Raw genomic sequence first — 52,247 nt, 5'->3', positions numbered from 1 at the left:
GGATAAAGGTTATATAGTTGCAGGATATACGTACTCTTTCGGTACAGGCACACCGGATTCTGCAAATGTATATCTTATAAAGACTGACTCATTAGGTTATGTGGGAATAGAAGAAAACTTATCGCCATATTTGGATGTCGCTTCACTTGAAATCTCCCAGAATCCATTTATTAAGTCAACAGTTATAAAGTATTTCCTATCCGTTAGAGCTCAAGTTATATTAAGTGTTTATGACATTTCAGGGAGTTGTGTTAAGACTCTCATCAACGAACTCAAACCCGCAGGCTCTTATTCCACAACTTTAAATGCAAACGAACTAAAAACAGGGATTTATTTTGTGAAGTTGAGCGCAGGTACATTCAAAGAAACGAAGAAATTAATATTGATAAAATAACAGAGAATGTTTTAAGGTTTATAGGAGGGATTATGAAAAAGAAAGAATTATTGAGAAATTTTGTAATAATTAATTCGCTTTTAGCTTCGTGCGCAACATATGTCGGTGGGATAGAAAATATTCAGAATATGTCTAAACCTTTCAACGCAGTTGAAGTAATTGAAAAAGTTTCGCACTACCCGGTATATAAAAATTGGAAAACTGTAATTAAAGATAAATCATATGAAGCATCTTTTGAAGAAAATGGTATTTTATTAAAAGTTAATGAAAAGAAAAATGGTACAAAGGATGTTTTTATCCCTGTAAAAGGGAAGCCTGAAATCAATGGCGGCAGAGTAGTTTATAAATCCGAATACGGGGAAGTTGCCTTTGAAGGAAAAAACTCAGGATTGAAGCTTTATGCCAGAGGTAAATACGGAGAAGAATTCAGAAGAATAAAAAATCTGAATTCTTACGAGAACACTATTAAAATGAATAATTTTAGATATGAAAATAAAGGGAAAGACTCGTTAACCACAGGTGAATTCATAATTGATACAAACGTTACCTATGTAACGGCATTAGAAAACCAACGAGCCCCGATTATTGCATCTGACGGAACAAACTGCCTTATAGTATGGCAAGACCGGCGCGTAGATTCAAACGAGGAAGACATTTATGGAACCCGGGTAAGTCAGACCGGTGAAATACTTGACCCCGCAGGAATTGCTATTGCTACCACTCAATATTATGAAGGTTCGCCTGCTGTTACATTTAATGGTGGAAATTATCTTGTTGTCTGGACAGACTGTCAAAATATTTATGGAACCCGCATAAGCAAATCCGGAATATTACTGGATACAAATAATATAATAGTTGCAACCTCGACCGACGGTATCCACTCCTCTGCAGTTGCGTCGGACGGAACAAATTATATTGTAGTTTGGTCAGATAGAGGAGCGGACACTTATGATATTTATGGTAAAAGGATGAATGAGGCAGGAATATTACTGGATACAACGGCTATTGCTATATGTACCGCAAAAAATCTACAAGGGAACCCTAAGGTTGCATTTAATAAGGATGCTTATCTGGTAGCGTGGGAAGATTACCGTGATAGTTCAACTATTTCCGGTATTTATGGAGCACGGGTCTCGCAAAATGGGACGGTGATGGATACTCAGGGAATTGATATTTCTACTATGGGATGGGGGTATACGCCTAACGTTGTCTCTGACGGGACAAATTGGTTCGTAGTATGGGGATACACAGGTAATATTTATGGCAGATTTATAAATGAAAACGGGGTGGCGCTGGATACGGCAGGATTTAGTGTTTCTCCCGATACAAATCATACTAAATTTTATCCGGCAATTACATTCGACGGAACAAATTATCTTGTAGTATGGGAACAACAACATAATACTTATTATGATATTTATGGAACCCGGGTAAGCCAGACAGGAGCAATACTCGACACGACAGAAATTAATATTTCCAATACTCTAAAGGGAGCTGAATACCCTGCCGTTGCATTTAATGGAGTAAATCATATCGTAGTATGGTCAAGTGGAAACGCGCTGCAGGAAGACATTTATGGCAAACAGATAAATAAATTAGGAGAAATCCTTGATACAACAGGAATTAAATTCTCTAAATCTGCAAATAATCAAAATTTCCCTGCAGCTGCATTCGACGGAACAAATTATCTTGTGGTATGGGAAGATGACCGTAATGATAATGGAGAGGAGAAGAATTTTGATATATATGGGACCAGAATTTCTTCATCGGGTGCAATACTTGACCCTCTTGGAATTCCTATTTCTACGGCACCCGGCAACCAATTTTTTCCTTCAATCGCCTTTGACGGAAATAATTATTTCGTAGTCTGGAACGATAGCCGAACAGGATATAGCGGCACCTATGGAGCAAGAGTAGGACAATCAGGAAATGTCATTGATACGGCAGGAATATTTATATCGGACATCGGATGTGGGCGTTGGTGGTCTACGGCAGTTGCATTCGGAGATACAAATTACCTTGTAGTATTTGCAGGAAGCGATATTTATGGTGCAAGAGTCAGTAAATCAGGGATACTCCTTGATACAACAGAAATTCCTATATGCACTAATTCCGGAGACAAAGGAGGACCGAGTGTTGCATTTGACGGAAATAATTATTTCGTAGTTTGGGGTGAGGAGAGAAGTGATTACGATAACATTTACGGAACCCGCATAAGCAAATCAGGCATAGTTCTTGACCCGACAGGGATTGCTATTTCAACTGCATCCTTTAATCAAATGTACCCTTCAATTACTTTTGACGGAACAAACTATTTTGTTGTATGGGAAGATAATCGCTCAGAAAAGTATGACATTTATGGAACCCGCATAAATACTTCCGGACAGGTACTTAGCCCATCCGGCACTCTTATATATAGTGGAGGAACAAGCGAACAATATTTTCCAAAAGTCGCATTTGATGGGACAAATTATCTTGTGGTATGGCAGGATTATGCTAATTATATTGACTTTTGTAATATTTATGGAGCGCAGGTAAGTCAAACCGGAACCCCAATTAATGTTTTCAGCATATCCGATGACAAAAAAGAAAAAAGTTTACCTGCGTTGGCAAAAGGAACCGGCAGTCAAATACTTGTTACTTATTCGATGTTTACACACGATATAAATGAAAGACCCGTAAATACATATCGCGTTTATGGTAAATTATATCCGTTCAGTGGAATAGAGGAAAATTCCAATTCCTCAATTAGCAATCCTCAATTGAAAATACTTCGGAACCCATTTATTCAGTCAACAATCATTAGTTATTACTTGCCGAAACTCTCAACAAGTAACTCTCAACTCTTAACGCTTAAGCTCTATGACCTATCGGGACGATGTGTGAAAACACTTGTCAACGAATCCAAACCCGCCGGAACTTATACCACAACCCTAAATGCAAAAGAACTAAAAGCAGGAATATATTTTGTGAAGCTAACCGCCAGCAATTTCAGCACAACTAAGAAACTTATACTGATGAAATAGGAAAATGACAATTATATTAACATTATTTCTTCTCCAACAAACCTACGCCCTCGGCACTTGGCCAAAATACGGCGCAACACTTGAAAATACGCATCTGCAATATATGAAGGGTGCGATGTTTAGTGAGCCGGATGTAAAATGGTCATATAAAACAGGGGATATAGTAGAATCTTATGGCGCTACGGTAGCAGATGCTGATAAAGATGATACAATGGAAGTAGTGATTGGAAGCTGGGATAATAAAATTTATTGTTTTAATGGAACAACAGGGATAATAAAATGGAGTTATTTATCCTGGGGAGATGTAAGAACTTCTTCTGCAATTTTTGATATAGACAAAGACGATACGCTTGAAGTTGTGATTGGAAGTGATAAAGTTTATTGTCTGAATGGGGGAACAGGGGTAGTAAAATGGAGCTATATAATAGGAAGTATGGTAACATCTTCCCCTACAATTGCAGATATTGATAAAGATGATACAATGGAAGTAGCGATTGGAAGCTGGGATCATAAAGTTTATTGTTTAAATGGGATAACGGGAGGAATAAAATGGAGTTATTTGACAAGAGGTGATATAAGCTCTTCTGCGCCAGCGATAGCAGATATCGATAAGGATAGTAATATGGAAGTAGTAATCGGAAGTGAGGACAGCACGGTTTACTGTCTAAATGGAATGACAGGGGTAGTAAAATGGAGTTATACAACGGAAAGTATTGTAACATCTTCCCCTACAATTGCAGATGTTGATAAAGATGATACTCTTGAAGCAATAATTGAAGGCGGTAAAACATATTGTCTTAATGGAGTAACAGGGGTAGTAAAATGGAGCTACCCAATAGGAGCTTTATTCAGCACCTCTCCAGCTCCAGCAATAGCAGATGTGAACAATGATGATACGATGGAAGTGGTAATCGGAGGTTGGGATGATAAAGTTTATTGTTTGAATGGGATTACTGGCGAAGTAAGATGGAGTTATACGACTGGATATGGGGTTCATAGAGGTATATCTATTGCTGATATTGATATGGATGATAAGTTTGAAGTTTTTGTCCCTAATTTGGGTAATCTCTCTGGCGCTTTTTTGTATTGTCTTAATGGAGAAAGTGGTTTACTTCTGTGGAAAAAACAATTCCTTCAGGATGTTCACGATATAACCATTGCGGATATAGATAATGATGGATGCGTGGAATTAGTAGTAAGCACTCTACCTGGCGCTATCTGGGCACTTGACGATATCAGTAATTCCAATAACTGCGGATGTATGGGGACAGAAGAGAAAAGTAAAGAGTTAAAAGTTGAAAGCTTCGAGTTCAAAGTTATAAAAGAAAAGATTTATCTCTCTGTCCCGAATACAATAGAAGCAGATATAAAATTATATGATTTATGCGGAAGGATGAAAGAGGTTATTTATTTGGGTGCATTAGGGAAAGGAAATTATACGTTTACACCGAACATTCATAAGAACGGGATATATTTTGTGAGACTAACAACCGGGAATTACAAACTAACGAAGAAATTGATTTTAATGAAATAATATTATAAACTAAACAAAAAAGGAGAAATTATGATAAAACTACAAGTAATAATATTTGCTGCCTTTGTTACAGTAACTGCAAATGCTCAATACCCGGGCTGGACCAATTATACCAACGGACAATATGTCACGGCTGTTGCTGATAGCGGCAATGAATTATGGGTTGGCACTACAGGTGGACTCATAAAAATGAACAAAACTACTGCGGTAATGACATTTTATAACCACGCAAATTCCGGGTTGCCTTATAACGATGTCAGTGCTCTTGTAATACAGGGAAGTAATATCTGGATTGGCACTTTTGGTGGTGGTATTGCGAAATTTGACGGGACTACATGGACTGTGTTCAACACTTCAAATTCCGGCTTGCCCCATGATGGTACCCGGACTCTTGCAATAGAAGACAGTAATATCTGGATTGGAACTTCGGGTGGACTTGCAAAGTTTGATGGTACTAATTGGACTGTTTTCAACTCCTCAAATTCCGATTTGCCTTATGACATTGTCTATGCCCTTGTAATAGAAGGGAGTAGTATCTGGGTTGGTACTTATGGTGGTCTTGCGAAGTATGATGGTACTACATGGACTGTTTTTAACTCCTCAAATTCAGGTTTGCAAGATAATCATATCTGTGCTCTTGCAATAGAAGACAGTAATATATGGATTGGAACTTATGAAGGTCTCACAAAGTTTGATGGCACTAACTGGACTATGTTCAACTCCGCAAATTCCGGTTTACCATATAACTGGGTTCAGGCTCTTGGTATAGAAGGGAGTAATATCTGGATTGGAACTTATGGTGGTTTTGCAAAGTTTGACGGAACTACCTGGACGGGGTTCAATTCCTCAAATTCCGGTTTGCCTTGTGACTATGTCCGGGCTCTTGCGATAGAAGAAAGTAATATCTGGGTTGGTACTTATAATAGTGGACTTGCGAAATTTGACGGGACAAATTGGACAGTATTCAGCACCTCAAATTCCGGTTTGCCTTATAACTATGTCAATGCTCTTGGGATAGAAGGGAGTAATATCTGGATTGGTACTGAGTATGGTGGGCTTGCAAAATTTTATGGGACTAACTGGACTGTGTATGACACTTCAAATTCCGGTTTACCTTTTAACAATGTCCGTGCGATTGCAATAAAAGGAAGTAATATATGGATTGGCGCCTGGGGGTATGGACTTGCAAAGTTTGACGGGACTAACTGGACTGTGTATGACACCTCAAATTCCGGGTTGCCTTCTAACTATGTCAATACTCTTGTAATAGAAGGAAGTAATATCTGGATTGGTACTGATGGTCTTGTGAAGTTTGACGGCACAAACTGGACTATATATGACACCTTGAATTCCGGGTTACCTTCTAACTATGTCCGTGCGATTGCAATAGAAGGAAACAATATCTGGATTGGTACTGGTTATGGTGGCATTGCGAAGTTTGACGGCACTAACTGGACTGTGTTCAACGCTTCAAATTCCGGGTTGCCTCACAACTGTGTCTATACTCTTGCAATAGAAGAGAGTAATGTATGGATTGGCACATGGTGCGGTATTGCGAAATTTGATGGCACTGCATGGACTGTGTTCAACACCTTAAATTCCGATTTGCCTTATAACGGGGTCAATGCTCTTACAATAGAAGGGAATAATATATGGATTGGCACTCTGAATAATAATGGTGGTCTTGCAAAGTTTGACGGCACTAACTGGACGGTGTTCAACAACTCTAATTCCGGGTTGCCTGATAACTATATCAATGCTCTTGCGATAGAAGGGGGAAATATATGGATTGGGACTAATGGTGGTGGCCTTGCAGTATATGATATGATAGGGATAGAAGAAAACTCAAATATTAAAACCCCTTCGACTACGCTCAGGGCAAGTCAAAATCCATTCCGCAAAACCACTATTATCCATTATTCTTTACCGGAATACACAAATATACAATTAACGATTTGTAACCTTTCAGGTCGCCGTGTCGAAACACTTGTCAACGAGCAGAAACCCGCCGGTAGTTATAATGTTACCTTCTCCGCCAAAGGTCTTGCATCGGGAGTTTATTTTGTGAAGTTGAGCGCAGGCACATTCAAAGAAACGAAGAAATTAATTTTAATGAAATAAAAGAATAGGACAAAAGAGAAAATAAAATTAACAGTGATTGAAAGAGAATTGCAGGAGATTAACACAAAAAAGAAAAGACAATTTAGAGTTTAAAGTAGGAAAAGAAAAACAGATAAAAAGATAGCCTCACGCAAAGGCGCTAAGACGCAAAGAAGAGAGAAAATTGAAAGTTAAAATAAAAGGGGGAGAAATGAGGAAATATTTATTTTTTGTGTCTTTGATAATTTTTATTACAGGGGATATTGAAGCGAAAACAATTCACATCCCGGCTGACTATACTACAATTCAGGAAGGAATTGATTCTGCCGTGTCGGGAGATGTGGTACTTGTCTCAAAAGGGACTTACGCCGGCGGTATAAATATGAAGGGAGGCGTCCATCTCAAAAGTGAAGAAGGTCCGGGAAGCACAATCATTAGCGGAGGGACATATTATATCAGAAGTGTTATCAGATGTGTTAATTTAACCGATACAACTCTAATTGATGGTTTTACCATACGTGATTGCAATTCACATGGGACTCTTGGGGGTGGAATATATTCCTATAATTCAAATATGATTATAAGAAATAACATTATTCGGAATAATGTTTTAGAGGCGCTTTATTATAATGATTCTTCAGCGGGGGGAGGTATATATGTTGGAGGAGGGTCGGCTTTGATTGAAAATAACATAATAAGGGATAATATAGCTGATGCGGATGACTGTCCTAAAAACAAGAAAAAGTCTGATTATGCATATGGAGGTGGCGGAATATATGCAGAAGCTACAATGGTAACTATCAAGAATAATATTATAGCTTACAACTCTGCAATAGAAGCTAGTCCTTTTGGAGGCGGAATTGAATGTGTCAATTGCATAAAAGCCGTTATTTTTAATAACCTTATAGATAGCAATTATACAAGCGATGGTAAGTGGACGGAAGGTTTTGGAGCAGGGATTTTATGCGCCGGTCCGGTAGAGATAATCAATAATACAATAGTTAATAATTATCTCCGGGGTTATAACAGTAGATATGGTGGCGGTATTTATTGTTTTCCGGGACAGGACTCCATAATTATAAAAAATAACATAATTGCCTTTGACAGCGCATCAATAACAGGAGGAGGGATATATTGTGACAGTTTGGATTCCAGTAAAGTATTTATTGGATATAACGGTTTTTATCTCAATGCGCCTGATAATTTTTATAATGCTCCACAGGGAGTTGGAAATTTCTCCTGGGGCACAAACAGAAACGGCATTCCCTGCGACAGCTTTTATAACATAAACATTGACCCGGGATTTACAACGGGAACATCAGGAAATTATTACCAGCAAAATGTTTCAGGTTGTGGGGATTATATTGTTAATAATGAGTTTGGATTTCTGGGCGGGAATACCACTGACGGCAAGCCTGATACGGGGTGGGTTGATTTAGGATATCATTATGGAACGCCGATAGGAATAGAAGAAAAATGGAGCGAAGCGACATCCCGCCTCGGCGGTGATCAAAAATCAAATATAAAAATAGGGCAAAACCCGTTTATTGGGATAACTACTATTTGTTATGATGTCCCGAAAGAAGCGAGTGTTTCGGTAAAGATTTATGATATTACGGGGAAATGTGTAAAAACATTAGTTGATGGGAATGTATTGGCGGGAAGTTATAAAGAGACAATAGACTCGAAAGATTACGGCAAGGGAGTATATTTTGTAAAATTATCATCCGACAGGTATAAAGAAACGAAAAAAATGGTAGTAATCCAGTAATTTATACCAAACAGGTTAGTATTAATAAAGTGGAAAAGTCTTTATTGACTTTCTTTTTGGGTGGAAATTATTTATTTATAAAAACTTATATTTTTTGCTTGACAAATACGACAAATAGCGTAAACAGTAAGTCTATTTTTTATTTTAAACAGAAGTTCTTTGATAATTATATAGGAAAAGTAGTTTAAGAGTAAGGATAAGATAATAAGGGTATATGGTGGATGCCTAGGTACTGGCAACTGATGAAGGACGTGGTAAGCTGCGATAAGCCTCGGAAAGGTGCAAACAACCGTTAACCCGGGGATTTCCTAATGGGGAAACCTGTTCTGATTCAAATCAGAACACTTCCTGCTTTTGGCAGGAGGGATCAACTCGGCGAAGTGAAACATCTCAGTAGCCGGAGGAAAAGAAAACACCGTGATTCTCTTAGTAGTGGTGAGCGAAAAGGGAAGAGCCTAAACTCATTTGTATGTCAAGCCAGCATGTGTTATACAAAGAGGGTAGTGGGGTCTAGAGTGGACTTAATGCTGATAAGTCCGGCAAGTCAAAAAAATTACATTTAGTCAAAATCTTCTGGAAAGAAGACACCCAAGAAGGTGATAGTCCTGTAGACGAAAAATGTAATTCTTGCTTTTTAGAAACCCGAGTACTGCGGAGCACGTGAAATTCTGCAGGAATCTGTGCCGACCACGGCATAAGGCTAAATACTAACCAGTAACCGATAGTGAACTAGTACCGCGAGGGAAAGGCGAAAAGAACCCCTAACGGGGAGTGAAATAGAACCTGAAACCATATACTTACAAGCTGTAGAAGTCTGACTTACGAGTATTTATACTTGTAAGAAGGATAACTGTGTACTTTTTGCAGCACGGACCGGCGAGTTATTTCTGATTAGCAAGTTTAATTCTAATACAAACATATTGGAAGAAGGCGTAGGGAAACCAAGTCCAACGAGGGCGATTAAGCTAGTCAGAATAGACCCGAAGCTAAGTGATCTATCCATGGTCAGAATGAATCTCGTATAAAAACGAGAGGAGGTTCGAACTGGTGTGGCTTGAAAACCGCTCGGATGAACTGTGGATAGGAGTGAAAGGCTAATCAAACTTAGTGATAGCTGGTTCTACCCGAAATAGCTATAGGGCTAGCCTCAGAAGTTTAATAACGGGGGTAGAGCACTGGATGAATTTCCTTTTGGCAACAGAAGGAAACTTAACCAAACTCCGAATACCGTTATTCTATATTCTGGGAGTCAGGGATTGAGGAATAACCTCCAGTCCCAAAAGGGGAACAACCCAGACCATAAGCTAAGGTCCCCAAATAAAGGCTAAGTGGGAAAGGATGTGAAATTACTTAGACAGCCAGGATGTTGGCTTAGAGGCAGCCACCATTTAAAGAGTGCGTAACAGCTCACTGGTCAAGCGATTTCGCGCCTAAAATGATCGGGGCTCAAGCTTTTTACCGAAGCTATGGTTGTATTCCGCTTCGGCGGGATACGAGGTAGGGTAGCATTCCAATTGGAGCGAAGTTAGGACGCGAGTCATAATGGACCGATTGGAAGAGATAATGCCGGTATGCGTAACGATAATTCGGGTGAAAAACCCGAACACCGAAAACCTAAGGTTTCCTGGGGAAGGCTAATCCGCCCAGGGTAAGTCGGAACCTAAGCCAAGTCTCGTTAACGCGAGAGTAGGTGATGGAAGATCTGTTAAAATTCAGATACCATAAGGGGAGTGTTTGACCTTAGAGGGGACGCAGAAAACACGACTGGTCCTGTGTAAGCTTACAGGATCAAAGCCTGCAGTCTTGTTCCGTTATGCGGGATGAGATGAGGGGTGATTGGGAACTCGAAAGGGATAAACCAGTCTTAAGATTCTGCCAAGAAAATCCTCTAAGTTAGCTCTTCAGATGTCCGTACCATAAACCGACACAGGTAGGTAGGAAGAATATTCTAAGGTGCTCGAGATAACTCTCGTCAAGGAACTCGGCAATCTAGCCCCGTAACTTAGGAAGAAGGGGTGCCCGGAGTAGATGATCCTGAACAGGGGGAGTTGAAACGGGCCGCAGTGAAAGGGCTTTAGCGACTGTTTATCAAAAACACAGGTCTCTGCTAACTCGCAAGAGGATGTATAGGGACTGACACCTGCCCGGTACTAGAAGGTTAACGCAAGGGGTGCAAGCTCTGAGCCGAAGCCCTAGTAAACGGCGGCCGTAACTATAACGGTCCTAAGGTAGCGAAATTCCTTGTCAGGTAAGTTCTGACCCGCACGAATGGTGTCACGACTTAAGCGCTGTCTCGACGAGAGACTCGGTGAGGTTGCAACAGGAGTGAAGATGCTCCTTACTCGCCACAGGACCGAAAGACCCCGTGAACCTTTACTGCAACTTGGTATTGGGTTTTAGTAAAGTATGTGTAGGATAGGTGGGAGACTATGAAGTTCCGGCGCTAGCCGGGGCAGAGTCAACGGTGAAATACCACTCTTATTTTGCTGGAATTCTAATTTCGATTGTGGAAATCGAAAGACAGTGCCTGGTGGGTAGTTTGACTGGGGCGGTTGCCTCCCAAAATGTAACGGAGGTGCCCAAAGGTTGGCTCAATTCCGTCGTTATGGAATGTAGAGTGTAAAGGCATAAGCCAGCTTAACTGTGACCCCGACAGGGGGAACAGGTGCGAAAGCAGGGCTTAATGATCCGGCAGTCCCGAGTGGAAGGGCTGTCGCTCATCGGATAAAAGGTACTCCGGGGATAACAGGCTAGTCTCGCCCAAGAGTTCATATCGACGGCGAGGTTCGGCACCTCGATGTCGGCTCATCGCATCCTGGGGCTGTAGAAGGTCCCAAGGGTTGGTCTGTTCGCCCATTAAAGCGGTTCGTGAGCTGGGTTCAGAACGTCGTGAGACAGTTCGGTCCCTCTCCGTGGTGAGCGCAGGAGATTTGAGGAGGGCTGTCCCTAGTACGAGAGGACTGGGATGGACGAACCTCTGGTCTATCAGCTGTAGTGCTAATTGCATGGCTGAGTAGCTATGTTCGGAAAAGATAACCCCTGAAAGCATCTAAGGGGGAAGCTTGCTCCAAGATAATATCTCCCTTTCAAGATGCAAGTCTTGAAACTAAAAGCTCCTTGTAGACTACAAGGTTGATAGGTTGCAGGTGGAAGCCTGGTAACAGGTTAAGCCGAGCAACACTAATAAGCTGTGCGTCTTATTTCTCTTAAACTACTTTTCCTATTTTTTTTATCTTATGTTTTTGATTAAGTTCTTTTCTTCATTTTTAGTAAATCAAACAAAAAATTACAGGAGGCATTATGTTTAAAAAGGTTAGTATTACGTTGCTTCTTTTATTCTCGGTTAATTCCTTTGCAGATTGGACTAAATGGATAGGCAGACAGGAATCTCAATACGCCGGAGATGTTAAACAATGTCCGGACGGAGGATTTATAGTTGCAGGAAAATTAGATAAAGATCCGGGTTCACTTAAAGAGTACGATTTTTATCTTGTAAAAACGGATTCAGCCGGAGATACTTTATGGACAAAAAATTATGGCAGCGATGACAAAAGTGAAATGGCTAATTCCATTCAAATATGCGATGACAGCGGCTTTATTGTTGTTGGAACAAGAGACCGTGGTATGTATGGAGACATTTTTGCCTTAAGAACCAAAGCCAATGGCGACACTGTATGGACAAAAATTTATAATTTAATGGATAAAAATTACGGAAATTATGTTTGCAAATGCAGCAGCGGTGGCTTTTTGATTGCAGGAAAAGTAACTTCCAACACCTATGCCTGTCTTATCAGAATAGATGAAGACGGAGATACTCTCTGGACGAGAAAGTATGGGCCGGGGAATGACGAATGGGCTAGTTGCGTTCAGGAATGTAATGACGGTAATTTTATAGTCTCAGGGTACTCATTTGTCGGTGCTTCCGCCGGGGGCAGCGTATTGCTTATGAAAGTCGATACACTGGGCGATACTCTCTGGACAAGAACTTATGGCACAACCGAACTTGATATGGGTTATTCCGTTCAGGAATGCGCAGATAATGGATTTATAATCGTAGCAGAAACATATCCATCCGGTTCGGATAAAAATAATGTATATATTATCAGAACAAATTCTACCGGGGACAGCTTATGGACAAGAATTTATGGCGGAGCTCAGAACGATTTGTGCACTTCTGTACTGGAATGTTCCGAAGGCGGATTTTTAGTCTCAGGAGAGAGTTATTCCTTTGGTAGCAATGCTGATATATATATTCTCAAATTAAATGCAAATGGCGACACTACCTGGACAAAAACCTATGACGGTATGGGTTATAATGACAATGGCGGCTATCTTGCAAAATGCGCAAGCGGGTATATAATTGCAGGAACGGCAACGAGTTATATGTATCCCTATATATTACTCATAAGACTTTCTTCTATTGGAGTTGAGGAAAAAGGGATTACAAAGCAAACAACTACTCTTAACGCTTCTCCGAATCCGTTCAATTCATTTGCTAACATCCGATACACACTTGCAAATACGGGACACGCTACGCTGAAAGTTTTTGATATTTCAGGTAAACCGGTGCGGACATTAATAAATAAAGTTCAGTCTTCCGGTGCTTATAACGTGCAGTGGGATGGCAAATCCGTGACAGGCAAGCAATTACCAAATGGTTATTACTTCTATCAACTGAAGACGGCAACCGAAACAAGAACACAAAAAACATTATTAGTTAGATAATTATAATTTCAGTAGGGAATAGGGGCGGGAATTTCATTCCCGCCCCTATTTTTTATTCCCTTGACTTTTTCTATTTCCGCTGTAAATACGTCGTAAGCTAATATATGTTTGATATTTCTTTATGATGGGGGTGCTTATGAGAAAATTCTTATTCGGAATATTTATAATCAGTTTGTTCTCAAACCTCGGGTCTGCGCAGGTGTCAGTCATTGACAGCATAATACTCCGTCCCACGGCAGGCAACGGAACATCCCCTGTAATTATATGTGTGAACGAAACAACAAACAAAATATATGTTGGAAATAGTGGAAGTAAAAATATCTCCGTAATAAATGGCGCAAGTAATGCGGTTATGGCAGTAATAAAAACAAACATAGACCCCGAAGACATTTGTGTAAACAAAGCAACAAATAAAATATATGTAACGAATTTGTTTGGAGATAATGTTTTAGTCATAGATGGCTCAAATAATACGATTATCGATACTATAGAAGCGGGTACCCGTCCAAGTAGTATCTGTGTAAACGAAACAACGAATAAAATATACGTGGCAAATCGTGATAGCAGCGCTGTTGTGGTAATCGATGGCGTAACAAATACAATCATAGATACAATAGGAATAGGAATACAGGGATATTCTTCCATCTGGGGCATCTGCGTGAATGAAACAACTAATAAAGTATATGTGACAAGTTATGGTTATGGGAGTAAACTTTCAGTACTGGATGGCTCAACCAATACGTTCATAGATACCATAAGAATGTGTATCTGGCCCGATGGTGTCTGCGTTAATGAAACAACGAATAAAATATATGTAACAAACAGACTTAGCGATACTGTGTTAGTCATAGACGGGACAAGTAATACAATTATAGATGCAATAAAAGTAGGCGATTACCCTACCAATATTTGCGTAAATGAAGCGACAAATAAAATATACGTAGCAGATAACCAGAGTAGTGATATTTCGGTAATAGATGGGGCAAACGGTACGGTTGTGGATACAATAGAACTGGGATTTTGGGCAGGTGATATCTGTCTGAATGAAACAACAAATAAAATATATACAATTGCAAATAATAATAATAATGTTTTTGTAATAGATGGAATAACCGATACGATTATTGCTGCCATACAAGAAGGCTATACGCCTTATAGTATATGCACGGACAAAGCGACAAACAGGGTATACGCAGTAGGGTTGGAAGACAGCAGTGTTTTAGTTGTAAACGGTGTTAATGATGCAGTCATAGATAGGGTAAAAATTGAATGGGGAAATGATATCTGTGTAAACCAGACGACAAATAAAATATATGTAGCAAGAAACAATGTCCTGGTGATTGATGGGACAAACAATACGATTATGGATACAATAAATGTATTTGGCAATGCTATCTGTGTCAATGAGACTACAAATAGAATATATGTCTCGGAAGGAACTTATATTTTTGTCATAGATGGTTCAAGTGATACGATTATAGATACAATAAATGCCCAATCCTATTATAGTACAGAATATTGTCTTTGTGTAAATGAGATAACAAATAAAATATACCTTGCAACAATGTCTCCCAGCCCTCATTCATTGATACTAACTATAGACGGGATAAGTAATACAGTTACCGATACGATAATGGATTATGGAACACCTTATGATATTTGTGTAAATCAGGTGACAAACAAAATATACGTGACACTTGCATCCTCATACTATGGTGTTTTAGTAATAGATGGCGGAAGCAATACTATTGCAGATACGATAGAAATGTCTGCTGCTTATGGAATATGCGCTAATGAGAAGTTAAATAGAATATACGTGACAAATCCTTATTATGATAGTCTCATAGTAATAAACTGCGCAAATAATACGATAGAGCAACAAGTCAGTGTTGGAGAACGTCCGACGTTTATTGCATTTAATCCTGTAACTAATTTTATATACGTAAGCTGCTTAGATGCAGGAGGCATATGGGTACTCGGAGACGAAACAGGAATAGAAGAACAAGAAAATGCGGATTTTGGATCCCAAAATCCAAAATTAGAAATACTTAAAAACCCGTTTGTGAAATCAACAGTTATTACTTATTCTGTTCCTCCTAATAACTATTATACTAATACACTATTAACTGTTTTTGACCTTTCCGGCCGTTGTGTAAAAACACTTGTAAACGGCGAAAAAGAAGCGGGTGCTTATACTGTCACCTTCCCCGCCAAAGGACTTTCTACAGGTATCTATTTCGCAACGCTTACAACAGATAAGTTAAAACTGACAAAGAAACTAATATTAATAAAATAAAAGATAAATTCAGGAAGGTAAAATGACTAAACATTTTTATATAATATTTTTTTTATTGTCTGCCTTTGCCTATAATACTGCGAATGCCCAATACCCTGGTTGGCAAAATTATACAAGCGCAGAAGATTATGTCACTGATGTTGTTAGCGAAGGAAATAAAATATGGATTGGGACTATGGCTGGCGGATTAGTTTGTATGGACACAGCTACGGGGGGGACGCAATTGTATAACTGCTGTAATTCAGGCTTGCCCAATAATTGTATTACTTTTCTTTTAATGGAAGGAACAACAAAGTGGATCGGGACTGGTGGTGGATTGGTAAAGTTTGATGGAACTAACTGGACTGTGTATAATATGAGTAACTCAGACTTGCCAAGTAATTTGGTTTATTCAATAGCAACAGAAGGTTTAACGAAGTGGGTCGGAACTGATAGTGGATTAGTAAAGTTTGACGGAACTAATTGGACTGTTTATAAGACAAATAATTCAGGATTGCCTGATAATCATGTTTGGAATATTTTAGTAGAAGATTCAATAAAGTGGATTGGGACTGCTGATGGATTGGCAAAGTTTGATGATAATATCTGGATTGTTTATAAGACTACTAATTCAGGGTTGCCGAGTAATCGAATTAATGCTCTTGTAATAGAAGGAACAACGAAATGGATCGGGACTAATTGGGGGTTAGCAAGCTTTGACAACACTAAGTGGACTTTTTATGATAATACCAATTCAGGATTACCGGATAATTGGATTAATGCCCTTGCTATAGAAGGCACAACGAAATGGATTGGGACTGATTGTGGATTAGCAAAGTTTGATGGCACGAATTGGACCGTTTATGATACGAGTAATTCAGGATTCCTTTACGATTGTGTTAATTCAATTACCATAGAAGGAGCAACAAAGTGGGTTGGTATTTCTGGTTGTGGTCTTGCGAAGTTTGACGGCACTAACTGGACTTTTTATAGGGGATTGCCTAATAATATTGTTTATTCTCTTGCAATAGATGGAACAACGAAGTGGATTGGGACTGATAATGGATTAGGAAAATTTGATGGCACTAACTGGAGTGTTTATGATATGAGAAATTCAGGATTGCCGGATAATATTGTTTATTCTCTTGCAATAGATGGAAGTAATATCTGGATTGGCACTTATGGTGGATTGGCAAAGTTTGACGGCACCAACTGGATTGTTTATGATACTAGCAATTCAGGATTGCCTAATAATTCGGTTTCTGCTCTTGCCATTGAAGGAACAACAATGTGGGTCGGAACGGGTACTTATCCTACGTATGGCTGGGGTATTGCAAAATTTGACGGTACTAACTGGACTGTTTATAATGAAAATAATTCAGGCTTGCCGGACAATCGTGTTACTGCTATTGCCATAGAAGGAACAATAAAGTGGATTGGAACTCAATATGGCTTAGCGAAATACGATGGCATTAACTGGACTGTTTATAACACAAGTAATTCAGTTTTACCTGATAATAATGTTACTGCTTTGGTAATAGAAGGAAATAATAAATGGATTGGAACCGATGGTGGGTTAGTGAAGTTTGATGGCACCAATTGGACTGTTTATAAAAAGAGTAATTCAGGCTTACCCGGCGATGATGTTACTTCGTTTGCAGTGGAAGGAACAACAAAGTGGGTTGGAACTTGGAGTGGGGGATTAGCAAAATTTGACGGTACTAACTGGACTGTTTATAATCAAAATAATTCAGGATTACCGGATAATCGTATTTCATCCCTTGCTTTAGAAGGGACAACGATATGGATTGGAACTGAGTGGCATGGTTTAGCAAGTTATAGTGAACAAGGGATAGAAGAACCATCAATTTCGGATTTTGGATTGCGGAATTTGGAATTAAAAATATTAAAAAACCCATTTATTAGTAGCACAACTCTTCAATACGCAATACCCACATCTTCCGGAGTATCTTTGAAGGTTTTTGACCTTTCCGGCCGTTGTGTAAAAACATTAGTAAACGGCGAAAAAGAAGCCGGCACTTATACTGTCACCTTCCCCGCCAAAGGACTTTCTACAGGTGTCTATTTCGCAACGCTCACAACAATTTGTCATTCTGAGTGTAACGAAGAATCTCATAAGTTTAAATTAACAAAGAAACTAATTTTGATGAAGTAGTAATTGTAGGGGCGATTCGGTGAATCGCCCATTTTGTTATATTTTTGTATGTTTAATTTGATATAGGGGGAAAACTTATGTTGAACGAAACGAAATCCGCCTTAGGCGGAAGAAAATTATTATTCGGAATATTTATAGCAGGTTTGTTTTCAAATGCCGTATTTGCAAATGTATCAGTCGTTGACAGTATATTGTTTCGCCCGCAGGCAGGAAATGGATTGAACCCAATCGGAGTGGCCGTAAATCCGACAACAAACAAAATTTATACCGTAAATCGCTGGAGTGATAATGTTTCGGTAATTGACGGGGCAAATAATTCAGTAATTGATGTCATATCTGTTGGGCAAGAGCCTGGAGGTATATGCGTAAATCCTTTGACAAACAGGGTATATGTAACAGATGAATGGGGTTATGTTTCGGTAATTGACGGAGCAACCGATTCGGTTGTTTCTGTCGTAGAGGTAGTATTTGGAGCATGGGGTATATGTGTAAACACGGTAACAAATAAGATTTATGTGGCGTGTTGGAATAGCGATACCGTTTCGGTAATTGATGGAACAACTGATTTGGTCATTGCTACGATACCTGTTGATTCTGGACCTAACGGTATATGCGTAAATCCGACAACAAATAAAATTTATGTGGCAAATACTTATAGTAAAAATATTTCAGTAATTGATGGGACAACTGATTCAGTCATTGATACAATCTCCTTAGAAATCAACCCTTTTCGTATATGTGTAAATCCAACAACAAATAAGATTTATATGACAAACTGGAAGGGGAGTGATACCGTTTTGGTGATCGACGGCACAACTAACTCGGTTATTGATAACGTGATTCTTGAATCGTATGCTTCAAATATATGCGTAAATCCAACAACGAATAAAATTTATACAGCAAATCTCGATAGTAATACTGTTTCGGTAATTGATGGGACAACAGACTCTTTTATTGATACGGTAACTGTTGGAGAATATCCTTATGGGATATGCGTAAACCCGACAACAAATAAAATTTATGCGGCAAATGAATATGATAATACCGTTTCCGTAATTGATGGAACAAATAATTCAGTGCTTGCTGCGGTAAATATTGGCTCTTGGCCTTATTATATTTGTGTAAATCCGACAACAAATAAAATTTATTTAACATATTTATATAGAAATAATATTTCAGTAATTGATGCAACAACTAATTCGATTGTTGATACTGTGGCTGTCAGCGCTAATTGGTACCAGTCCCCTCGTGGGATATGTGTAAATTCAACAACAAACAAAATCTATACGGTAAATGGTAATGTTTCCGTAATTGATGGGACGAATGATTCGTTGCTTGCTGCCGTAGCTGTTGATGGTAATCCCAACGATATATGTGTAAATCCTGTGACGAATAGAATTTATGTCACAAATTATGATACGAATACCGTTTCCGTAATTGACGGAACAACTAATTCTGTGCTTGTTATGGCAATTACTGTAGGGTCTAACCCTTGCGCTATAGGTGTAAATCCGGCAACAAATAAGATTTATGTGGCGAGTCAGTATAACGATAGTATTTCGGTTATAGATGGAACGAGCAATTTAGTTATTGGCACAGTATATACCGGGTGTTGGAGCCCTCGAAGGATATACGTAAATCCGGTAACAAATAAAATTTATGTGACAAATTTTTATGATAATATTTCGGTAATTGATGGAATAACTAATTCAATTATCGATACGATAGATGTGGGAACATCTACTGAGGCTATGTGTATAAACCCATTAGCAAATAAAATCTATGTAACAAGTTATGATTTCTCTTCGGATAGTGGTATGGTTTCGGTAATTAACGGAGTAACCAATTTAGTAACGCAGACAGTTCTTGTAGGACAAGAACCTTTCGGTATTACAGTAAATCCGCAGGATAGTTTGGTGTATGTAAGTTGCAGAAATGGGGGCGGAATCTGGATACTTAAAGACGATATGGGGATAGAAGAAAGTGCGGATTTTGGATTGCGGAATGCGGATTTACAGATAGGACAAAATCCGTTTATTAAATCAACAGTTATTAACTATCAGATTCCTGCTAAAAGTAAAATATCATTAAAACTTTATGACATTTCCGGGAGTTGTGTAAAAACATTAATCAACGGCGAAAAAGAAGCCGGAAGTTACAGTGTTACTTTCCCCGCCAAAGGACTTTCTACAGGCATCTATTTCGCAACACTCACAACAGATAAGTTTAAATTGACAAAGAAGCTTATTTTAATGAAATAAAAGATAAATTCAGGAAAGTAAAATGACTAAACATTTTTATATAATATTTATTTTATTGTCCGTCTTTGCCTATAATACTGCGAATGCTCTACACCTGGGATGGACCAATTACACTTGTGGATTAGTTGTTACTGCTGTTGCCGATAGTGGCAATGAATTATGGGTTGGTACTTATACCGGACTCGTAAAAATAAACAAAACTACTTCAGAAATGACATTTTATAACCACGCGAATTCCGGATTGCCTTATAACACTGTTTCTGCTCTTGCAATAGAGGGAAGTAATATTTGGGTTGGTACTTTGCATGGCGGGCTTGCGAAGTTTGATGGCACTAATTGGACTGTCTATAACAGCTTGAATTCCGGATTGCCTAATAATGGGGTTCGCTCCCTTGCAATAGAAGGAACTAATATATGGATTGGAACTTATGGTGGTCTTGCGAAGTTTAATGGAACTACTTGGAATGTATATAAAACTTCAAATTCCGCTTTGCCTGACAACTGGGTCTTTGCAATTGCAATAGAAGAAAGTAATATTTGGATTGGTACTTGGGGGGGGCTTGCAAAGTTTGACGGCACGAACTGGACTGTGTTCAAAACATCAAATTCCGGACTGCCTGATAACCTTGTCTATGCTCTTGGAGTAGAAGGGAGTAATATTTGGGTTGGTACTAGTTGGGATGGTGGACTTGCAAAATTCGATGGCGCTAATTGGACCGTTTTTAACGATTCGAATTCTGTTTTGCCTATTAAAGATATTACCGCTCTTGCAATAGAAGAAAGTAATATATGGATTGGCACTGATGGTGGTGGACTTGTGAAGTTTGATGGAACTAACTGGACTATTTTCAACACATCTAATTCCGGTTTACCGTCGGATACTGTCTCTGCTCTTGTAATAGAAAAAAGTAATATCTGGATTGGAACCGGAGATATTCAATGTTCTGGTTATTATGGCAGTGGTCTTGCGAGATTTGACGGGACTAACTGGACTGTATTCAATCCTTCAAATTCTGGTTTGCTTAATAACGATGTCTATGCTCTTGCGATAGAAGGGAGTAATAAATGGATTGGTATTTGGAATGCCGGTCTTGAAAAATTTGACGATACTACCTGGACTATTTATGAAATGTCAAATTCCGGATTACCTGCTAACTCTATCACTGATCTTGGGATAGAAGGAAATAATATCTGGATAGGCACTGGTAATTCTTATGGTTTTAATGGTGGGCTTGCGAAGTTTGATGGCACTAACTGGACTGTGTTCAACACCTCAAATTCCGCTTTGCCTCTTAATGATATCACTGTTCTTGCAATAGAAGGAAGTAATAAATGGATTGGCACTGATGGTCGTGGAGTTGCAAAGTTTGATGATGTTCACTGGACTTTGGTCGATACATCAATTTCCGGCAAGCCGTATAACTCTGTTGATGCCATAGCAATAAAAGGAAGTAATGTATGGATTGGCGCTTATTATTATGGTCTTGCGAAGTTTGACGGCACGAACTGGACTTTGTTCAACGAATCAAATTCCGGCTTGCCCCTTAATTATGTGAAGGCTCTTGCAATAGAAGGGAGTAATATATGGATTGGTACCTGGGGAAAGGGGCTTGCGAAGTTTGATGGCACGAATTGGACCGTATATGACACATTAAATTCCGATTTGCCTGCTAACTGTGTCAGCGATCTTGCAATAGAAGGTAGTAATATCTGGATTGGTACTTTGGATGGTTTAGCGAAGTTTGACGGCACTAACTGGAGTGTATACGATACCTCAAATTCCGGATTGCCTAACAACTATGTCAATACTCTTGCGGTAGAAGGGAGTAATATCTGGATTGGTACTTGGGGTGGCGGTCTTGCAGTATATTATACTACGATAGGAACAGAAGAAAATGCGGATTTTGGTCGAAGATCCGCCTCAGGCGGAATTGCGGAATTGAAAATACTAAAAAACCCGTTTGTTAAATCAACGACTATTAGTTATTCACTTCCCGTTAAGACTACAATATCATTAAAACTTTATGATATTACCGGGAGTTGTGTAAAAACATTAATCAACGGCGAAAAAGAAGCGGGTACTTACACTGTCACTTTTCCCGCCAAAGGACTTTCTACAGGCATCTATTTCGCAACACTCACAACAATTTGTCATTCTGAGTGTAACGAAGAATCTCATAAGTTTAAATTAACAAAGAAACTAATTTTAATGAAGTAAAAGATAAAAGATTTATAACAGTGACTGTAAGAGAACTTTAAGAGATAAAAATTTTAAATAAGTTATGTTCTCTGCGAACGGATTTTACCACGCTGTGTCGAAGATCCGCCGTAGGAGGAGCGGGGCGTCTCTGCGGTGAAAATTTCTTCCCTCTGCGTCTTTACGTGAGAAACTTATTATCCGTGCAAATCCGTGTCCGTTATCCGTGGCTAATTATTCTTTTTATTATCTATTTATTTTTTCTTGTGTAAATCGTGTGCTAATCTCGTGGTTTCAATTTAGTGCTCTTTTTTTGTGATTAGTTAGAGTTTCCCGCCTTGGCGCGATTACTCTAACTTATCCAGCTCAGCTGGGTTTTGTGTTTTTGTGGCGAGGTTTTTCTTTTGCAGCTACTATGAGTTTCTAAGTTTAGAAGTTACTTCTCGTCTATCATCTCGTTACACTGTTTGCAGACGCGTGCATTCTGAGTGCCTTTCTTTTCTTTCTTGATTTTCGTAAGTTTCCCGCATCTCGGACACACGAGACGAAGATTATCTGCTCTGATAGGACATTCTTTTTTAAGTCGTCCTGAAGCTTCTCCGGGTGCAGTTGGTTTCTGATGTTTTACTCTCATGTTTATAGTCTCTACGATACAAGTATTTTTATCCTTACCGGTTTTTTTATCTTTAGTAAAAAATACTTTTAATATTTTTCCTTTTTTGCCTTTATAAGCGCCAATCATTACCTGCACAAGGTCATTCTTTTTTAATCTCATACTACCTCACTTGCCAGAGATGCAATTTTTGTAAACTCTTTGTCTCTGATTTCGCGTGCTATCGGCCCGAATACACGAGTCCCGAGAGGTTCCCTGGTTTCTTTGCTAATAAGAACGCAAGCATTTTCATCAAATCTTACGTAACTTCCATCAGTCCGACGACATTCTTTCTTTGTTCTAACTACCACTGCGGTCTGAATGGTATGATTTTTTATCGTTCCCTGTCCTATTGCGCTTTTAACGACAACAGTGATTACGTCTCCGATGTGTGCGTATCTTCTATAGCTTGAACCCGGTATCCCTATACACATTGCAGTCTTTGCACCGGTATTATCTGTAACTTCAAGCTTTGTAAAAGTCTGAATCATATTGTTCCCCTCTTAAATTTATTATAAAACTTTTATAATTCGCCAATTCTTAGTCTTAGACAGTGGTCTTGTTGCCTCTATGATAACACGTGTCCCATTTTTCAAATCCTCTTCGCAATGACAGGCAAACCTCTGGTGTTGACGAATATACTTTTTATATTTTGGGTGAGGGAAGCAGCGCTCAACTTCTACTATACGCGTTTTCTGCTGCTTATCACTTACTACTATCCCTTCTAATTTCTTTCTCATGTATTATAGTTAAAGTACGAGCAATATCTCGTCTTATTATTCTTATTTTTAATGGATTCGCTAAATTTTGCGTCCTTCTTTTAAATTTCATTGTAAACAACTCTTCTTCCAAAGTATGAAGAGTATTTTTCAACTCATCTATTTCTTGTTTATGTAAGTCTGCAGCTTTCATCTTTTTATGATTCTCGTGTGTATCGGTAATTTGGCTGCGCCACGAGCAAGCGCTGTTTGTGCCATTGTTGCATCCATTCCGCCGAGTTCAAATAATATTCTACCCGGTTTTACTACGGCTACCCAATGGTCAGGTTCACCCTTTCCTTTACCCATACGAGTTTCTGCAGGTTTCTTTGTGTATGGTTTGTCAGGAAAAACTCTAAGCCACATTTTTCCGCCTTTTTTCAAAAAATGCGTTAATGCAACACGACAAGATTCTATTTGTCTGTCAGTTATCCATGCAGGTTCAAGCGCCTGTAAACCAAAGTCGCCGAAATCTACCGAAGTGGCTCCTTTTGAAACACCTCTCATTCTTCCGCGGTGTTGTTTACGAAACTTGGTTCTGCTTGGGGCTAACATAAATTAGTTGTCTCCTTTATAAATCCAGACTTTTACACCTATCGTTCCGGATACTGTGTGAGAAGTTGCTTCGCCGTAATCAATTTTTGCCCTTAAAGTATGAAGAGGAACTTTTCCTTCTTTATATTGTTCCTGTCTTGCAATTTCAGCGCCCTGCAATCTGCCGGAACACATTATTTTTATACCTAATGCTCCAAGATTCATTGCACTTGACATTGCTCTTTTCATTGCTCTTCGGAAAGATACTCTCTGTTCCAGACGACGAGCTATGTTATTTGCTACGAGAACTGCATCTATTTCAGGATCCTTTATTTCCTGGACTGCTATTTCAATGTCTCTTCCGATTGCGAGGTTCAACTCGTTACGAAGCCTGTCAATTAATGCGCCTTTTCTTCCGATAACCATACCCGGTCTTGCTGTATGGATGACGCAACGAACATGTTTCGGTGTGCGTTCTATTTCAGTCTTAGATATGCCGGCTTCTTTTAATCGTTCGTTTATATATGTCCTTATTTGAAAATCTTCTTGTAAAAACTTTTTGAAATCACTACTTTTGGCAAACCATTTTGACTGCCAATCAGTTGTTATTCCAAGCCTAAAACCATACGGATGTGTTTTTTGTCCCATTTTTTATATCTCCAAAATAAAAATAATCTTTTTTAAATAACTTAGATATAGCTTTTTGTCAACAATATTTTTTAATATTCCCTAAAATAAATTTACTTAATTTATAAAACTTGACCTTCTAAATCCAACTTTATCTAAGCGTATAGCCTTCTTTTGTCATTCTGATCCGCCTCAGGAGGAGAAGAATCTCTCCGTTGTATGCATTAATATGTGTGGAAATCTTTTTAAATTACCCCGTCCTGTCGAAGATCTCGCCGCAGGAGGAGCGGTGGCGGGAATCCAGCTTTTGCTGTTTAAACTTTCTATTAATCTGCGTCCGAATTTCTGCTTTTTCATGTTCTTTACTATAGTCTCGAGTCTGTTACGGGAAATTCTTTCTGTTTTTTGCTTGAGACCATTCAAAAAATGATACAACTTGTGTATCAAACATAATACAAAACATTGCTATTCCTATAAAGATTTTTCAAAATAGAAAAACTGTTTTCCCTGATACACAAAGAGAGTATATAAATCAAATATAAAATGTCACAGCTTTTGCTATATAATTCCTACAGTAAGTAAAGAAAAATGAAAAAATTATCAATCATAAAAAGCTTTACAAAAGAATTCTAACAAAGTAATGTATAAAACACAAGATAAGATGAAAATAATATTACTCATTTTTTCTATAACCTTAAGCGCTAGTAGTCTATTTGGCTCAACAAATTTTATACACAGGGATGGCAAAACTATAGTTGATAGTACCGGCAATCCCATAAAACTGAGAGGCTTGAATTTAGGAGGATGGTTATTGTGGGAAGGCTGGATATGGGGGAAAGGATATAAAAGTGAAACAACGATATTAACCCGTTTGGCACAAATAGTTGGCGATACGATAACTAAGGAATTCCAACAGCAGATTTATGAAACTTTTATAGGGAAAGATGATATCGCTGCAATTTCCCAATCTTGTTTTAACGTGGTGCGCATCCCTATTAATCACCGCTTGCTGGAAGACGATTCACTGCCATACACATATAAACAAAGTGGGTGGAATATATTAGACAGCATACTTAACTGGTGCGAGCAATATAAAGTATATGCTATACTGGATATGCATAGTGCGCCCGGAGGGCAGAGCTCTGTTTTCATAGCTGACCCCGATACTACAGGTATTTTATTATGGGATGATGAAAATAATAAACTCCGTACTATAGCGCTTTGGAGGGCGATAGCCGAAAGATATAAAAATCGGACCATTGTTGCCGGTTATGACCTGTTAAACGAACCCTCCGAAGAAAGCCAGTTAGTTGATATCTATACAAGAATAATACAAGCCATTAGAGAAGTAGATACTAATCATATGCTTATTCTTGAAGGAACGAATGCTGCCCAGAATTTTTCAATGTTATCAACCCTGTTGGACAGTAATATGACTTACAGTTTTCATATTTATACATGGTTTGGCGAAGACCCAAAAGCAAAGATTTACGCATATAAAACTATTGTGGATAGTTATAATGTGCCTATGTGGTGTGGTGAATGGGGAGAAAATCGTTATCCTCTTGTTGACAGTACAAAAAAAGCTCTGGAAGATACTGCCAATGAACTTAGCGGATGGTCTTTCTGGACATGGAAAAAAGTGATTAACAATTATCCCTGTTTTACGGAAATTCAGCCTACTGCCTTATGGACAAAGCTAATAAACTGGATAAATGCTCCGGTGCTCTCTCCAAAACCAACCTATAATGAAGCCATACTCGGGATGAGCGAATTTATTCAATCCATAAAATATACGAATAATATTACAAATGATACGATGAAAACTCTCCTGCAGGTGTGCGATACAACGGCCATATCAGAGAAAGATGTTGTTACACACAAAGAGCTTTTGTTTGCGATTTTTCCTAACCCTGTAAAAAAATATTTAGCAATTAGTTTTGCTGCCGGTCAAAACGACAAGAAACAAATTCAAGTTTATAACGCAATAGGCGTATTAGTTAAAAGTGTTTGCACAAATCAGACGAACATTAAAATAAATGTTGCTAATTTATCAAAGGGAACTTATTTTATTCGCGTAAAGAATCATCCACAACAAATACAAAAATTTATTAAACAATAAAAAGAGGGTAAAATGTTTTGGATAATGTTTATTTTATCAACTTTTCTTCAGACAAAAGGGGACAAGTACGAGATGAAAAAAGATACGGTACTCCTTGAAAATGGCGTTCTTCCAAATTGGATACTATGGAAAGATTCTGCCTTGCCGAATGCTGACCTGGTTTATGTGGACCCTCTAAACTGGGATCTGTGGGTTATAGATGAAAATGGTGGAAACAAAAACTGTCTCACGTCTTACGACGATAATATTCTGGGGATAAACTTTCCGCTGGACGAAGATAGTATTGCCCCTGCAATTCACTGGAAAGGCGCTCCGATTGTTCATCCCTTCTTGCCAATTATCTTTTTCAGAGCGGAAAACGAGCATAGCGCACACAAACCGTTAGAAAATGCGCCAAGTATTGGATGGGATAATGATATCTGGGCTTTGGACGTAAGTAAGAAAAATTACTACAGGTTGACGAACTTGGACTCCGGACAAGGACTTCAACGTGCTGCGATTTCAGAAGATGGCAAGTGGTTTGTTTACCCGCTGCGATATGACAAGGGAAATTCCGGTGACGATTACGGATTTTCCAAGATGATATTCTGTGAAATAGTTCCGGATACCAATGACCAATTACAGCTTGTGAAACGATTCGAACGTGAACCGAATGGCCAGATGTACTACGAACCAAACGACATCCATAAGAATGATTCCCTTTCTTATTCTTTGCTCTATTCGGCATCTTCAGGAGTATGTTGTGACCCCTATGAGTATAAATGGACATGGGATGGCGATAGTTGTTATGGAACAAATAAATCTCTTCAGACAACGCCACAACATGAAGAGTTCTTTATGTTTTCACCCTCGGGCGACAAAATCGCATGGATGAAAGGCCCGTACTTTCTCTATAGGTATTTTGCAGACCTTTATATATCAAACCCTGACTTTACAGAAATAGAGCGTATTACATGGTATAACGACAGTACCGTTTGGCCGGACTCTTATAAACCGAATGGATGTCAGTTGGATTGTTTGACATGGAATGATGATGGAACAACTATATTTTTTGGCCTCTGGATTCATGATGGTCCTCTCAAACCCTTTAACAGTTCGGAGTTACATCGGCTCGATTTGTTTACTCAAGGTATAAACGAAGAATCTAATGGCTCTGGTATTAACTTGAAACTTTTAACCACCTGTGGTGAAAGAGTTGAAGTCCGATATACGCTGCCAAAAGACGAATCTATTGAACTTTCAGTTTACGGCGTAGATGGAAGAAAAAAAGATGTGATTGCTAATGGTTATAAGACAACAGGAATGCATACTAATTTCTGGAAACCTTTTTCGTCAGGCGTGTATTTTATAAGGCTAAAGACATCGGATAATATCATAACCCGGAAAACAATATGGGTAGAGTAAACTTAAGTTAGATTAAGCAAGACAACGTTTCTGTAACTCTTTATAGTTAACTTCCCTTGTTTTATCCCTTTTGTTTCTAATAAGTTTTCCCGTTCGTCATTCCCGCGAAAGCGGGAATCCATTGTTTCCGTTCTATATGTCCTATATGACCTATTCTCTTCTCCGTTTGTTCTACATCACAAAAAGATTGACAAAAATACTTTTTCATAACATTAATTATTCGTTGTATTGAAAATAAAAACATAACTTTAACACAGGAGGTATTATGATTTTAATGACGTTGATTCTTTCCTTATCTAAAACGACTATTCCCACCGGATGGCCTATGCTCAGGGCGAATGAACAGCGGACAGGATACGTGCAGGGATACTCGCATTTTGCCGACAGCGCTATTAAAAAATGGGATTTGTTAATCCAGAATTCGGAAGGGGATATAATATATTCAAGCCCTGTTTCCGCAGATTTCAACGGGGATGCAAAAAACGATATCTTAATAGGTTCCTGTACTCCCGCTTTTCCCGCGGCGGACCTTTATAGAGGTTATGATGGTATGTTTATCTGGGCTACTGTTGGTAACGAAATGGGGCCTTATTTTGGTACGCCTGCTCTTATGGATATTAACGGGGATGGTAAACCGGAGGTTTTTGAAAGTACCTGCGATTCATTTATGACTCCCCCCGTAAAAGGTTATTTCAAAGCGTATGACGGTAATAGCGGAGCATTTATCTGGGGAAAACGAATTGTGTACGGAGATAGTCTTAATGCTTTTTCCTGGTATACTAAAGATTGCTGCGCCCCGCTCGTAATAGAAGGAGATTCCGGGACGGTTATAGTGGGAGACGAATCGGGTGTTTTATGGGCGTTTAACGCTACAAACGGTAATGTCCGATGGTTTGACACGTTAACGATAAATTTACAGCCGCCTTCAAGAGGAGACGTAGATGGCGATGGAAACAAAGAAATAGTCGTGGTAGGTGGGGTGACGTTGTATGTACTTAATGATGCGGGAAATATAAAATGGAGTACTGCCATTGGGGATACGGCTACGACACCTGCGTTGTCAAATTTTGATGCGGATACTGCATTGGAAATAGTCCTTTACTGCTATACTACGGGAAAAATTAAAGTTTTTAATTCGGGAAATTCAACTCCTTTTATTAATGCGACTGTAGGCATTTTTGCGCCGGATTATTCGCCTGAAACTTTCGGACATGATTATTGGCAGCCATCACCGGGAATTGCCGATATGACGAGAGACGGAATCCCGGATATAGTTATTCATAATGGAAAAAAATTATATTGTATAAATGGCGCTACCGGAGCTGTAGAATGGAATAAAACACATGCCAATTTGTTCGGGTCGCCTGTAATTGCAAATCTTAATAATGATACTTGTAACGAAATTGTAGTAACGGGGTATCCTCCCGATGTAGATCATAGAGCGCAGGTTAATTATTTTGAAAGTAACGGTGATAAAGGATGGGGGTGGAATTCTCCTAAAGGAGATACGGGATACAGAGACCCCATTTTAAATGAAGCCTGTCTTACTGATGTTGACGGGGATGGAGATCTGGAAATAGCAGTAGTAGATTACTCTTGTTATTGTGTTGTGCTTGATGTTCCGGGTGGAGCTGTGGAAGAGAATAAAATAAATAATAAAAACAATATAGAACTCGGAAATACGATATTTAGTAATTATGTTGAATTGTCTGTAAAAGAAAAAACAAATACGGAATATAAAATTTACGATGGTGTAGGCAGGTTGGTAACACGGGGTTTCATAATGGGAAATATGAGGATTGATACTCGTGCGATAAAGAAAGGGGTGTATTTCCTTAAACTGAATGACGGGCAAAAAGAGAAAACATTTAAGATAATAAAGATAATATAAAATAACTATATTCCTGTTGAAACATAATTTTAACAAAGGGAAAATTATAAAAAAATATTTGCTTGTATTTATTATCCTTACAGGAACAAACCTCTTTGCCTCCGCCCCCGACACCCTCTGGACAAGAACTTTTGGAGGAGCTGGATGGGATGATGGCAGTTCGGTTCAACAAACTTCTGATGGTGGATTTATCATTTCAGGAAAGACAGATTCTCCCACTTCAATGCAATGGGCTATCTATCTTATTAAAACAAATTCCTCAGGCGATACTTTGTGGACAAGAACTTTTGGTGGAATAGGAAACTTGGATTGGGGGTCTTCAGCTAAGCAGACCAAAGATGGGGGATTTATCATTACTGGAACGTCAGCGCAAAACGATGTCTATATAGTTAGGACAAATTCTTTGGGAGATACTCTCTGGACAAGAAGTTTTGGTGGAGTTAATCATGATTGGGGATGGTCTGTTCAACAGACTAAAGATGGCGGATTTATCGTTGCGGGAGAGACTTTTATGGCTTGGGAATATACGAATGCCTATCTTATCAGAATAGATTCTTTAGGTAATACGCTTTGGACTAAAACTTATGGTGGATCTTTTTATGATTACGGTTATTCAGTTCAAGAGACTTATGATGGCGGATTTATTGTCGCAGGTTCATACTCTTTCGGACAAAACTATGAAGATGCCTATCTTATTAAGACAAATTCTTTAGGCGATACATTATGGACAAGAACTTACGGCGGGACTGGATGGGATGTTGCGTATTCAGTTCAACAGACTCAAGATAGCGGTTTTATTATTGCAGGAGAAACAGAATCTTTTGGAGCAGGAGCAGGTTTTAACAATGTCTATTTGGTTAAAACAAATTCTTCAGGAAATGTTCTATGGACAAGAACTTACGGCGGAACGAACTATGATTGTGGCAAATCTGTTCAACAGACTGAAGATAGAGGTTTCATCATTGCAGGATTTACATCCTCTTTTGGGGTAGGCAGTAATGATGTTTATCTTATAAGGACAAATTCAATTGGTGACACTCTTTGGACAAAGACTATTGGTGGGACTAAAGGTGATTTCGGATATTCTATTCGACAAACAACAGATGGCGGGTTTATTATTACAGGAATGACAAGTTCTTTCGGAGCAGGTGGGTATGATGTCTATCTGATTAGATTGGGTAAAGAAGTCGGAGTTGAAGAAAAATCAAAAATCAAATATCAAAATGCAAAATTGGAAGTTATAAAAGATAAGATTTATTTATCCGTCCCTAATAACTATTATACTAATACACTAATAACGATTTGCGATTTAACAGGTAGACTTCAAAACACTCTCTACCAAGGCACATTACCCAAAGGCAATTATACCTTTACACCCAACATTCACAAGAGCGGTATTTATTTTGTGAAACTTACAGCAGTTTGTCATTCTGAATCCGCCGCAGGCGGGGAAGAATCTAATACAATAAACATAACTAAAAAATTAATTTTAATGAAATAATATTTAATTTTTAATCCGTATTTTTGATATTTAATATTTGATATTTAATTTGATAATAGTGGGCGATATGAGGAAATTATTCTTCTCTTGTTTATTGTTTTGTTTTATACAAAACAAAGCGCAAGCATGGAATCTTCTATGGTCCGATGAATTTGACAGCGCAAACGTTAATCCCACAAACTGGACTTATGATACGGGTTTTAGCTATAATAACGAACTTGAATATTACACAAGCCGGCCAAAGAATGTCAAAATACAAAATGGGAACCTGTTAATTATAGCCAAAAAAGAAGTTTATAACGGAGCAAATTACACTTCTGCCCGTTTAAAAACCGATGGACTACAAACATGGACCTATGGAAAATTTGAAGCAAGAATCAAACTTCCCGTTGGAAAAGGAATATGGCCTGCCTTCTGGCTGCTGGGGCAAAGCGTTAACCAGATTGGCTGGCCTAAATGCGGGGAAATCGACATAATGGAACACATAAACACGGAAACGCTGATTTATGGAACTATGCATTGGGATAACGGGGGACATCAACAATCCGGGAGTTATACTTCTTGTAATGTAACACAATATCATATTTATTCTATCGAATGGAATGCCAACGCAATCAAGTGGTTTCTTGACGGAACTAAGTTTTTTGAAACAAACATTTCAGGCGGTATTAACGGCACTCAAGAACTGCATCTTCCGTTCTATATAATCCTGAATTTAGCAGTCGGCGGAAATTGGCCGGGGAATCCTGATGGCACTACACCATTCCCTGATACTATGTTCGTTGATTATGTGAGAGTTTATGAAGATGTAGCTGTGGAAGAACCATCTACGGGTAGCTTGAAGCCCTCGCTTCAAGCCGTCGATCTTAAAGTAATAAAAGATAAAATTTTCCTCTCCGTCCCCAATGACTATTGCCCTAATACCCTAATAACGATTTACGATTTATGCGGTCGACCGAAAGAGACTCTCTATTCCGGCACATTAACCAAAGGCAATTATACTTTTACACCCGTAATAAAAACAAACGGCATTTATTTTGTGAAACTTTCAGCACATAATTTTAAAGAAACAAAGAAATTAGTTTTGATAAAATAGAGGAGAAACATGAGAAAAATATTGATATTGTTAATCGGTATTTTGCCAATAAATTTATTTGCAGTGTATTGGATAACTCAATACAATGGTGAAGTTCATGACATAAGTTTTCCCGACTCTCTTCACGGATGGGCAGCAATGGGTGGTGTTGGCGGGGGTATTTTTACAAACGGGAGACTTATGTTTACTAAAGATGGCGGTAAAAGCTGGACGGATACAATTATATATCCCGGCAAATCAAAGTCTCTTAATACAGGTCTTAGTTTAACACGCATTGCATTTGTCGATTCAATTTCTGGCTGGGCAGGCGGAAACTGGGCAGCCCACGTCTCAAATGGTACGGCTACAGGTTGGTTATTATTATCTACGGGAGATGGTTTTGGAACATATGGTAGACAAGCAGAAGCAAACAGTGGCTCACATTATCAAAGCGGAGGCGTTGGGACTATGGAAACAGTAGTGGATAAATTATTCTGGGCTTATTTTGAAGCAAATTTAAAGAGTTGGGATACTTATATAAATGGAAAGGCGATGCCCTTCGCTACATCCATAATGTCAATATGTTTTATAGATGCTTATCGTGGATGGGTCTGTTGCGAAAAGCGTTTGTTCGGAACTACTAAAGGAGTTGATAGTTTATCTCTTCTATATAATTTTCCAATGAATGACATAGACTTTATAGACAGTCTTCACGGATGGGCAGTTGGAGATACTGGGACAATATTATATACTGATAATGGCGGAACCGATAATGTATGGGATACCCTGACAAGTGGAGTAACCAATAATTTAAGATGCGTAAAATTTATTGACTCATTGAACGGGTGGGCAGGCGGAGAAAGAATTATTATAAGAACCCGTGACGGCGGACAAACATGGGTAACGGAATATTCGGCAGACACCACATTGAAAATATGCGCTATAGATACAAATTATGTATGGGCGCTTTGCCCTGCAGATTATTATAATTTGGCAGGCAGTATTTTGAGATATCATCCGTATATAGGGATAGAAGAAAATTCGGATTTTGGTCGAAGATCCGCCTCAGGCGGAAATGCGGATTTGAAAATAATAAAAGATAAAATTTTCCTCTCTGTCCCCAATAACTATTACACTAATATGGAATATCCCGCTCAGGCGGTGACCCTATTAACTGATATCCAATTAACTATCTACGACCTCTGTGGAAGATTAAAAGAAACCCTTTATTCCGGCACATTAACCAAAGGCAATTATACTTTTACACCCAACATCCATAAGAGTGGCGTTTACTTTGTAACACTCTCAACAATTTGTCATTCTGAGCGTAGCGAAGAATCTAATATTATAAAACAAACCCAAAAACTTATAATTCTTAAATAATCTTTCTATTCTTGCTAGTAAAAATCCTGTAAATCCTGTCTGAATTTATTTTAGTGCTTCTTTTTTTGTGATTTTGTGTTTTTGTGGCAGAGTATTTGTTATACAATAAAAAGAAATTGACAAAACACGTATACTTAGATAAAAGATTCAACTATGTGTCTAAGGAGGTGAGAGTAAATAGATTTCTGCCTGACGGCAGACAGGTATCAATTATTAGATTATAATTAAATGGAGGAAAAATGAAAAAATTGGGTATTTGTTTGTTTGCATTAGTTTTCGCAGTTAGCGCATTTGGTAGAAGTTTCAGCCTGAAATCACAAACCATAAACGGCAATAAGGGAACGCATAGTTACGTTCAATCTTCTTCAAAACCGATAACTTTTGGTGTTGATTATTCCGAAGATTTTGAAAGCGGCGCAACAGGTTGGATATCTACCGTGAACACATCTCTTGCAACATGGCACTCGGATAGTTTTCAGGCATTCGGCGACAGCGGAAAATCATGGTGGATGGGTGGAGTACCTTATATAAATGGGTATGACAATCTCTGGTATCAATCAATAACTTCTCCAAGCATAATATTGCCGGATTCTGCTCTTACGCTGGCATTCAAAATGAATATAGCAGTAGAAGATGTATTTACCTGGGATGTTTATGACGGTTGTGACGGTTGTAATGTTCGTATTTCAACTGACGGTGGACTTACATGGACGGTATTGACAAGCCCTACACCGGCTTATGACGGTAGTCATTTTTATTGTTTTGCTCAGCATGGAGAAGGAAATAATATGCCCGGTTGGGCAGGAACGTCAGGCGATTGGATGAATGCGAGCTTTGACCTTTCTGCTTATGCAAACGATACAGTTATGATTAGATGGGTGTTTGCATCAGATCCTTTAACTTGCACCGTTGACGATGATGCTTTATTTGGATGGCAAATAGACAGTATTAATGTGGCAGGCGTATTCACAAATGACGGCGAAGATACTACCGGATTTACTTTTGCCAGTGGAACTCAACAATGTGTTGACAGGTGGGTTCTGATAGACAGCGTTTCTCATAGCCCTACACACAGCTATCAATGTGTTATGGATACTAATTTAGTGAATGCTCTTATATCTCCGGAAATAGTAATACCTGCTAATAACGATAATCCAACGCTTTCATATTATGTTTATTGCGATATGCCTGATTGGGATGGAAATGCCGATTCTACAATGGAGGATTTTTATACCATTAATATTTCCACAAATAATGGTAAGACATGGAACTCGCTTGCTTATGATTATGCTACTAACGGCTCGGATTCTGGTTGGGTTCAAAAAGATAGCGGGGTTTTAGGAGACGGACAATTTGACGCGTTGGACCTTACTGCCTATAAAGGAGACACGGTTAGGTTCAGATGGCTTGTTATGACGGATAATAATAATGATGGTGGCGTAGGAACGGGTTTATACATTGATGATATAAATATTAGTTCAATAGGAATCGAAGAAAATAAAAAAGAAGTTTCAACGTATAGGTTATCCAATTGTTCACCGAATCCGTTTACAAGAAACACGGAAATTAAATATTCTATCACGGGCAATACGCGTACTTCTGTCAGAATATTTAATATATCCGGGCAGGAAATCGTAACTCTTGTAGATAAGGAACAGAAAGCCGGTTCGTATACGGTTGGCTGGAACGGTAAAGACAAAACCGGTAAACTTGTACCAACAGGTATGTATCTGTATCAACTGAAATCCGGAAACTTCTGCGAAACCAAGAAAGTCGTATTAATGAGATAAAAAACTAGTTGTTTTGTAACGAAAAAGGGTGCCGTAAAAAGCACCCTTTTTTGTTTGTCTTTTCTGCTTTTAGTTTATTAACTCTACAATTTTCTTTTATCTGTGTTTATTTGCGTGTATCTGCGGTTAAAACTCTTTCTGCTATCCGTTAGTTTTTATTTTTTCTTTCTGTTCTTTGCGGGCTCTGCGGTTAGTTAGAGTTCGTGATGAAAGAACGTTACTCTAACTTATCCAGTACAAAGCCCTTTTCGCTTTTGGCGGATTAGGGATTCGTATCCAGTTCTCTGGGCTCTGCTGGGCTCTGCGGTGAAAATCTTTTTACCCAACTTCCAGATCATACTCACCCTTCACCTTCTTCACTTCTCCCATAAAAACATCCCCGGCATTCAACTTTTTCGGACAATAACACTTCCCGTCTATTTCCGGACACTGAAACTCACTATGCCCGATGCTATACCCTTTTTCTTTAGTGTCTATCAATACTAAAAACTGCTTGTTTTTGCGCGCAATATTCTTTTTGTGCGTAATCCCTTTCTGTAACTCAAAAACTCTCTCCACCCTCTCCTTTTTTACCTTAAAAGAAACTTGGTCGGGCAAGTCGGAAGCAGGCGTATCAGTTTCGCAGGAATAAGTAAATGCGCCTGCCCAGTCAAACCGAAATTCTTCTATATCTGAGAGTAATTTATTGAAATGTTTTTCTTCTTCACCCGGGAAGCCTACGAGAAAAGTCGTGCGGATGGTTATCCCCGATTTTTGTAACTTCTTTATAAGCGGTTTTGTTTGTTCCCACGACGGTCTGTTCATTCTTTTGAGAATGTCCGAATGAGTATGTTGAAGTGGCAAATCTATGTATTTACAAATTTGCGGACTGTTTTCTATTATTGAAATAAGTTTATCGTCAAAATGCGCAGGGTGTGTGTAAAGCAACCGAATCCAGAGAAACTCCTTTATTTTTGTCAGTTCTTTCAGCAGTTTATGAAGAGTTCTTTCTCCTTTATCTATGCCGAAATTAGTGGTGTCCTGGGCGATTAAAATAAGTTCTTTATATCCCATTCCCGCGATGTTATGCGCTTCATTGAGTATGTCTTTTATTTCCCTGCTCCTGTATTCTCCTCTTAACTGGGGAATTTTACAATATGAACAATGGTTACTGCAACCTTCTGCGATTTTTAAATAAGCATAAGAAGACGGAGTCGATATAAGGCGGGGGAGATGTGAATTATAAATGAAATTCGGCGTCCCGATTTCCGTTATTTTTTTCTTATTCTTTTTTAATTTCAATATTATATCCGGCAATTTGCAAAAATCGGACGACCCGACAATCCCGTCTATTTGAGTAAATTCGTCTAACAAACTACTGCCTGCGAGTTGCGGTAGGCATCCGCAAACGAGGATTAATAAAGATTTCTTTTTCTCTTTAAGTTTTACGATTTGTTTTATTATTTTTCGGGCTTCATCTCTGGCGGATTCAATAAAAGCGCAGGTGTTTATGATAACGATGTCCGCATCTTGAGGAAACTGGGTTATTTCGTATCCCGATACGCCGAACTCCCCGATAATTACCTCAGAGTCTATTCTGTTTTTCGGACATCCAAGCGATATCAAACTTACTTTCATTGTTCTTTCGTTCCCCCATTTTTGAATTGAACGTAGGGCAAGGCGGAATTTATCCCGCTCTGGCGGGAGCCTTGCGTTTGTTATCTATTCCGTTCTTTAATTTTGTCATTCTGAGCGTAGCGAAGAATCTCTTTTTTTGCTTTTCTTCTTTCTTTTACTATCTACACCATCTATTACAACTCCTTGGGCGCAGTCCACCTGAGGCGGATTATCCAGCTCTGCTGGGTACCGTCCTTTTTGTTTTTCTATCCTCTGTAATTTGTTAATCTTCTAATCTCTTCCTCTCTTCATTCCAAACTCTAAAATCTAAACTCTAAAATCTAAACTCTAAAATCTAAACTTCTTCCTCCCACTCAATATTCTTAAAGAGCAAAAAACAGTTGATAAGTTTTTAAAGTTAGGTTAGGCTTCAAACCACAAAGACCTGATTGCCGAATTGTCACCGTATGGTGCGCGTTCGTGAGGAAACTCACGATAGGCGTTGGGTCGCTTTTTTTTATTCCCCAAATATCCAGACATCTTCCTCTCTTTTCTTAATAATCTTGCGATAAACATCTGCATCGCTTTTATTACTAAACGAGCGATAAATCGCTCCTGCAATCATATCTGCTAAGCAGTCTCTTCTGCATCCAGATGGTCGTCAAATACTACCAATGCTATAACAAAAACAGGAGAAGATCCTTTTTCTACCTTAAATCCCGGGTCGCCGGAATCATCAAGAAAAACAAGCATAATTAATTTTTTATCCTAATATTTTTATATCAAAAAGTCAAGGACAAAGTGATTTTTGAAAGGGTAGGTCGGGTTTTAAATCCAGTCATGCGGGACAATTGGCCCAATAAAAGGTACTACAGAAAAAAACAATACTGTGGTATTTGTTAACAAAAAAAAACTTGACAATCTATACGCTACCGTATAGATTGCCGTATGGCTCTTCAAAGACTTATTTATAAAGAGATTGTAAGTAGTCTTCACAAAAAAGAAATTGGAATAATTATAGGTCCCCGCCAGGTTGGTAAGACTACGCTCCTGAAAAAAATTGCAAGTCATTGCCGTGAGAACAAAATTGGATGCAAGTATTTTAATTTGGAAATGCCTTCTGATGCAAATTATTTTGCCAGAGATTTCGAATTTTTATTGGATGATATATGTAAAAAAAAGCAAATTATTCTTATAGATGAATTTCACTATCTGCCGAATGCTACTAAGTTATTTAAATCAATATATGATGGTTGTAAAGGAGTAAAAGTTTATGCTTCCGGCTCATCTTCTATTGAAATGCACAAGCATTTAAAAGAAAGTTTAGCCGGACGGAGACATCTTTTTCAATTGTTCCCTTTATCCTTCTCGGAATGGCTGCCAAGTAAATCATTAGCTGTTAAATTGCCCGTGAACATTCATTCCAAAATCAGTCCTGATGCTCATTGTAAATTGAGGGCATATCTTGAGGAATTTATTGTTCTGGGGGGAATGCCCGGACTTGTTCATGAAAAAAGACCGGAGAATAAGAAACGGCTTCTCCTTGATTTGGTGGCGACTTATATTCAAAAAGACATCAAAGCTCTTTTGCGCGAAGAGGATATTCTTTCTTTTAATCGGCTGCTTGTTTTATTAGCAGGACAGGAAGGCAGTCTTTTGAGTGAAAATAGTGTTTCCCAGATTCTTAACTACTCTTTGCGTCAGGTAAGAAAAGATTTGTCCATATTAAATCAGATGTTTTTACTTGATATATTGAAACCATTTTTCACAAATCGTGGAAGGGAATTAAAACAAACAAATAAAATATATTATTTTGACAGTGGAATCCGAAATGCTATTTTACATGACTTCAGAAAATTGGATAGCAGACCTGATAAAGGGGTGCTTTTCGAATCATTTGTTTTACATGAGTTACAGAAAAACTTAAAAGTTTCTCAGGAAATTTATTATTGGCGAACACGGGAAAAAGAAGAAGTGGATTTTATTCTTGTTCAGGATAGGATTCCAATTGCCGTTGAAGTTAAGTCCCAAATTTCAAAAGGAGAAATACCAAATGGGATAAAGAGATTTTTTATAAAATATCCGGAATGCAACATCGCCATAGTTCTAAATAACTCTATTAAGGAAGAAGTATCCTATCAAAACAGAAAAATAATATTTGCGCCTCATTATTATGCAGCGTTAATTCCCTCTTTGTATAAATGATGAATTAAAAATAATAGCAGTAATGTGTCGGGAAATGCTTGCTTGTACGCGTCATAGGCGGAGAAGAATCTCATTGTAAATTTTCTATTATTTTAAGATTATTTCACCAATATCATTTTCCTCGTAACCGTCTGTTCCCCTGCTTCAAGTTTCGCAAAATACACTCCTGTTTTTAGTTCTTTCGCATCTATGCAAATACTATAACTCCCTGTTTTTTTCTCCCCCTCAACTAATGTTTTCACACAACTTCCCGTAATGTCATAAACCTTTAACGAAACTCTGGAAGACGCAGGTATTGCGTATCGAAGAGTTGTTTTACTAAAAAACGGATTCTTTAGTATTTTCAATTCCAAATTCTGCAAGCCAAAATCCGAAATGGATGGTTCTTCTATTGACTGTTCGCTATAACTCGCTAATCCACCAAATTCAGTTCCAATCCATATATTATTCCCCTCTACTGCAAGTGCATAAACCCAGTTATCAGGCATACCTGAATTACCCATATTATACCCTGTCCAGCTTGTCCCGTCAAACTTTGCAAGTCCTCCGCCCAATGTCCCAATCCATTTTGTTGAGCTATCTACTACAAGCGCATAAACATAATCATTTGGCAGACCTGAATTACTTGTACTATACACAGTCCAGTTTGTGTTATCAAACTTTACAAGTCCTCCTCCCCCCATTCCAATCCATTTCACGGTCCCTTCCAGCGCAAGTCTGGAAACCCAGCTGCTAGCCAGATACACAGTCCAGATAGTCCCGTCAAACTTTGCTAAACCGCTGCCTGTCGCAATCCACTTCATATGACCTTCTATCAAAATATCATAAATATAGCTGGAAGGTAAATTCGAATTAGTCGTATCATATACAGTCCAATTAGTCCCGTCAAAAGCCGCCACCCCGCCGCCATTCGTCCCAACCCATAGCGTTGAATCTTCTATTGCAAGCGCGCAAACGTAGTTGTTGGGCAAATCGGAATTAGTTGTATTATATAGCGTCCAGTTCGTGCCATCAAACTCTACGAGACCACCACTAGTTCCAAACCATCTCTTGGAACTTCCTATTGCAATATCCAAAACATAGTTGGAAGGCAAGCTCGAATCGCTTGTATTATAGACTGTCCAGCTTGAGTCAAACCTCGCAAGCCCGTTGCCGTTTGTTCCAATCCATTTTACGCTACCTTCTATTGCAACTACGTTAACCCAGTTATAAGGAAGTCCCGAATTACTGCCATCGTAAGCAGTCCAGTTCGTGCCTTCAAATTTCGCAAAACCGCCGCCAAAAGTCCCAACCCATTTTATGTTGCCGTCTATTGCAAGGGCAGAAACTTCTTTATAAGGCAAACTTGAATTACTCGTATCATATACAGTCCAGTTAGTTCCATCAAATTTTGCTAAGCCACCGCCGTCTGTTCCAATCCATTTTGCGCCGGTGCCGTCTATTGCTATTGAATGAACATCGTTATTCGGTAAACCTGAATTATTCGTTTTATACACAGTCCAGGTACTGTCTTGAAATTTCGCTAAACCACCGTAATAAGTCCCAATCCATTTTATTGAGCCCTCTACTGCAAGCGCGCAAATATCGTTATCCGGTATATCGGAGTTACTCGTATCATACACAAACCAATTAATGTTATCAAACTTCGCTAAACCACCATCATTAGTTCCAATCCATTTTATGCCGCCTTCTATTGCTATTGCAGTAACACAATCATTCGGCAAGTCTGAATTACTTTTATCATATACAGTCCAGTTAGTCCCATCAAACTTTGCAAGTCCTCCTCCATTCATCCCAATCCATTTTGCGCCGTCAGGCGTGCCCTCTACTGCAACCACAGAAACCATATTCCACGGCAAACCCGAGTTACTACTATTATATAAAGTCCAGTTAGTTCCGTCAAACTTTGCTAAGCCATACCAAAAAGTTCCAATCCATTTTGCGCCGGTGCCGTCTATTGCTATTGAACGAACATCATTATTCGGCAAACCTGAATTTGCGTGATCATAAAATGTCATATCTCCCGTAGTTTTATCCATACAGGTCAATCCACCACCATAAGTTCCAATCCATAGGTCATTTCCTTCACTTGCAATAGTTTGAACACATTTTCCGTATGTATAATTTGCCCAGCCCGGGTATTCTGCATTAGCAGTGTTATAAACAATCCCAACCATCAAAACAACTATTCCAAAAGACCTTTTATTTTTCATATTTTTCTCCTCATCTCCATTTATTTACAATCTCTTATTTTTATAATAGTCCGCCTTAGGCGGAGCGGTGACGGGAATCCCTGCCTACCGCAGGCAGGCATCTTTTCCTGTCCTATTTGAACTATTCTTTCCTCTTCCCCCATATTTAATTTTTAATATTTGATTTTTAATTTATATATCCAGTTCTCCCATCCATTTCCTGATTTCCTCTTCCCATTTATCCGGTAAAAACTTTTTCCTTTTCAGTACCTCATTCCACCAGAATCTGGCTTTCTCTTTATCTTCTTTTCCTTTGTATGCCATTCCAATGTTTATCATTACTGTTATATCATTAGGCTTAATAAGAATAACTTTTTCATAATCTTCTATTGCTTTATCTAATTCTCCTCTTTTATAATACGCAAAACCCCTATTATTAAAAGCGTCTCCAAGATTAGGATTAAGACTAATAGCTTTACTGCAATCTTCTATCGCCCTATCTAAATCTCCTTTCTTAACATAAGCAAACCCACGATTACTATAAGCTTCTGCATAATTAGGATTAATATTAATGGCTTTATCGCAATCTTCTATTGCCTTTGCTATGTCGCCTTTTTGAGCATAAGCGATTCCTCGATTATTAAAAGCTTCTATAAGATTAGGGTCAAGGATAACGGCTTTGTCATAATCCTGCATTGCCTTGTCTAAAGATCCTTTCCTGTAGTATATACTTCCCCGATTATTAAAAGCTTCTGCAAGTTCAGGATTAATACTAATAGCATTATCAAAATCTTCTATTGCCTTTGTTAAGGTCCCTTTTTGAGCATAAGCAAGCCCGCGGGTATTAAAAGCTTCTGAAAGATTAGGGTTGAGGACAATAGCTTTGTTGCAGTCTTCTATTGCCTTGTCTGAATCTCCTTTTTTAAGATAAGCAAGTCCGCGATTACTAAAAGCCTCTGCAAGATTAGGGTTAAGGGCAATAGCTGTATCGCAATCTTCTATTGTCTTTGATAAGTTTCCTTTTTTAACATAGACAAATCCACGATTATTCCAGGCTTCTGCAAAATTAGGGTTAAGGCTAATGGCTTTGTCAAAATTTTCTATTGCTTTTTCTAAATCCCTTTTTTTAATATAGACAAGTCCAAGATTATTAAAAGCTATTGCATAATTAGGGTTAATGCCGGCGGCTTTGCCGCAATCTTCTAATGCCTTATCTAAGTTTCCTTTTTTATAGTAAGTAAATCCACGATTATTCAAAGCCTCTGCAAAATCAGGGTTCAGATTAATCGCTTTATCAAAATCTTCTATAGCTTTATCAAATTCTCCTTTTTCATAATAAGCAATCCCACGATTATGAAAAACCGTTGCATCTTCTCTTAATGTTGTCCCGCAGTATTTACAAGATATAGCGCTCTCTTCTATTTCTTTCCCGCAACTTTTACAAAACATTTTTACACTCCTCTTAATATATTTGTTTTTTATCATATACAATATTTATTTCACTGCGTCAAGGGGAAATAATTTTAAGAGTAATAGTAGGGTAGCTGGGGCTTTTATGCCCCGGCCATTTGGTATGTTCTTTTTGTTTTTTTCTGTTCCTCTGTTACAACAAGTTACTATCAGTTACTATATGTTACAGTTCTTACTATTCTTTGTTTCCCTGTCCCTTCTAAAACTTCCACAACTATCCTCAACCCTTTCTTCTCCGTGTTTATCCGTTTATCATCCGTGTCCATCCGTGCAACATCTATCCTCGACGATATTGAATCGCTGTAGTTTTTCCCTTCTTTATGATACATATACATATAGAAACGAGACCATGCTCTTGGAACCCAGCCTTTCTTCTGTTTAGGAGAACGATAGTATTTTCGTATCTGTTTCAAGTCCCATACCAGATTCCAATCTTTCAGCGCAGTTTTCCCTTTCACCACCGAAGTAGGATTTGTCTCGCAAGCTTTGATTTGTCGGGTTGCTTCTTCGGCTATTTGAGTGGGGGAGATGTGAAAGAAGTCCCCTGTTATTGAGTCAACGATTCCTATGCCTAACTGGTTTTTCGTTAACGGTTTTCTGTTCACGGTCAATGGATGAATGATTTCTATTTTGTTTTCCCCTGAAAGATAACGGCTTGAGCATACTTTTGTGGGGCGGGGCAACTTCCCTTTTGATATGACCAATTTACTCCAGTCTATGGAATGTCCGAGTGCAGTATGGTTTACGCTTTCAAAATAATGATATCCTGTCCACGGTTTTCTGTTCTTGTTGATTACAAGCGGTTCCCATATTGGATAAATTATATCTCTCATACATTTGGATGCCATTTTGCCGAGTATTGCGGTTCTGTCCCAGACGGATTTTTCTTTTTCCGTAGGAACGACATACCGGCGCATCAAACTTGTGGCAAATATCCCGCTCTTTACTTTACCGTTGTTATCAACGTATCTTCTGCGGTTTAATTGAACTCCGATGGAGCCTTCTTTCGGTCGGAATCCCATATTTGCTTCTGCCTTGTCTCCCGTCCAGCTCATTTTCCCCCATACCGTCCCAAATGACCCGAGTACGCCGGGAATTGCTCCTCTTGCGGTAAGCAGTTTGCCGGGAGTATTTCGTAAAGGGTGTATCCCCATTGCGCGCAGCTTGTCTTGCTTCTCCTTATCCAGCCTATCCCAACCGGTCTTTATATCCCTTGGATTTACCTTTGTCGGGTCCTTTTCAACCGTCTTCTTTTTGGTTTTATCGTTCATATTTTAATCCCGAAAGGATTATCAGATTATAGGGCGAAGACAAAGTCCCCGATAATTCAATTTCCTATAAATCAAGTCCCAACTGGGCATAGGACTATTGCTCTGGTTTGGTGGAAATGCCCTCTTTTTGATCTGTTTGGATATTAACGATGCTTGTTGTTTTCTGCTCGACTTGTTGAGTTAAGGAAGATTTATCACGAGGTTTTCTTCTACGTCTTATTTTAATCATTTCGCCATGTTGTGCCAATATTTCATCCTTTAGAAGTTTACGAACATTTTCCAAAACTTCATCTTCACCAACAAGAATATCGGACATTCTACGTAATTCACGTCTGATAGAACTAAGGGTGTCTTCGTGAAATAACGCTTTAATGAGAGAATCCGAACTCAAACTTACTTGTTTTGTCCAGTAGTCTTCTATTTCATCTTTTTGAAAAGCAGTTTTTGAAAGATAATATAATTTATCAGCATTTTGTTCTATATTACCGTTTATTAAATCTATTGAAAAAATCATAGAGTGGTCTATACCCGTTTTATCAAATACAAGATGATACAATTGCCACTCTATACCATTGGTTAATACTACCCATGGGGTACCACTTTGTGAAGCATAACTTTCTGCTTGATAAATATGAGATTCCTTCAGTTTTGTATTTGCAGACTTTGCCTCGACATAAAACTTAATTTTATTCTGTACTTTTATACCTAAATCTACATACCTGCTTTTTATCTGGAATTCTTTTGTAATATCTTGCAATACATCATATTCTAGAACTTCTTCTAAAAATTTAATAATACGGGTTACACAATCCGCTTCATTCATGTCTTTCTCTTTTGCATCTTGGAACACCGGTATATATTTACGGATACCTTTTACTATTTGTTTACTCATTTTGTAGCCTCCTTTATCTTATATAAAATAATTGTTTAAGAATGTAATAGTATTTCGCCTATTGCAAAAAATTATTGTCTCGCTTAAAGTTGCCCAATATCTTTCCCGCAATGGGGACATTTCTTTGCTCCTTCTCGTTTTTTTTGAATTTCTTCAATAAAACCAGAAACAAGTATGCCTGTTGGTAATGCAAACACCCCAATCCCCAAAAGCGATATTAGTGCTCCTATAAATTTACCTATATGAGTAATTGGACAAATATCTCCATAACCAACCGTAGTTAATGTTGTTACGCCCCACCACATTGATGCCAGAATGCTTGAAAACACCTTAGGCTGAGCATCGCATTCAACAAAATACATTAGACTTGAAGCAACTATTAACAATATTAATATTACGAAAACACTTATAAGTAATTCTTCTTTCTTCCTTCTAAGTACATTGCTAAAAGTTTTTAAAGAGTCAGAATAACGCCCTAGTTTAAATATACGGAATAAACGTAAGAGACGCACTATTCTTATAAATCGTAAGTCTATGGGAATAATCATCGGCAAGTAGAATGGTAAAATAGCTATCAAATCTATAAGAGATAGAGGAGTAAGCGCAAACTTAATTCTTCCCGTAACCAGTCCTTTAAACCTATCATCTGTCGTACAACTCCATAAACGTAAGATATATTCAACAGTAAATACTATTACAGAGAATATCTCAAAAACTCTAAAAACAACCGCATACTGTGAGAAACTTTTTACTGTTCCCAGAATAACAGCGAGTACATTTAAAATAATCAAAGTTATAATAAAAACATTAAATATTTTAGCAGGTGAATCGCCCGGAGTTGCTTTTTCCAAAATTCTAAATATTCTATTTTTCACTTTTTGTACCATTCTTTTCCTCTATTTTATTTTTCTAGTAAAAATTCATTCCATAGATTTACACACTTGTGTATAAAGGGCATTTGGGTTATTTGGGAATATCTTTTGCAGGAAATATCTCTATAGGTTTATTTTTATCATAAAGATATTTATGTACTGGAACTACAATAGTTCTACAACCATCGTGATAGGGTGGGAATACAAAACTTTTTTTAGTATAATAATGCCCGTCAATTCGCCGACAAAAATCATTAGTGTTCCTGTCAATTACTGCTGATGGGGAATAGGCAATAATATCATCCGCGACATCAGGATCCTCAAACTCTTTCTTCCGCCATTGATTCATATTCATTTTACCGTCTAACCTTATATACGAATAAATGGTTAATTAGTCTTTGTTTATATTAAAGATCTTCTCTGCAAGTCCTTGTGCAGCTACTCCACAATATTTATCGTAATTTTCTTCGACAGAATTTAATTCCCCACTTGCCGAAGATTTAGCTGAGCCTTCTCCTTCCCAAACAACATCCCCATTAGAGTCCCATATTTGAGCGAAGGCAGTAACATTTACCGTTTTTTCTGTATGTAATTGTCCTGAAATAATACCACGTTTTAATTCGCTTGTCTTATTAAATTCATTAAGACTTACGGCTAATAGATATTGAACTTTTAACGTATCTCCCATTTCTTTTATAATTGCTTTATCTATAATAGCAGTTTCTTTATAAGCGGATATTAGCTTTTGATATTTTTCAGTAAGTCCTGAAGTATTAAGTATTTCAGCGGTTTTTTTATAGGAGAAAAATTTAGTATCTGCGGATTTATACTGTTTAATATGGTAACTAATAGAATCCCCAAGTGGACGACGTAAACTTTCTTGGCCTGCTCCTGCAACAATAGGCAATAAAGCAATTCCGCCTTTTTCTATAGAAGAAGTATTGAAGTTTTCTTTTACATAACTTGTTCTTGATGTGTTTTCAATAGTGGCAACACACCCATTCAACAAAATAAAGCCCAACAGTAAATAAAAGTATTTCATCTCCCCTCCTGAAAAAATTATAATGCCAAAAACAATTCCAACATTTCATTTCTAAAATAGTTTCAAACAAATACTTTGTCAATTTTTAGTTTTATTTTTTTTCGTGTGCTAATCGTGTGCAATCGTGTGTTTTCTCTTTGTTCATTTTTTTCTTGCTTTTATATCTTTTGAGAATACATTGTTTAAGTTAACTAAAACAAAAGGAGGAAAGATGAAAAAGTATTTATTTGGTAGTATTGCTCTCTTCTTGCTGGCAGGAGGCGTATATGCAAACACAAAATATTACAGCGTTTCTTGCGTGGCTTTCCAACCTACAGACAAGAACGAAGCTTTTGCAAGATGGGCTGATGACCTTCATCCTACTGAATTAGCAGGAACTCATATATTTTTCGCGCCCGTATACCTTCCGGATAGCGCTAAGTTATTAGAAGTTGCAGTATGGGTCTGTGATTCAAATACTACAAATGATGTGTCCCTTATGTTATCTAATTCATCACTTAGTACTACTCCGGCTGGGGGGACTATTGTAAATATGTCCAGTAGTGGGTCTATCGGCTACCAATGTCTTACGGACACTTCAATAAACCCGGATATCATTGATAATTCTGCATTTAGCTATTGGCTATATGTAAGCTTTGGGACGTACGGTTCTTCACTTAAGCTATGTAATGTAAGAATTAAATACGAACTGCCAACCGCGGGGAAAGAAGAAACTAAAACCGATACTTACGGGAGTCTTAGTATTTCACAAAACAAACCTAATCCGAGCAAGGGAGTTACTCATATTACATACCAGCTTCCAAAGAAAAGCAATGTCTCCCTAAAAATCTATGACAGTACCGGTCGCGTTGTTAAAACTTTAGTTCAGGAAGAACAGGATGCCGGACCGTATACTTTGATGTGGAATGGTACGGATAACCGCTCTAATAAAGTTACAAACGGGACTTATTTCTACATACTGGAATCTGCAGGAGAAATACTAACAAGAAAAGTTATAGTATTGCAATAAATCTTTTAGGTATCTGTTTTTTCGTGTATAAATCGTGTAAAATCTCGCCTGTCTACCGATCTGTTTGGTAGATGGTTACTATATTTGTTATCTGTGTAAATCCGTGTGCATCTGTGGCAAAAATCCTTTTTGTTTTTGTGGTCTGTTTTTTTTATTTTTTTGTGGCAGGGTTTTCTCTTACTCTATAATCCTAATAATCTGCGTTAACCTGCGTCCAAAAATTCTCTGTTTCGTACTTTAGTGGCTTATTATTTCGGACTGTCTATCTCGTACCCGACAATCCATTCAAACCCGAATTGACCGGGTTTCGTAGCAATTACCAATTCTGAACTGTCAGCGACCAATTTTTTGTATTCGTATTTATGAACTTCTATTTTTTCTTTAGAACGGTCGTCTCTCCATGATTCAACTATGGCGTAGTAACTTTTACTGTGTTCTTCACTGGAAATATATTTGTCTACTACCGAAACTTTATGGGGTATAGCTACGGATTTGTCAAGATACCCGTTCAAACATATAAAAATTCCACCGCCGGCAATCAGGATGGCAGAAAAATATAACAAATATACGCTGATATATTCCGAATAAGAAACAAGCTTGTCTTTTAATAACATTATAATTAACCAGAGAAGTATAATCCCGGCAGGGATACTTACTTTAAAAGAGGCTAATATCGCGCGTCCTGTATCCAGCGGAGAGAATTCTGCGCCTCCGCTCCCGGCAATAAGAATAGCGATAAAATTTACTACTATAGCTATAACAAATACTATTCTGTGTTGAATCTTACGGTTGTTTCCGGCCGGTGGAAAAGAATGCGAAACTGCAGAAATCCCCTTAACCAGATTTGAAAGTTCGGAAACTATCTCCATTATAGTTGCGGTTGCAATGGACTTAGTAGTTTTTGTAGCGGTTATCGTACTATTATCGTTATTTATCGTATTAAATCCTTGTGAAAAAATGTTTGTTACCGCACGTCGGTTTGCAGTGGAAGTTAACAATACTCTGGCAAATTCACGATTGGAAGAGTATACAAAAAACTTATCATCAAAAGCAACGTCACCTGTAGAAATGTTGGAGAAAGCTCCTATTTTCTTTAAAAAATCGTCAAATTTTGATTTACGGGTCACGCGGAAAACATAAGAAGAGGGACTTTTTATTTTAACTATTAAGGAAGAGGATATATCCTCGGGGTCTTTAGAATATTTATACGAGTACTCAACTCCGTTGTATGTTCCTGTTACTTCCTTTCCGAGCTTCAACTTTGAGGAAGCAGTTCTAATAGGAATAAAAATTGCCATTTGAACAAAATTATATTAACTTTCAATAAAGTCAAGCAACATTTCTTCCCTTTTCTCTTACGTGTCTCCGAGTCTCCCTACTCCCGCGTATGTCCGTTCCCCTGCTTGTCTCAGTCGAATTTATAAAATATACTATTGACATAATTAATATAGGAGTTATTTTGAATATTCTTTAATTTACATAGAAAGGAGCGTTTAAAATGAGCAAAAAAGAATATATGTGGGGTTTTATTATCTCCACTCTGGCCGTGTTTGGTATTTATCTTTATACCGTTCAGCCTTCCTTATCTTTCTGGGATTGCGGAGAATTTATTGCCTGTGGCTATTCTCTGGGAGTCCCGCATCCGCCGGGATCACCATTGTATACCCTGCTTAATAAAATATTATGCTTTATCCCGTTTGGAAAAGAAATTGCATTCAGGGTAAATATGGGGTCGGTAATAAGTGGAGCCATTACCGCAGGTTGTTATGGGTAATAGCCGCGAAAATACTTGTAAAAATGAAAGCTCCTCAAACCAAAATGGAACACTTTATCATATCATTAAGCGCTGGTGTAGGAGCTATGATTGGGTCTTTAGCATATACCTGTTGGTGGGGAGCAGTAGAAGCCGAAGTTTATAGATTGGCATCTTTTATGGTCATGTTATGTATATTCTGGATATTAAGATGGCAGGATGAACTTCAGACACCTTATCATAAAAGATTTTTGTTCCTGATTACCTATATGTTTGCACTTTCTGTTGGAATACAGCTAATGCCAATGCTTACTGCGCCTGCAATATTTTTGTTTATATTATTAAATAAAAAAGATTGGGATAGTTTAAGGTTTATAGCAATAACAGTGCCGTTTCTTGCCCTTTTTATGGGAATGTCACTCGTTTTGGTTGGAGTAATATCGATAGCCGTAATAATTTTCCTGATAGTAACTTACCGTAAAGAAATGTTTGATGGGAAATTTATTGGTCTTGTAGTAGTTGGGTTTTTGTTGGGAATAGGAAGTTACTCTTATCTTATGATAAGGGCACATCATAATCCTTATATTAATGAAGCCGCCCCTACTAACATTCCAAAATTATGGGATGTCTTTTCAAGAACACAATATGGTCCTGCAAAGCTTGGAGTAAGTACTATACTTAAAAGAGAAACCGAAACCCCGGAAAATAAATATAATATGGTGCAGGCTTTTGTATACCAGATTAAGTTTTTTACGGATTATCTGACATGGCAGTGGGTTCCGTATCCAAGACAGTCAAGATGGGAAGGAGAAATCGCTTCTAACTTTACTAAACTCTCAAGCCTTTTCTTTAATATCATTTTTATAGGAATCGGATTGTTTGGCATATGGACACATTATAAAAAAGACAAGCGTACGTTCTGGCTAATGTTTACTTTATTGATTACATTAAGTTTTGTTCTTACTTTTTATATGAACTTTAAGTTCTCTCCTTCCGATACTAATCCTCTGCACAGACCTCTAGAAGTAAGAGAACGACATTATTTCTATGACTCCGCGTTTACCGTATTCGGCTGGTATATCGGTATCGGGGTATGGGGTTTGTTAACATTGTTAAGAAATAAATGGGCTCAGAGAATTATGTCTCCTGTTCTTGGACTACTCGTTTTGGTTCCTATTTTTGGTAATTTCAACTCACATATAAACAGACGTGGGAACTGGATTCCAGATGATTATGCCTATAATATGCTTAGTTCTTGTGATGACGGTGCCGTAATATTTACAAACGGAGATAATGATACGTTCCCATTATGGTTTGCGCAATTGGTAAAAAATGTTAAGCCTAAATTGATGGTAGCGAACTTGTCATTACTTAATACGGACTGGTATGTAAAACAACTCAGAAGCTGGGGAGCTCCGGTTTCCCTTACAAATTGGGAAGCTGAGAATCTTAGTGGAATTGGTCTTCCAATGATTAAAAATGGTGAACCCTTAAGGGACAAAGCTTTATTATTGAAAGACATTGCAGTAAGAGATATGCTTGCCACTAATAGCGGATTCAAGTTTGAACCTAAGATTTTTATGCCCATTAAAAGAACGGCATTGCCTAAGAAATACAGGGACAAAATCCCGGCAGATATGGAACTCATTCGCCCGGATTATTATGTAAAACGCATTCCAAGAGAATACTGGGTCAGGTTGCCCGAAGAATATTTCTTGCCTGCAGAAGATTTTGCCAATATAGTTATGA

The 52,247-nt window shown here is 38.2% G+C and carries 38 protein-coding genes and 1 rRNA gene; 22 read left to right on the top strand and 17 right to left on the bottom strand.

Translation table 11 applies throughout. The features are described from left to right. The 11 genes from WC614_12140 to WC614_12090 form a co-directional block, all read left to right on the top strand. Nucleotides 1-394, top strand: a 394-nt coding sequence (locus WC614_12140; protein ID MFA5033753.1) for a T9SS type A sorting domain-containing protein, incomplete at its 5' end; no start/stop codon positions are given. A 32-nt stretch (nt 395-426) separates the two neighbouring features. After that, nucleotides 427-3,420, top strand: a complete 2,994-nt coding sequence (locus WC614_12135) for a T9SS type A sorting domain-containing protein (protein ID MFA5033752.1) — start codon at nt 427-429, stop codon at nt 3,418-3,420. Between the two features lie 4 nt (nt 3,421-3,424). Next, complete coding sequence (locus WC614_12130; GenBank protein ID MFA5033751.1) at nt 3,425-4,954, top strand: PQQ-binding-like beta-propeller repeat protein; 1,530 nt, start codon at nt 3,425-3,427, stop codon at nt 4,952-4,954. Between the two features lie 30 nt (nt 4,955-4,984). After that, the gene (locus WC614_12125; protein ID MFA5033750.1) at nt 4,985-7,075 is read left to right on the top strand and encodes a two-component regulator propeller domain-containing protein; all 2,091 of its coding nucleotides are present in this window, start codon (nt 4,985-4,987) and stop codon (nt 7,073-7,075) included. Nucleotides 7,076-7,265: 190 nt separating this feature from the next. After that, on the top strand, nt 7,266-8,825 hold the full coding sequence (locus WC614_12120; protein MFA5033749.1) for a T9SS type A sorting domain-containing protein: 1,560 nt from the start codon (nt 7,266-7,268) through the stop codon (nt 8,823-8,825). A gap of 194 nt (nt 8,826-9,019) precedes the next feature. Further along, a 23S ribosomal RNA gene (locus WC614_12115) occupies nt 9,020-12,030 on the top strand. Nucleotides 12,031-12,125: 95 nt separating this feature from the next. Continuing rightward, nucleotides 12,126-13,550: a FlgD immunoglobulin-like domain containing protein gene (locus WC614_12110; protein ID MFA5033748.1), complete on the top strand. Its 1,425-nt coding sequence runs from the start codon at nt 12,126-12,128 to the stop codon at nt 13,548-13,550. A 136-nt stretch (nt 13,551-13,686) separates the two neighbouring features. Beyond that, on the top strand, nt 13,687-15,846 hold the full coding sequence (locus WC614_12105; protein ID MFA5033747.1) for a YncE family protein: 2,160 nt from the start codon (nt 13,687-13,689) through the stop codon (nt 15,844-15,846). 22 nt (nt 15,847-15,868) lie between these two features. Further along, the gene (locus WC614_12100; protein MFA5033746.1) at nt 15,869-18,001 is read left to right on the top strand and encodes a two-component regulator propeller domain-containing protein; all 2,133 of its coding nucleotides are present in this window, start codon (nt 15,869-15,871) and stop codon (nt 17,999-18,001) included. A 77-nt stretch (nt 18,002-18,078) separates the two neighbouring features. Beyond that, complete coding sequence (locus WC614_12095; protein MFA5033745.1) at nt 18,079-20,262, top strand: T9SS type A sorting domain-containing protein; 2,184 nt, start codon at nt 18,079-18,081, stop codon at nt 20,260-20,262. Nucleotides 20,263-20,284: 22 nt separating this feature from the next. After that, a complete protein-coding gene (locus WC614_12090; GenBank protein ID MFA5033744.1) occupies nt 20,285-22,480 on the top strand; it encodes a two-component regulator propeller domain-containing protein in 2,196 nt (731 codons plus the stop codon). A 415-nt stretch (nt 22,481-22,895) separates the two neighbouring features. On the opposite strand, the gene rplX is transcribed toward WC614_12090, so the two are convergent. Genes rplX through rpsC form a run of 6 tightly spaced genes read right to left on the bottom strand, consistent with a single transcriptional unit; the run spans nt 22,896 to nt 25,051 of the window. Further along, nucleotides 22,896-23,234 carry a 50S ribosomal protein L24 gene (gene rplX / locus WC614_12085; protein ID MFA5033743.1) on the bottom strand — a complete coding sequence of 113 codons (339 nt, stop codon included), beginning with the start codon at nt 23,232-23,234 and terminating at the stop codon, nt 22,896-22,898. Continuing rightward, entirely contained in the window at nt 23,231-23,602 is a 372-nt protein-coding gene (gene rplN, locus WC614_12080) for a 50S ribosomal protein L14 (protein MFA5033742.1), read from the bottom strand. The genes rplX and rplN overlap by 4 nt, the downstream gene beginning before the upstream one ends. Before the next feature lie 21 nt (nt 23,603-23,623). Beyond that, nucleotides 23,624-23,851 carry a 30S ribosomal protein S17 gene (rpsQ, locus tag WC614_12075; GenBank protein ID MFA5033741.1) on the bottom strand — a complete coding sequence of 76 codons (228 nt, stop codon included), beginning with the start codon at nt 23,849-23,851 and terminating at the stop codon, nt 23,624-23,626. Then, the gene (gene rpmC / locus WC614_12070) at nt 23,817-24,023 is read right to left on the bottom strand and encodes a 50S ribosomal protein L29 (GenBank protein MFA5033740.1); all 207 of its coding nucleotides are present in this window, start codon (nt 24,021-24,023) and stop codon (nt 23,817-23,819) included. Before rpmC ends, rpsQ begins: the two co-directional genes overlap by 35 nt. Then, nucleotides 24,020-24,424, bottom strand: a complete 405-nt coding sequence (gene rplP / locus WC614_12065; protein MFA5033739.1) for a 50S ribosomal protein L16 — start codon at nt 24,422-24,424, stop codon at nt 24,020-24,022. The genes rpmC and rplP overlap by 4 nt, the downstream gene beginning before the upstream one ends. 3 nt (nt 24,425-24,427) lie before the next feature. Then, on the bottom strand, nt 24,428-25,051 hold the full coding sequence (gene rpsC / locus WC614_12060) for a 30S ribosomal protein S3 (protein ID MFA5033738.1): 624 nt from the start codon (nt 25,049-25,051) through the stop codon (nt 24,428-24,430). Between the two features lie 640 nt (nt 25,052-25,691). Between rpsC and WC614_12055 the strand changes: the two genes are divergently transcribed. Together WC614_12055 and WC614_12050 are read left to right on the top strand one after the other, a co-directional pair. After that, entirely contained in the window at nt 25,692-27,152 is a 1,461-nt protein-coding gene (locus tag WC614_12055; protein ID MFA5033737.1) for a cellulase family glycosylhydrolase, read from the top strand. A gap of 12 nt (nt 27,153-27,164) precedes the next feature. Then, nucleotides 27,165-28,556: a T9SS type A sorting domain-containing protein gene (locus WC614_12050; GenBank protein MFA5033736.1), complete on the top strand. Its 1,392-nt coding sequence runs from the start codon at nt 27,165-27,167 to the stop codon at nt 28,554-28,556. A 76-nt stretch (nt 28,557-28,632) separates the two neighbouring features. Here the strand turns inward: WC614_12050 and WC614_12045 are convergent, their stop codons facing one another. Then, entirely contained in the window at nt 28,633-28,764 is a 132-nt protein-coding gene (locus tag WC614_12045; GenBank protein MFA5033735.1) for a hypothetical protein, read from the bottom strand. Nucleotides 28,765-28,821: 57 nt separating this feature from the next. Here WC614_12045 and WC614_12040 point away from each other — a divergent pair, with 57 nt between their 5' ends. From WC614_12040 to WC614_12020, 5 genes are all read left to right on the top strand, one after another. Continuing rightward, a complete protein-coding gene (locus tag WC614_12040; GenBank protein MFA5033734.1) occupies nt 28,822-30,447 on the top strand; it encodes a PQQ-binding-like beta-propeller repeat protein in 1,626 nt (541 codons plus the stop codon). Between the two features lie 16 nt (nt 30,448-30,463). Further along, entirely contained in the window at nt 30,464-31,948 is a 1,485-nt protein-coding gene (locus WC614_12035; protein MFA5033733.1) for a hypothetical protein, read from the top strand. A gap of 67 nt (nt 31,949-32,015) precedes the next feature. Beyond that, nucleotides 32,016-33,044, top strand: coding sequence for a family 16 glycosylhydrolase (locus WC614_12030; protein MFA5033732.1), 1,029 nt, complete (start codon nt 32,016-32,018; stop codon nt 33,042-33,044). Between the two features lie 9 nt (nt 33,045-33,053). Further along, nucleotides 33,054-34,406, top strand: coding sequence for a YCF48-related protein (locus WC614_12025; GenBank protein MFA5033731.1), 1,353 nt, complete (start codon nt 33,054-33,056; stop codon nt 34,404-34,406). A gap of 239 nt (nt 34,407-34,645) precedes the next feature. Beyond that, complete coding sequence (locus WC614_12020) at nt 34,646-36,196, top strand: T9SS type A sorting domain-containing protein (GenBank protein MFA5033730.1); 1,551 nt, start codon at nt 34,646-34,648, stop codon at nt 36,194-36,196. Between the two features lie 318 nt (nt 36,197-36,514). Here the strand turns inward: WC614_12020 and rimO are convergent, their stop codons facing one another. Next, entirely contained in the window at nt 36,515-37,813 is a 1,299-nt protein-coding gene (gene rimO, locus WC614_12015; protein ID MFA5033729.1) for a 30S ribosomal protein S12 methylthiotransferase RimO, read from the bottom strand. A gap of 609 nt (nt 37,814-38,422) precedes the next feature. Next, nucleotides 38,423-38,545, bottom strand: a complete 123-nt coding sequence (locus tag WC614_12010; GenBank protein MFA5033728.1) for a DUF3800 domain-containing protein — start codon at nt 38,543-38,545, stop codon at nt 38,423-38,425. Nucleotides 38,546-38,740: 195 nt separating this feature from the next. On the opposite strand from WC614_12010, the gene WC614_12005 reads away from it, so the two are divergent. Continuing rightward, nucleotides 38,741-39,997 carry an ATP-binding protein gene (locus WC614_12005; GenBank protein MFA5033727.1) on the top strand — a complete coding sequence of 419 codons (1,257 nt, stop codon included), beginning with the start codon at nt 38,741-38,743 and terminating at the stop codon, nt 39,995-39,997. Between the two features lie 98 nt (nt 39,998-40,095). Here the strand turns inward: WC614_12005 and WC614_12000 are convergent, their stop codons facing one another. The 7 genes from WC614_12000 to WC614_11970 all read right to left on the bottom strand — a co-directional run bounded on the left by WC614_12000 (nt 40,096) and on the right by WC614_11970 (nt 47,736). Beyond that, nucleotides 40,096-42,210 carry a T9SS type A sorting domain-containing protein gene (locus WC614_12000; GenBank protein MFA5033726.1) on the bottom strand — a complete coding sequence of 705 codons (2,115 nt, stop codon included), beginning with the start codon at nt 42,208-42,210 and terminating at the stop codon, nt 40,096-40,098. Between the two features lie 171 nt (nt 42,211-42,381). Next, complete coding sequence (locus WC614_11995; GenBank protein ID MFA5033725.1) at nt 42,382-43,638, bottom strand: tetratricopeptide repeat protein; 1,257 nt, start codon at nt 43,636-43,638, stop codon at nt 42,382-42,384. 170 nt (nt 43,639-43,808) lie between these two features. Then, entirely contained in the window at nt 43,809-44,930 is a 1,122-nt protein-coding gene (locus tag WC614_11990; protein ID MFA5033724.1) for a hypothetical protein, read from the bottom strand. 94 nt (nt 44,931-45,024) lie between these two features. Then, a complete protein-coding gene (locus WC614_11985; GenBank protein MFA5033723.1) occupies nt 45,025-45,822 on the bottom strand; it encodes a type I restriction enzyme HsdR N-terminal domain-containing protein in 798 nt (265 codons plus the stop codon). 83 nt (nt 45,823-45,905) lie between these two features. Further along, on the bottom strand, nt 45,906-46,709 hold the full coding sequence (locus tag WC614_11980; GenBank protein MFA5033722.1) for an ion transporter: 804 nt from the start codon (nt 46,707-46,709) through the stop codon (nt 45,906-45,908). A gap of 76 nt (nt 46,710-46,785) precedes the next feature. Continuing rightward, nucleotides 46,786-47,049: a hypothetical protein gene (locus tag WC614_11975; GenBank protein MFA5033721.1), complete on the bottom strand. Its 264-nt coding sequence runs from the start codon at nt 47,047-47,049 to the stop codon at nt 46,786-46,788. A gap of 36 nt (nt 47,050-47,085) precedes the next feature. Then, complete coding sequence (locus WC614_11970) at nt 47,086-47,736, bottom strand: hypothetical protein (GenBank protein ID MFA5033720.1); 651 nt, start codon at nt 47,734-47,736, stop codon at nt 47,086-47,088. A gap of 211 nt (nt 47,737-47,947) precedes the next feature. On the opposite strand from WC614_11970, the gene WC614_11965 reads away from it, so the two are divergent. Next, on the top strand, nt 47,948-48,745 hold the full coding sequence (locus WC614_11965; GenBank protein ID MFA5033719.1) for a FlgD immunoglobulin-like domain containing protein: 798 nt from the start codon (nt 47,948-47,950) through the stop codon (nt 48,743-48,745). A gap of 248 nt (nt 48,746-48,993) precedes the next feature. Here the strand turns inward: WC614_11965 and WC614_11960 are convergent, their stop codons facing one another. Continuing rightward, nucleotides 48,994-50,043 carry a hypothetical protein gene (locus WC614_11960; protein MFA5033718.1) on the bottom strand — a complete coding sequence of 350 codons (1,050 nt, stop codon included), beginning with the start codon at nt 50,041-50,043 and terminating at the stop codon, nt 48,994-48,996. Between the two features lie 200 nt (nt 50,044-50,243). On the opposite strand from WC614_11960, the gene WC614_11955 reads away from it, so the two are divergent. Together WC614_11955 and WC614_11950 are read left to right on the top strand one after the other, a co-directional pair. Further along, nucleotides 50,244-50,519 carry a DUF2723 domain-containing protein gene (locus tag WC614_11955; protein ID MFA5033717.1) on the top strand — a complete coding sequence of 92 codons (276 nt, stop codon included), beginning with the start codon at nt 50,244-50,246 and terminating at the stop codon, nt 50,517-50,519. Next, nucleotides 50,507-52,247 (top strand): DUF2723 domain-containing protein (locus tag WC614_11950; GenBank protein ID MFA5033716.1); only part of this gene is annotated, 1,741 nt, incomplete at its 3' end. The genes WC614_11955 and WC614_11950, both read left to right, overlap by 13 nt.

This window comes from bacterium (assembly GCA_041649255.1).
Classification (GTDB): domain Bacteria; phylum Hydrothermota; class UBA3073; order JACQXS01; family JAQTXJ01; genus JAQTXJ01.
Note: the sequence above shows the minus strand (reverse complement) of the source record. Positions and strands in the feature narration are given on the sequence as shown.

Coding starts and splice junctions, on each gene's coding strand:
- WC614_12135 (MFA5033752.1), top strand. CDS start 427: ATGAAAAAGAAAGAATTATTGAGAAATTTTGTAATAATTAATTCGCTT.
- WC614_12130 (MFA5033751.1), top strand. CDS start 3,425: ATGACAATTATATTAACATTATTTCTTCTCCAACAAACCTACGCCCTC.
- WC614_12125 (MFA5033750.1), top strand. CDS start 4,985: ATGATAAAACTACAAGTAATAATATTTGCTGCCTTTGTTACAGTAACT.
- WC614_12120 (MFA5033749.1), top strand. CDS start 7,266: ATGAGGAAATATTTATTTTTTGTGTCTTTGATAATTTTTATTACAGGG.
- WC614_12110 (MFA5033748.1), top strand. CDS start 12,126: ATGTTTAAAAAGGTTAGTATTACGTTGCTTCTTTTATTCTCGGTTAAT.
- WC614_12105 (MFA5033747.1), top strand. CDS start 13,687: ATGAGAAAATTCTTATTCGGAATATTTATAATCAGTTTGTTCTCAAAC.
- WC614_12100 (MFA5033746.1), top strand. CDS start 15,869: ATGACTAAACATTTTTATATAATATTTTTTTTATTGTCTGCCTTTGCC.
- WC614_12095 (MFA5033745.1), top strand. CDS start 18,079: ATGTTGAACGAAACGAAATCCGCCTTAGGCGGAAGAAAATTATTATTC.
- WC614_12090 (MFA5033744.1), top strand. CDS start 20,285: ATGACTAAACATTTTTATATAATATTTATTTTATTGTCCGTCTTTGCC.
- rplX (MFA5033743.1), bottom strand. CDS start 23,234: ATGAGATTAAAAAAGAATGACCTTGTGCAGGTAATGATTGGCGCTTAT.
- rplN (MFA5033742.1), bottom strand. CDS start 23,602: ATGATTCAGACTTTTACAAAGCTTGAAGTTACAGATAATACCGGTGCA.
- rpsQ (MFA5033741.1), bottom strand. CDS start 23,851: ATGAGAAAGAAATTAGAAGGGATAGTAGTAAGTGATAAGCAGCAGAAA.
- rpmC (MFA5033740.1), bottom strand. CDS start 24,023: ATGAAAGCTGCAGACTTACATAAACAAGAAATAGATGAGTTGAAAAAT.
- rplP (MFA5033739.1), bottom strand. CDS start 24,424: ATGTTAGCCCCAAGCAGAACCAAGTTTCGTAAACAACACCGCGGAAGA.
- rpsC (MFA5033738.1), bottom strand. CDS start 25,051: ATGGGACAAAAAACACATCCGTATGGTTTTAGGCTTGGAATAACAACT.
- WC614_12055 (MFA5033737.1), top strand. CDS start 25,692: ATGAAAATAATATTACTCATTTTTTCTATAACCTTAAGCGCTAGTAGT.
- WC614_12050 (MFA5033736.1), top strand. CDS start 27,165: ATGTTTTGGATAATGTTTATTTTATCAACTTTTCTTCAGACAAAAGGG.
- WC614_12045 (MFA5033735.1), bottom strand. CDS start 28,764: ATGAAAAAGTATTTTTGTCAATCTTTTTGTGATGTAGAACAAACGGAG.
- WC614_12040 (MFA5033734.1), top strand. CDS start 28,822: ATGATTTTAATGACGTTGATTCTTTCCTTATCTAAAACGACTATTCCC.
- WC614_12030 (MFA5033732.1), top strand. CDS start 32,016: ATGAGGAAATTATTCTTCTCTTGTTTATTGTTTTGTTTTATACAAAAC.
- WC614_12025 (MFA5033731.1), top strand. CDS start 33,054: ATGAGAAAAATATTGATATTGTTAATCGGTATTTTGCCAATAAATTTA.
- WC614_12020 (MFA5033730.1), top strand. CDS start 34,646: ATGAAAAAATTGGGTATTTGTTTGTTTGCATTAGTTTTCGCAGTTAGC.
- rimO (MFA5033729.1), bottom strand. CDS start 37,813: ATGAAAGTAAGTTTGATATCGCTTGGATGTCCGAAAAACAGAATAGAC.
- WC614_12010 (MFA5033728.1), bottom strand. CDS start 38,545: ATGCTTGTTTTTCTTGATGATTCCGGCGACCCGGGATTTAAGGTAGAA.
- WC614_12005 (MFA5033727.1), top strand. CDS start 38,741: ATGGCTCTTCAAAGACTTATTTATAAAGAGATTGTAAGTAGTCTTCAC.
- WC614_12000 (MFA5033726.1), bottom strand. CDS start 42,210: ATGAAAAATAAAAGGTCTTTTGGAATAGTTGTTTTGATGGTTGGGATT.
- WC614_11995 (MFA5033725.1), bottom strand. CDS start 43,638: ATGTTTTGTAAAAGTTGCGGGAAAGAAATAGAAGAGAGCGCTATATCT.
- WC614_11990 (MFA5033724.1), bottom strand. CDS start 44,930: ATGAACGATAAAACCAAAAAGAAGACGGTTGAAAAGGACCCGACAAAG.
- WC614_11985 (MFA5033723.1), bottom strand. CDS start 45,822: ATGAGTAAACAAATAGTAAAAGGTATCCGTAAATATATACCGGTGTTC.
- WC614_11980 (MFA5033722.1), bottom strand. CDS start 46,709: ATGGTACAAAAAGTGAAAAATAGAATATTTAGAATTTTGGAAAAAGCA.
- WC614_11975 (MFA5033721.1), bottom strand. CDS start 47,049: ATGAATATGAATCAATGGCGGAAGAAAGAGTTTGAGGATCCTGATGTC.
- WC614_11970 (MFA5033720.1), bottom strand. CDS start 47,736: ATGAAATACTTTTATTTACTGTTGGGCTTTATTTTGTTGAATGGGTGT.
- WC614_11965 (MFA5033719.1), top strand. CDS start 47,948: ATGAAAAAGTATTTATTTGGTAGTATTGCTCTCTTCTTGCTGGCAGGA.
- WC614_11960 (MFA5033718.1), bottom strand. CDS start 50,043: ATGGCAATTTTTATTCCTATTAGAACTGCTTCCTCAAAGTTGAAGCTC.
- WC614_11955 (MFA5033717.1), top strand. CDS start 50,244: ATGAGCAAAAAAGAATATATGTGGGGTTTTATTATCTCCACTCTGGCC.